Here is a 55,298-nt window from a genome sequence, read left to right as displayed (position 1 = left end):
TGACCCACGAGGCCCATATGAAGGGAAATCCGGCGGCAAATATGACTCACTTTCCGACGTGTCCAAAGCCTACGTCGAAAAAAAGGGTGTCCCGTATGGCTCCTGGTGATATTTCGATACTCGCACTATGAGTACCTGGTTCAAGCCAGCAGATTCAGCAGCGAATGGACAACAGACGGTCGGAACTCGTGGAAGGTGCCCATCATTCCGTTTCGCTGCTTCGGGATCAGCCGATTCTCGTCGACTACGTCTACAGGATCCGGCAGGGTCGCAAGAGCGCTTTCCTGTACGAAAACCTGGATACCTCGCGGGGCAGCAACGTGCACTGGAGGTGCATTGCCCTCAAAAAGGCGTGGACGTGCTGCTGGTGATCGGAGAATTCAGCCCCTTCCTTCGGCCTCAAACCGGAGAGATGGTCGCCAGCACACCGATCAGAATGGTCAGCGTCAGAAACCCACCCAGGAAAATCGCCATCTTCGCCATGTTGCTCTCCTCAATGCCAGGTCTGCGGTGCACCGGGCGCTTCGGGATGAAGGCCGCCGCGGATGACCGAACTGCCGGGCTATTTTGAGCGTGTGTCTGTTTGGGTTACAGAGGCAGATTGCGCAAGAAAAAGCGGATCAGATGGACATCTGATCCGCTTGCGCGATGCCCCTACATTCAGCGCAGCACACAAAGGTGCCCATTCCCGCTTGTTGATCTAGAGTCATCGGCGCCTTTCGAAGAACAACAACAGACAGGAGTGAACGATGGCCGACCTCAACCTGCACCCCAACGCCGCCCGATCCCTGGACCGCTGGCACGCGATGATCCGTACCGGCGACCTCTCCGCGCTGCCCGAGCTGCTCGACCCCAAGGCGGTGTTCCGCTCGCCGATGGCCCACACGCCCTATCCGGGCGGCCCCGTGGTCGCCATGATCCTCAACACCGTGAGCACGGTGTTCGAGGACTTCGCCTACCACCGGGAACTGGCGACGGCCGACGGGCTGAACGTGGTGCTGGAGTTCAGCGCCAAAGTGGGGAACAAGGAGCTCAAGGGCATCGACATGATCCGTTTCGATGAGCAGGGGAAAATCGTCGAGTTCGAAGTGATGGTGCGGCCGATGAGCGCGCTGCAGGCGCTGGGAGAGGAAATGGGGCGGCGGCTTGGGGCTTACCTGGCGGCGGCCAGAGCCTGATCCATCGCCTCGCCCCAGGCAAGGCACCGGGCGCAAAAAAGCCCACTGACCGTCACCGGTTCAGTGGGCTTTCCCAATCTGGCGACTGGTTACAGCGCCATGTCACGCGAAGCGTTTTCCTTCGGCGCCTTGGCCTTGTCGGCCGCAGCGTCCGCCGCCGGGGCGGCCTGGCCGATGACCGGTGGGGTCGGCAGTTCCAGGACTTTGGCGGTGTAGGCCCACTCTTCGGCCACTTTGGCCGGATCGCTGTTCAGCTGGGTGCCGTAGCTTGGAACGATCTGGTGCAGCTTGGCTTGCCACTCAGGGGTGGCGACCTTGTCCTTGAAGACCTTCTGCAGCACGCTCAGCATGATCGGTGCAGCGGTCGAGGCGCCTGGCGATGCGCCCAGCAGGCCGGCGATGGTGCCGTCCTGCGAAGCGACGATCTCGGTGCCCAGCTTCAGCACGCCACCGGCCTGCTCGTCACGCTTGATGATCTGCACGCGCTGGCCGGCCTGCCACAGGCGCCAGTCTTCGGCCTTGGCGTTCGGGAAGTATTCCTTCAGCGCGTTCAGGCGGTCTTCATCCGACAGCATCAGTTGGCCGGCGAGGTACTCGACCAGCGGGTATTCCTTGATGCCGACCTTGGTCATAGGCCAGATGTTGTGGGTGGTGGTGCTGGTCAGCAGGTCCAGGTACGAACCTTCCTTCAGGAACTTGGTGCTGAAGGTCGCGAACGGCCCGAACAGGATGACGCGCTTGCCGTCCAGGACACGGGTGTCCAGGTGCGGAACGGACATCGGCGGCGCGCCGACGGACGCCTTGCCGTAGGCCTTGGCCAGGTGCTGCTCGGCGATGGCCGGGTTCTCGGTCACCAGGAACGAACCGCCCACCGGGAAGCCGGCGTATTCCTTGGCCTCTTCGATGCCGGACTTCTGCAGCAGGTGCAAGGCACCGCCGCCGGCGCCGATGAACACGAACTTGGCGTCGGTCTCGGTCTTGGTGCCGTCCTTCAGGTTCTTGTAGCTGACGCGCCAGCTGCCGTCGGCGTTCTTGGTGATGTCCTGCACTTCGCTCGACAGCTTCAGGTCGAAGTTCGGCTTGGTCTGCAGGTAGCCGGCGAACTGGCGGGTGATCTCGCCGAAGTTCATGTCGGTGCCCAGCGGGCTCCAGGTGGCCGCGATCTTCTGGTTCGGGTCACGCCCTTCCATCATCAGCGGAACCCACTTCTTGATCACTTCAGGATCTTCGGAGTACTGCATGCCGGCGAACAGCGGGCTCGCCTGCAGGGCTTCGTAGCGTTTCTTCAGGAACTTGATGTTGTCGTCACCCCACACGAAGCTCATGTGCGGCGTGGTGTTGATGAACGAGCGAGGGTTCTTCAGGACGCCCTGGCGAACCTGCCAGGCCCAGAACTGACGGGACACCTGGAACGCTTCGTTGATCTCGACGGCTTTCGGGATCGACACCTTGCCGTTCTCGTCTTCCGGGGTGTAGTTCAGCTCGGCCAGCGCAGAGTGACCGGTACCGGCGTTGTTCCAGCCGTTGGAGCTTTCCAGGGCGACGCCGTCGAGGCGCTCGACCATCTCCATCGACCAGCCCGGCTCCAGCTCGTTGAGCCACACACCCAGGGTGGTGCTCATGATGCCGCCGCCGATCAGCAGCACGTCCACTTTCTTCGCTTCTTCCGCGTAGGCGGACGACAGCCCCATCGACAAAGCCAGCCCCAGCAAGGCCGTGTTCACTTTCTTAAACATCTGTTGCACCTATGATAAAACGCCTTCCGCCCGCCGCTGTTGTGCGTGTGGGGCCCCTTGTTCGCGACGCTCAGGCCAGCGGCGCGGGTTCCGGCACACTTCAAAATTGACGGGTGGGCACACAAGGCCGACATGCGACATCGGCCTCAGTTATATGTCCCTTCTGAACTGACTTCTTATCATTATTGGCTTCAGCTACTTGAGCGACAGTGATTCCGCCGGCCCGCGAATGGCGGGCCGAACCGAATGAGGTCAAACCAAGTTGGCGCGAAGAATATCACGTCAGGGCCAACCCGCGCGTCTGTTCCCGACTTGGCGGTCTCTTTGCGCCTGGCCCGTTATCGGCCGCGCGGGGCGGAACATGACGGTGGGCCGGGCTCCGACTGAAGCCTTTCAGCCATTTGCGGGGTGGTTTGGAGCGGGCTGATCGCCATCAGGCCCGCTCCCAGAGGGTTTGGGGGTGATCGGCCAATATGTAACACGGCGTTAACCGGCTCTGCGCCATCACAGCCGGAACCGGTCCACCGACTGCGCCAAACGCCCCGCCAGGCTCGACAGTTCATCGGTGGTGCCCGCCGTCTCGCCGATCACCTTGCTGTTGCCCTCGGACATTCCGGCGATCATTTCCACCTGATGGGCGATTTCGTTGCTGGCCTGGCTCTGCTCGCCGATGGTGCGGGTGATGTCGTTGACCAGTTGCGTGGTGTTGAGGGTGGCCTCGAGGATCTCGCGGATGGCGCGCTCGACATCGGCCGTGACCGCCATGCCCTTGTCGACCTGGGCCACGCCGGCCTCCATGCTGCTGACCGCCTCCCGGGTGCTGCTCTGGATACGCTCGACCATGGCGGCGATTTCCTGGGTCGAGGCGCTGGTACGGGCGGCGAGGCTGCGCACCTCGTCGGCGACCACCGCGAAACCGCGGCCCTGCTCGCCCGCCCGAGCGGCTTCGATGGCGGCGTTGAGCGCCAGCAGGTTGGTCTGGTCGGCAATGCTCTTGATCACCTGGATGATGTTGAAGATCCCTTCCGACTCCTGGTCCAGCGTCCGGATGACCTGGGCCGAGCGCTTGGCCGAACGGGCGATGTCGTCCATGTCGCTGACCACTTGGTGGATCACCTGCCCGCCGTTCTTGGCCAAGGTCTCGGCCTGGCTCGCCATGTTCAGGGCCCGCTCGGCGTGGCGGGTGATCTCTTCGATGCTGGCGGTCATCTGGCCTGCGGCGGCGGCCATGGTGCCGGCGGCGGCGCTCTGCTGCTGGCTGCTGTCGGCGACCTGGTGGCAGCCGTGGCTCAACTGCTCGCTCATGCCGCTGACGCCGTGGGCATTGCGCCGCACCACGTCGATCATGTCGCGCAGGTCGCGCTGCATGGTGCCCAGGGTGCGGATCAGGCCGCTGGCTTCGTCCCGGCCGGCGGGCTCGGCGATCGGTTCGCTGAGGTTGCCGTGGGCGATGCTCTCGGCGATGCGGCTGGCGGCCCTCAGGGGCCCGGTGATGCCCAGGTACACCCAGCGGCCCTCGGCCAACAGCAGCAACAGGCTGGCCAGCAGCACGGCGCCGAGGGCGACGTTGGCGCTGCGGATCGCTGCGGCGGTGCCTTCGCCGGTCTGACGGGTGTTGCTCTCGATCAGTTCGCTGAGGGCGGCCATGCGCTCTTCCAGCTGGCTGAACGCCGTGTTGAACGTGCCCAGTTCCTGCTGCGCCGCCTCGGGGTTGTCCAGCGCCAGGCCGACGATCCGTTCGCCCGCGCCGATGTAGGTGTCCAGGCTCGGTTTGATCTGTTCGAGCGCAGCGCGGATCGTCGGGTTGACCGGCAGCTTGAGGTTCTCGCCCAGCACCTCGCGAAAATGCGCCGCGTGCTCGTTGACCGACTGGCGCACCTCCTCCGCGGTGCTGGTGCTTTTGCCAAGGCCCGTGAGCATCGCCGAGAACACGTCGGCGCGCAGGGCGTCGTGCATCATGTCGGCTTCCAAGTGGTTGCGCAGCGCGGACATGCTCACCGCGCTGTCGTCGAACGCGGCGGACATCCGCCCGTTCCCCACATAGCTCACCAGACTGACGATCAGCGCCGTCACCAGGCTGGTCGCTATCAGCAGCATCAAGCGCAGTTTGATCGACACCGTGGTTTCCTCCCTGGTCACGCCGCCAATTGAGTCGTCAACGTTTGAGTTAAGCCTATTTCCGCCGGCCTGCCGCACCGGAACGTCTCGGCGTGTGTCTACGCCCCGCCGTCCGCCCTCCGGCACGGAACTCCCGCACCGCCGCGCACCTCTCACATTATGTGGTAAGTCCATTTAGCCGCTTGCTGTTGGAGGTACACCGCCATGCGCCACTTAGTGCTCGTTTCGTCCCTCATCCTCTGCCTGCCCTTCGGCTCGGCCCTGGCCCGCGTGGACGCGGGCGACGTCGCCACTTCGGCGGGGATCTCCGCATCGCTCTACTCGACCTTCAAGGACCACAAGCTGGTGATTCCGGCCCGTGACGACCTGTCCGCCTTCGTCGCCAGCGGCGGCGCCATCCGGGGCGTGTACCTGGAATCGGTGCTGCAGCAGGTGCGCCAGGACAACCCAGGCCTTACGGCCAGCGACGAAGAACTGGCCAACGCCATCCTGGCCCATTACGAAGGCCTGTCGCAGTAGGCCCTCGCCCCCGACAGCGGTGGCCGACCGGATTCGCCACCCTTTCGCCCTGCCGATGGACGGCAGGCGGGCGAGCATGGGCAAAACCGTCGGACGGCCTCTATGATGGAGGCCATGACGATTTGCGCACCGATCCGTTCCCCCTGCCCTCCCGGCGCCTGCAATTGCGGGCGCGATCCGCTGCTGGAGAATCCCGGCGCGGATGTGCGCATCCTGATGCTCACCCGTCAGGAGGAAAAGCGTCTGCTCGAACGCCTGGAAAACCTGCAGAGCCTGGCCGACCTCGAACGCCTGCAAGGCCGGATGTTCGAGCAGTTGGGCATCCGCGTGAGCATCTCGCCGGGGTTCAACGAAGTGCGTACGATGCGCGGCATCGCCATCGACATCGATGAATTGCCCGGCCTGTGCCGCAAGACCCGTCAGTCGATCCCGGCTGCCATCCGCCGGGGGCTGGAGCGCCACCCGGAAATCGCCTTCGCCCTGCTCAACGCCCACGACCTGCTGCGCGACGCTTGACGGCCGCCCCGGTCAGGCGCCGCTCTTGGCCTGCTGCTCCAGGTGCACCTGCAGATCGGGGTCGATCCCCAGCGCCGCCGCCAGCTCGTCCAGGTAATTGCGTTCGGCCTCCTGCTGGTCGTCCACCAGCATCACGCTGGCCAGGTACATCTCGGCGGCCATCGCCGGATCGCCCTGGGCCGACTGCGCCACCTCCGCAGGATCCAGTGGCTTGGCCACTTCGGCGTCGAGCCATGCCTGCAGTTGCGGATCATCGGTGTGGCGGCCGATTTCGCTGCTGATCAGGTGCTTTTCCGATTCGTCGATGCGCCCGTCGGCCTTGGCCGCGGCGATCAGCGCACGCAGCACCGCGTGGCTGTGTTCCTCGACCTGCGGGCCGGAGAGCATGTCCGCGGTCTGCGGCGCCTGTTGCGGAGCGGCGCTGGCCTGGCTGCGTTGCCAGGCCTGGTACGCCTGGAACGCCATCATCCCGAGCGAAGCCAGCGCCGCGTAGTTGGTGCCGCCGGAACGGCCCTGAGCGCCACCGCCCAGCGCTCCGCCGCCCAGCAGGCCGCCCAGCAGCCCGCCCAGTCCGCCCAACCCGCCGGCGGGCGCTCCGCCTGCGCTGTTGCCGCCTCCCAGCAACCCGCCGAGCAGGCCGCCGAGGCCGCCCAGCCCGTCGCTGGCCGAAGCACCGCTTTGTTGTCCCGCAGAGGCCTGGCCCCGCAGCAGTTGTTCAAGCAAATCGCTGGTGTTCATGACGGTGTCCTCCGGACGGCGTGAATGCGTCTGGCAACGATAGCCCTGCGCTGCCGCAGCGCCAGCACCGTTTGGCTGAAGCGCGGGGCCGGACGGCGATTTCTCCGGCATCCTTTTTCCGCGGCCAGCTAAGATTCATTGAGGGTGAACCTTATCCCGGCGCCACCGGTCGATACCTGCAACCCTGACCCGGCCCGCCTCACTTTCTGGAGAACGCCCCGTGATATCGACCGTCCACATCGCCAGGCTCAAGGCCTGGGGCGCCCATGGATTCACCGCGACCGGCGTGGTCACCGCTTTCCTGGCCACCCTCGCGCTGTTGGAGAACCAGCCGACCCATTGCCTGATGTGGCTGGGCGTGGCGCTGATCGTCGACGGGCTGGACGGGGCGCTCGCGCGCAAGGTCAACGTGCAGTCGGTGCTGCCGAGCTTCGACGGCTCGATCCTCGACCTGGTGATCGATTACCTGACGTACGTGTTCATCCCCGCGCTGTTCATCTACCGCTACATTCCCCTGCCCGACTACACCCTGCTGCTGACGGTGTCGCTGATCCTGGTGTCGTCGCTGTTCTGCTTCTGCAACGTCAACATGAAGAGCAAGGACAACTACTTCGTCGGCTTCCCCGCCGCCTGGAACGTGGTCGCCCTGTGCCTGTACATCATCGCGCCGGGGCCGTGGCTCACCCTGCTGACGGTGATCGGCCTGGCGCTGCTGACCGTCACCCGGATGAAGTTCCTGCACCCGTTCCGCGTGCGCCGGTTCATGCCGATCAACATCGCGGTGACGGCCATCTGGTTGCTGTGCAGCCTGTCGCTGGTGCTCAACCATCCGGTGATCAATCCGTTCGTGATGGGGCTGTGGCTGCTGATGTCGGCGTACTTCCTCGGCATCTGCGTCTGGCGCACGGCGCTGGAGTGGTTCGACGGCGCTCACCTGAAATAGAGGTTTCCCATGCCGATCCGTATCGTGCGCCTGGGCTCACCCCGCGCACCCGAAGAAGGCCTGCGCCTGGGCACCGTGCGCCGCCCGCCGCGCGGGGTGCCCAAGGCCGAGTTCGCCCGCCGTGATTTCTATGATGTATGGCAACCGCTGCTCTCGCCCAGCGCCGACCTGGTGGCCGAAGCGCTGCACGCCGAGGACGCCAAGGCCTGGGCCGCGTTCGTGCGCAAGTTCAAGGCCGAGATGAAACAGCCGGCGGCGAGCCAGATGCTGGATCTGCTGGCGGCGCTGTCGCACCAGACGTCGTTCGCCCTTGGCTGCTATTGCGAGGAAGAAGCGCACTGCCACCGTTCGGTGTTGCGCGAACTGCTGGTGGCGCGGGGGGCGCAGGTCAGCTGAGCGTTCGCGAGCCCTTCGTTGCCTGTCCCGCCGCCATCGCTGGCAAGCCAGCTCCCACAGTATCCGGGGTGTTCGCCTCAACGGCGGGCAACCGCAGTCCTTGTGGGAGCTGGCTTGCCAGCGAAAGCAATGGCCGCTTCGATGCAGGCATCGGCTCTACCACAGTATCCCGGGTGTTCGCATCAACGGCGGACAACCGCAGGCCCTGTGGGAGCTGGCTTGCCAGCGATAGCAATGGCCGCCTCGATGCAGGCATCGGCTCTACCGGCACCCGTCGCAGCGCCGCACTTGCAGGAGCAGGCCTCAGCGTTTGGCGATGACCACCTCCAGATACTCGCTCGGCACCACCAGCGATTTGTCCCCGCCCCGGTTCAGGCTGTTGAGCAGTTGGGCCAGATCGTTTTCCAGCGCCAGGCCGCTTTCCGGCGGCAGCGCGGCGAAGGCTTTGTGCACCGGTCCGTACCAGTGGCGGAAAATGTCGATGAAGTGCGCCGCCGAGCGGTAGCGGAAGTTGAAGTGGCGCCGCGTCACCTGAACCGCAAAATGGCGATCGTCGAACCGGGCGTGCAGCCAGGCTTCCGTCCCCCAGTTCGAAGGCGGCTGGGCGCCGGTCGGCGGCGGCAGGTGCCGGCCCAGGGTCTTGAACATCTGGCCGACGAACCCTTCCGGGGTCCAGTTGGCCAGACCGATCCGCCCGCCCCGTCGGCAGACCCGCGCCAGTTCGCTGGCCGCCTTGTCCTGATCCGGCGCGAACATCACGCCGAAGGTCGACAGCACCGCGTCGAAACTGCTGTCGGCGAACGGCAGCGCTTCGGCGTCCGCCACCTGAAAGGTCACGTCCAAATGCTCGGCGCGAGCCCGGTCCTGGCCGCGTTCGAGCAGCGCCGCGACGTAGTCGGTGGACGTCACCAACGCGCCGCGCCGTGCCGCCGCCAGGGTCGCGTTGCCGTTGCCGGCGGCGACGTCCAGCACTTCTTCGTCGCAGCGCAGGTCGCAGGCCTCGGCGAGGTTTTCGCCGACGATCTGCAAGGTGGTGCCGATCACGGCGTAGTCGCCGCTGGCCCAGGCGACTTTCTGGCGTTCCTTCAGGGCAGAGAGATCAATGGGGGTACTCATGATGCGCAGCTCCGCTGACGGTGGCCCGGCTCATTCGGCCGTGGTCGGGTCGATGATGCTCGTCACCTGCGACACGCTGTTGGCGGGGAATCCGCCCAGCCTGGCGTGCTCGCGAACCAGCTCTTCGTTGGGGGCGATGTACACGCAGTAGATCTTGTCGCCGGTGACGTAGCTGTGCAGCCACTGCACCTGCGGTCCCAACTCACGCAACACCTGGCAGGACGTCTGCGAAACGGATTTGAGTTCTTGCGGCGAGAGCTTTCCGGCCCCTGGAATCTCGCGTTCAATCACAAACTTCGGCATGGCAACCTCGCTTGCTTCTCATCGGTGCTTGCGCCGGCAGTGGCGCAACCCGACCACTATCGCGCCGGGGGCGGCCGGCGTCCTTGCCAATCGTCCGGAGAGCCCGCAAAACCGGGGCTTTGCCGATGAGCGGCGGGATTTTGTAAAGGCGTCGAAACACAACCGCGACCACGGAAAACGGCCCGGGGCTTTCGCCGCCGGGCCGTCGGTCTGCGCGGCTCATGCGGCCGGCGCTTTCGCCTCTTCCAGCAACTGCCGGATCATCTGTTCCTGGGCCTCGTAGCGGCCTTCGCCGAAGTGGGTGTAGCGCACCTGCCCCTTGGCGTCGATCAGGTAATGCGCCGGCCAGTACTGGTTGTCGAAATGCCGCCAGATCGCGTAGTCGTTGTCGATGGCCACCGGGTAGGTGATGCCGAGCTTCTTCACTTGATCCTTGACGTTGTCGATGATCCGCTCGTAGCCGTATTCCGGCGTGTGCACGCCGATCACCACCAGACCGTCCTTGCCGTACTTCGCTTCCCACGCCTTGACGTACGGCAGGGTGTGCTGGCAGTTGATGCAGTCGTAGGTCCAGAAGTCCACCAGCACCACTTTGCCGCGCAGGGATTCGGCCGTCAGCGGCGGCGAGTTCAGCCACTGCACGGCGCCGGACAGGGACGGCATCGTACCCTTGCCTGCCTCCTCAATCAGCGAGTCCGCCCGCACTTTGCTGATGAAATAGTCGACCACCTTCGGCACGTTCTCCAGCACGCCCTTCTCGACCGACGCCACACCTTCGGACGACGTGCTGGCCAGCAGGGGCTTGTCGGCGCCGGTGGCGATCACGGCGGCGGTGGCCAGCACCGCCACGCCGGCACCGCGGCGCAACCAGCCGGTGAACGGGATCGACGGCTTGAGCCGGTTGACCAGCCCGCGTCCGGCGAAGATCAAGGTACCCAGCGACAGCGCACTGCCCGCGCCGTAGGCCAGCAGCAACAGGCTGGTCTGGGCGTTGGCGCCTTGCAGCATGGCACCGGTGAGGATCACGCCCAGGATCGGCCCGGCGCAGGGCGCCCACAGCAGACCGGTGGCGACGCCGAGCATGATCGATCCCATGGGCCCGGCCTTCTTCCGGGCGTCCGGATCGAGGCGGTTGCCGAGCAGGACGAAGGGACGCGACAGCCAGTCGCCGACCCGGGCCGAGATCAGCGACAGAGCGAACAGCACCATCACGAACAGCGCGATGTGGCGGCCGGTGTTGCTGGCCTGGATCACCCACTCACTGCTGACCACCGCCAGGCTGGAGACCAGCGCGAAGGTCAGGGCCATGCCGCCGAGGGTCAGCAGGATCGAGGAGCGGCTGCGGTGGGCACCGGCGAACAGGAACGGCACCACCGGCAGGATGCAGGGGCTGAGGACGGTCAGCAGGCCGCCCAGAAAAGCGATGAGAAGCATGGGAGTCACCTTGATGTCGGAAGTGTTCCAGGTTCTGTGGCGGTCAGGCGTTCTGGCTGTCCAGCCATTGGCTCTGGGGTGTGCGGCTGGCGCCGTTCTCGGCCACCAGTTGACCCTGCGGCGTGCGGCTGGAGCCGTCGGCGGCCACCAGTTGACCCTGCGGCGTGCGGCTGGAGCCGTCGGCAGCCACCAGTTGGCCCTGCGGCGTGCGGCTGGAACCGTCGGCAGCCACCAGTTGCCCCTGCGGCGTGCGACTGGAACCGTCGGCGGCCACCAGTTGGCCCAGCGGCGTATGGCTGGAGCCGTCGGAAGCGAGGCCTTGCTTGGCCAGCGGCGTCAGTTGGAAGCAGGTGCCGTTGCCGCAGCTGTGCTGCTCCACGGCAGCGCTGGCGTGGGCGGCGACACCGGCGAAGGCAAAGGCGAAAGCGGTCAGAAAGCGCGATACGTTGTTCATGGCGTTGATCCTTTTATGAAAGTGGGCAATCAGTTTTCGTTGTGGCAGCCGTCGCCGAACTTGCTGTAATCGAGCACACGGGTCTGGCCGGCCGAGTCGAGGTAGGTCATGCGGGCGTCGACGATGCCGCAGCTCCCTGGGTTGCTTTCCTTGAGGGAAATCACTTTCTGGATGTCCAGATGCGTGCCGTAGGTGTAGGTTTGCGCAGCGACATCGGCCTCGGCGCGGGCCGACAGGGTGCAGATATTCAGGGCGGCGAACAGGCAAGCGGCAGCGATGGTCTTGGTCTTGGCGTTCATGGCGTTTTCCTCGGGCGTCAATGGATGATTCGTTGTCCGGGCCCGGCGTCTGTGCCGTGCCTCGATGGAGCTCATTGAACGTTGGCGAGGTATCGCGCTTGTGTCGGCAAACGGCGCGTATCCATGGCTGTGTATCTGTGCAAGCCGGGGATACACAGCGATACAAAACCCTGAAAAAATCCGCTTTTTGCGTCAGCCTGTATCCGCCTGCGCGGCAGATACACTGCAATACAAACCCAGGCAGGCGGGCCCCTCGGGGCTCGATAGACTGCGCGTCATCCCCTTTGATTGAGGTTTGGCCCCATGGATCATGTCGATCACATCCTGATCGTCGACGACGACCGCGAGATCCGCGAGCTGGTCGGCAATTACCTGAAGAAGAACGGCCTGCGCACCACCGTGGTCGCGGACGGCCGGCAGATGCGCAGCTTCCTGGAAGCCAACACCGTGGATCTGATCGTGCTCGACATCATGATGCCCGGCGACGATGGCCTGCTGCTGTGCCGCGAGCTGCGCGCCGGCAAGCACAAGGCCACGCCGATCCTGATGCTCACTGCGCGCAACGACGAGACCGACCGCATCCTGGGCCTGGAGATGGGCGCCGACGATTACTTGACCAAGCCCTTCGCCGCCCGCGAACTGCTGGCGCGGATCAACGCCGTGCTGCGCCGCACGCGCATGCTGCCGCCCAACCTGGTGGTCACCGAAACCGGCCGCCTGCTGGCGTTCGGCCGTTGGCAGCTGGACACCTCGGCCCGCCACCTGCTGGACAAGGACGGCACCCTGGTCGCCCTGAGCGGCGCCGAATACCGCCTGCTGCGGGTGTTCCTCGACCATCCGCAGCGGGTGCTCAGCCGCGACCAGTTGCTCAACCTGACCCAGGGCCGCGAGGCCGACCTGTTCGACCGGTCCATCGACCTGCTGGTCAGCCGCCTGCGCCAGCGCCTGCTGGACGACGCCCGCGAACCGGCCTACATCAAGACCGTGCGCAGCGAAGGCTATGTGTTCTCCTTGCCGGTCGAAGTCCTCGGAGCCCCTGCATGAACCTTGCCCTGCGCTGGCCGCGCACCCTCGCCTCCCGGTTGTCGCTGATTTTCCTGATCGGGCTGATCCTCGCCCAGGCGCTGTCGTTCGGCGCGCAGTACTACGAGCGCTACGAAAGCGCCAAGCACACCATGCTCGGCAACCTGGAGACTGACGTCTCGACCTCCATCGCGATCCTCGACCGCCTGCCGGCCGAGGAACGCCCGGCCTGGCTCAAGCGCCTGGCCCGGCCCAACTACGGTTACCTGCTCAGCGAGGGCGAACCCGGCACCCCGATCGGCGCAGGCGATGTGCCGGTGGCGGTCACGTCCATCACCGACGCCATCGGCGAGGCCTACCCGCTGACGTTCACCGACATCCCGGGCCCCAGGAAACACTTCCAGGGCCACCTGCGCCTGGGCGACGGCAGCCCGGTGACCATCGACGTGTGGCCGTCGATGGCGCCGCTCTCACCCTGGCTGCCGGTGGTGCTGATCGGCCAACTGGCCCTGATGCTGGTCTGCACCTGGCTGGCGGTGCGCATCGCGATCCGCCCCCTCACCCGCCTGGCCAATGCGGTGGAGACCCTCGACCCCAACGCCCACCCGATCAACCTGGACGAAAAGGGCCCCAACGAAGTGGCCTACGCGGCCCGTGCGTTCAATGCGATGCAGGCGCGCATCGCCGCCTACCTGAAGGAGCGCATGCAACTGCTCGCGGCGATTTCCCACGACCTGCAGACCCCGATCACGCGGATGAAACTGCGGGCCGAGTTCATGGACGACTCCGCCGAGAAAGACAAACTGTGGAACGACCTCGGCGAGATGGAGCACCTGGTGCGCGAGGGCGTGGCCTACGCCCGCAGCATCCACGGTTCCACCGAAGAGAGCCGGCGCACCCACCTGGACTCGTTCCTCGACAGCCTGGTGTTCGACTACCAGGACATGGGCAAGGACGTACAACTGGGCGGCAAGAGCGACGCGGTGATCGACACCCGCCCCCACGCCTTGCGCCGGGTGCTGGTCAACCTCACCGACAACGCCTTGAAGTTCGCCGGCGCCGCCGAACTGTGGGTCGAGCGGCAGGACGGCAAACTTTCGGTGAAAGTCATGGACCGCGGCCCCGGCATCGCCGAAGAGGAACTGGCCCAGGTGATGGAGCCGTTCTACCGCGTGGAGAACTCGCGCAACCGCAGCACCGGCGGCACCGGCCTGGGCCTGGCCATCGCCCAGCAATTGGCGATGGCTTTGGGCGGTTCGCTGAACCTGAGCAACCGAGAAGGCGGCGGACTGTGCGCCGAGCTGCGATTGCCCCTGCAAGGTTGATTCCTGTTTAAGAACCGCCGGCAAGCCGACGTCACGGCCTACATTGCGCGATGCCGGCGGCTACAACGCCGGTAGAATCGGCCGATTGTTGCCCCTGGGCGACCCCTCTATCGTTGCGTGTATCGCCACATGCTCGCTGAACAGCCGAGCGATGAAGCAGACGTCCTCCGGCGACCGTCGGTCGTGACTGTCAGGTCTGACAGTCGCCGGACGCCGACATTTACTGTGTGGTGGCATCACATGCGCTCCGACCGAGACCGACCGCCATGACACTGCTGGAAAACGTAGAACAGACCTGCAAACGCCTGGCGCCCGGCGGGTGGCAGTCATTGATGCGGGCACACGGGCTGGACCTGTCGGCGGTGCCGCTTGACGTCGAGCTGCTCAAACCGCTGACCATCGATAGGACCCTGCCGGGCTTCGAGGATTTTTCAATGGCAGGCTTCCGGGCCATCGAGCCAGGAGAACCCTCGCGCAGCCTGCTCTTCCATGCCTTGGCCTCAGCGCGGGTCACGCTCGATGCAACCGGCCAGCCGTTGCAACTGTTTCCCTCCCCGGCCGAGATCGAAACGCTGCTCGACCTGGTCTTCGGCATCCGCCCTCCCACACTCGACGAGCTCCGGCAAAGGGCCCGGGGAGCGCCTCTCGCCGTAGCCGTGTTTGCCGGCGAATACCGTTGCGCCGTCGATACGGTGCACGGCGTACACGCCGACCTGTGCTTTTCCCGCACCGGCATCGCCCGTGTCGGCACCGCCGCCGCCCGCTACGACCCCCGCCTGCGGAGCCATCTGCCTTGGGTGGACGATGATGCCTACGGCATCCGGGTCATGCCCGTGCGCTACAGCGCCTATGTCGCCGTGCAGCTCAAAGGCGACGCCGAACGGTTCGGCCCGTTGGACTTTCAGGAGGACATCGACGACGGCCTGGATTTCTGGGTGCCGCTGCACAAACTGTTCGAGGGCCCCGAATGCATCGCCGGCATGGAGCTGACGCTGCGGCTGGACAACCACCAGATCAACGAAAAGCTGCGGCACATACACCTGCGTCATGCCGGCACCGGTTGGCAGGAGCCGGAAATCAGCCAACCGCCGTTCGTCATCAGCGAGGGCCTGGCGTATTGGGCAGACCCGGCGGATCGGGGGCCAGGGCTCTTGCTGCCGCAGGTCAGGCCACGCCTGGTCGAGCCGGCCTGCCTCGACGGCCAGCCCCTTGCCTTTCAGATGCCGGCCGGAACCGCCGGCATGGTGCATGGCCGCCACAAGCTCAATGAGGACGGCAGCATCGAGGATCTGAACGACCGGGAAGGCGTGGGCGAGCTGGTCGACCGCGGCGGTTACCGGACCCTGCACTATCACGACGGTACGGCTGACGGTTGGGTGCGTGCGCATTGCTTGCCGTTGAACACCCAGATGCCGTCGGTGGCGGCTTACTCCGTGATCGGCCCGCCGGATTTCTTTCCCTTGTGCACCCAGCGACGGTTGCTGACGTGGGTGAACCACGAACCTGTAATACCCGACCCCGACATCTGGCACGCCCGGTTGCAAGCCCTGTCGAATGTCCGCTACTGCGCCAACCTTGCGCTCAAGGATCAACCGTTTTCGCCAGACGACCGCAGCGTGACGGCAATCGTGGCACAACTGCGCCACACCAGCGTTCCCCCCTCCGGCGACCTGCAACCGGCCATCGCCCGACCGACCTCATTGCCCGACGGCGCAGCCGGTGTGTTCGGCCCGGGTTGGGAGACCGGCTGGATCCGTCAGCGGATGCCAGACGACAGCTGGATCAATGTGCTGGCCGGTTACCAGATGGCCAGCCCGTTCACGGAAGACATACGCATCTGCGCGGCGCTGGGCTCGTTCTGGCCAGGCACCGCACCGGATTCGGCACAGACCTTTGAACCCCGCAGAACCTTGCACAGCATCATTCCGCTGACCGACGGGGAAACCGGTCAGGGGGCCGTCGCCTGGGATCACCAGCAACGGCCGCAACTGATACAGGATCAGGGGCGGACATTGGCCCGCTACCGCGCCTACGAATACAGCGACTACACGCAGGTCGCCCTCGACAACCGGTTTTCCCTGCAGCAGACCGGCGCCGTGGATCAGCAGGCCTACCAGAACCGGGTGCTGTCGATGTACCGCGTCTACAACGCACTCGGTGCAGGCCAGAACGACGCCGAGCGCAACCGTTGGCCGGTGCTTTCGTTCCAGAGCGTGCTGCGGCCCGATCCGGAGCTGGACCTGGCGGAGCGACAGGCCGGCACCGCACTGGACGGCTGGGTGCATCGCTACCGGATGTACCGACGCGGCGACGTCTCCACCCCGGCGGGCGACTTCAAGCGGCGGGACGTCGAGGTGCAGGAACAGGTGAGCCTCTTCGTCAGCGTCGCAGCGATGCTGCTGAAGACCGACGGCGCCCCCTGGCGACTTGTGCTTGAACCGCTTTGATGTGGTGGTGGTCGGCGGTGGCCCCGCAGGATCCGCGGCGGCCATCGGCTGTGCGCAGCGCGGATGGCAGGTCGCCCTGATCGAGCGACACGCCTTTCCCCGCTTCCGCCCCGGCGAAAGTCTGCATCCGGGCATCGAGCCGTTGCTGCAACAACTGGGTGTGGCTGAACGGTTGTGCGGCATGGATGCCATGCGCTTCCACGGGCATTGGGTGCAGTGGAACGCACCGCCGCGATACATCGGCTTCGGCGGCGACGACGACGGCCCTTGGCGCGGCTTCCAGATCGCCCGAGCCCGGCTGGACATGGCGCTGCTGCAAAGGGCTGCGGCGCTGGGAGTGACGGTTCGTCAGCCTTGTCGGGCGCGACGGGTGCTCATCCACCAACACCGAGTGATCGGCGTGGAAACCGACACCGGCCCCCTGTTTGCCTCGTACGTGCTCGACGCCAGCGGAGCGTCGGGCTGGCTCGGCCGTCGACTGCAGCTACCGCTGCGCCGTTGCTCACCACCGTTGCAGGTCCGCTTCGGCTACCTCGACGGGCACATTGCACCCTATTCGCAGACACCGCACCTGCTGGCCGACACCGACGGCTGGACATGGCTGGCGCAGGTGGAGGAACAAACGCTGCACTGGGCACGGCAGACATTCGAAGCGCAACGCCTGACGAGGGGGGATCACCCGCCTTGCGCATTGCCCGAACCGCTGCGGAACCTGCCGCCCCGGGGGCGCCCCCGCAGCGCCGACGTGACGTGGCGCATCAGCGCCGCCCCCGCCGGCAGCGGCTACTTCATTGCCGGCGACGCGGCCAGCCAGCTCGACCCGGCCTCCTCCCACGGCGTGCTCAAGGCCCTGATGACAGGCATGCAGGCTGCGCAAGCAATATCCGACTGTCTCCGGCATCCGGCTTTGCAGACGGCGGCGCAGTCGCAATACAGCCAATGGTTGAGCGACTGGTTCGAACGGGACAAGGCCCAGTTGCAGCGTTTCTATCGCCTGCACCCATGTCCGCCCCGGTGGCTGCCGACCGATGAATGAATCAGTTCCCCACCACACCGTCGTCATGCAACTGGCGCAGCAGCGCCTGTCCGCTGTCCAGAAACGCCGTAGTCACAGGCAACCCGGCTTCGGCCGCCAGCGCCCCGAGGTGTTCGGCCCCGATCATCTGCGGCCATTCGCCGATCCGTTGCAGCAGACGCCAGGCCAACGGGCTCAGCTCGGAAAACCTCACGCTGAAGTCTGCCGTGCGCCTGACCAGCAACAGGGTCGGCTCGGCGGGCGGCGTGGCCGGTCGATGATCCGGCCCCAGCTTCTGCACCGGCCAAGCGTAGGCCAGCGGCCAGGCAAGTGGCGACACCTGCAACGGCCGGGTCAGCAACGAGGCGCCGTCGCTCGGCGGCAAGGGCTGCGCATCGGACTGCTGCAACACCATCTCCACCCATTCGTAATGGGCCAGTTCCACCAGGAACCCCGGCCACTGGCCTTCGCCCGGCTCGTCCGCGCGATCGGCGAGATAGCCGACGAACGCTTCGGCGATTTCACCGAACTTCGGCGTCTGCGCGCGGTGATCCCGCAGAAAGCCGCGGACCAATGTGCGCCAGGCGTCCTGGCCGATGATCCGGATCAGCACCGGAAAGGTGCCGCCCAGCAACTGCGAAACATTGTTGAACACCAGGTCGCGGTACACCTCGACCCGCGCCGCCTTCATGCCGGGCGGAGGCGACTGGTTGTCCGGATCCCGCAGGTAGCGGGTCAAGGCCAGTTGTTGCCGCTCAAGGCTGTCCATGCTGACCTCCTTCGGCTTGCAGGCGGCGGATGGTCCGCAACTCAGCCACCAGGTCGGAGAACGCCGGGAAGTTGAAGTCCCGTTCAAGCAAGGTCGGCCGCGCACCGAAACGGGCATAGGCTTTGGCCAGCAGCGCCCACACCACCGGTTTCACCGGGGCGCCGTGGGTGTCGATCTTCAGCGTGTCGGACTCATCGAAATGCCCGGCCACGTGCATGCCGACCACCCTGCCCGGCTCGATGGCATTCAGCAGGGTCAGTGGGTCGAACCCGTGGTTGACCGAGTTCACGTAAACGTTGTTGACGTCCAGCAGCAGGTCGCAGTCGGCCTCGCGCAGCACGGCGTTGGTGAAGGTCGCTTCGTCCATGTCCTGCCGGGGGGCGGCGTAATAGGAAACGTTTTCCACCGCCAGCCGCCGGCCGAGGATGTCCTGGGCCTGGCGGATCCGTGCGGCGACGTGGTGCACCGCCTCTTCGGTGAACGGCAGCGGCAGCAGGTCGTAGAGGTGGCCGTCGTCGCTGCAGTAGCTCAGGTGTTCGCTGTACAGCGGCACGTCGTAGCGGTCGAGGAACGCGCGCACCTCGTGCAGGAAACCGGTGTCCAGCGGCGCCGGGCCGCCCAGGGACAGCGACAGGCCGTGACACGACAGCGGATAGCGCTCAGCCAGTTCGCGCAACGCCGCGCCATGGGCGCCGCCGACGCCGATCCAGTTTTCCGGCGCGACCTCAAGGAAGTCGAAATCGCCGGTGCGGGCGGATCGCAGGTCTTTGATCAGGCCACGGCGCAGGCCGAGCCCGACACGGGGCGGTACGGTGGGATGTTGAGTCTGCATGGGCAAGGTCTCGGTTGAGGCGCCGCCGGAGATGGCGGCTGACCTGTCCAGTAGGCGCCCTGGCTGTATCGCGGCTGTGTGGCCGGCCGGGTGAAGGTCGACGGTTTTGTATCGCGAACGGGGCCATACACACTGGGATACACGCCGGCGGTGGGTCCCGGGGCAGAAATCCGATGTCCGCCATCGGTTCGGGGTGAGTGTTTTGCCATCACGGGACTAGACTCAAACATTACCCAGTCGAGGGGGCCGCAGGGCGCCGCTTGCGCCCGATTCCATGACCACCGCCCGGTGGCGATCGCCTCGACGCCCGCACAGCCGCCGGAGCGTGATCCTGCAACAGGAGCACCTGTGATGGACGAGGCCAGACTCAACGAGTTCATGGGCAAACTGGTCAACGACATGGGCGGCGCGGCGATGCTGGCCAATGTCATCGTCGGCGAAGAGCTCGGCCTGTACCGGGCGATGGCCGACAGCCAGCCGATCAGCCCGGAAACCCTCGCCGAAAAGACCGCCTGCAACACCCGCCTGGTGCGCGAATGGCTCAGCGCCCACGCCGCCTCCGGCTACATGGAACACCTGGACGGAAAATTCCGACTTCCCGAAGAACAGGCCCTGGCCTTGGCCATCGAAGATTCGCCGGTGTATGTCGCCGGCGGCCTCGGGGTGGTCGCGTCGTTTTTCCACGACAAGGACAAACTGGTCAAAGCCATGCGCGGCAACGGCGCCCTGCCCTGGGGCGACCACCACCCGTGCATGTTCACCGGCACCGAGCGGTTCTTCCGCCCAGGCTACAAGGGGCACCTGATCGCCGAGTGGCTGCCGGCGCTGGACGGCGTGGTGACCAAGCTTGAGGAAGGCGCCAAAGTCGCCGACGTCGGCTGCGGCCATGGCGCCTCCACGGTGATCATGGCCCAGGCCTACCCCAATTCGCGCTTCGTCGGTTTCGACTACCACGCGCCCTCGGTGACCGTCGCCACCCAACGCGCCGAAGAAGGCGGGGTCAGCAGCCGGGCACGGTTCTTCCAGGGCACGGCGAAAAGTTTTCCCGGCGACGACTACGACCTGATCTGCTACTTCGACTGCCTGCATGACATGGGCGACCCGGTCGGCGCGGCGCGTCACGCGTATGACTCGTTGAAGGACGACGGCACGGTCCTGCTGGTCGAGCCGTTCGCCAACGATACGCTGGACGACAACATCAACCCGGTCGGCCGGTTGTTCTACGCCGCCTCGACGTTCATCTGCACCCCGAACTCGTTGTCCCAGGAAGTCGGCCTCGGGCTCGGCGCGCAGGCCGGCGAGCTGCGTTTGCGCAAGGTGTTCAGCGAGGCGGGCTTCAAGCAGTTCCGGCGGGCCACGCAGACGCCGTTCAACCTGATCCTGGAGGCGCGCAAGTAACGCGAAGGGGGTGAGGGAGCGTGCTCCCGACGGTGCGCGCGCAGGCCCCGAAACACAGAGGCCCACTGCGCAATCCGGCGGGAGCAAGCCCCCTGGCCACGGCAGGTGCTAATCTGCATGCACCTTCTGCCTGCGGAGCTTCGGTCATGACCGACCGTTCCTGTCCCGACCGTTCCAACCCCGACGCCTTCACCCATTTGCTGGAAGCCATGGCCGGCGGCGACTTCGTGGTGCTCACCGGCGCCGGCATCAGCACCCCGTCCGGCATCCCCGACTACCGCGACAGCGACGGCGTACGCCGTGGCCGCCAGCCGATGATGTATCAGGAGTTTCTCGCCGCCCCCGAATCCCGCCGCCGCTACTGGGCCCGGGCCATGCTCGGCTGGCCCCGGGTGCGCCAGGCCCGGCCGAACGTGGCCCACGAGGCGTTGGCCGACCTGCAGGAGCGCGGCCTCATCAACGGGGTCATCACCCAGAACGTCGACACCCTGCACGACCGCGCCGGCAGCCGCGACGTGATCGAACTGCACGGCAGCCTGCACCGGGTGCTCTGTCTGGACTGCGGCCGGCGCAGCGAACGGGACTCGGTCCAGCAGTGGATGGAAACGCAGAACCCTTACCTTGCCGGCGTCGATGCGGTGCAGGCGCCGGATGGCGACACCCTGCTCGACCCGGCCTTCGAGGCACGGTTCCAGATGCCCCGCTGCCCCCATTGCGACGGCGAACGGATGAAGCCGGACGTGGTGTTCTTCGGCGAGAACGTCGCCCAGCCCACGGCGGCGCAAGCCATGGCGGCGGTGGAACGGGCGGCCGGGATGCTGGTGATCGGATCGTCCCTGATGGCGTTTTCGGCCTTTCGCCTGTGCCGGGCGATCGCCGACCGGGGCAAGCCGCTGATCGCGATCAACCTGGGCAAGACCCGGGCGGATGAATGGCTGGACCTGAAGATCGAAGGTTCGTGCGAAGTGTTGTTGCCCCGCTTGGCGAAATGCCTGGCCCCATGACGGCTTTTGTGGGAGCCAGCCTGCTGGCGATGGCGGTGGATCAGGCACCGGAGATGCCAGCTGTGCCGGCCTCATCGCTGGCAAGTCGAATCGTCGCACCGCAGCTCCCACAGGTTTCGGTGGAGGGCTCAGACCCTGTCATCACCCCGGATCCCTGTGGGAGCCAACCTGCTGGCGATGGCGTCCTTCAAGGCTCCGCAGGGCCCAGGCGCTGGCCGAGGTTTTCCTGGCGCAGGATGTCGAACAGCGCCTGCGCCGCCGCCGACAGTTCGTTGCCCGGCTCGGTCAGCACGCCGATGGCCCGCTCCACCACCGGTTCGCGCAAGGTCAGGCAGCACGCGCCCAGTTCCTGCATCTGCTCCGCGCACAGGGCCGGCACGGCGCTGACGCCCAGGCCGCTGGCGACCATCCTTCCGACCGTCGCCAGTTGATGGCTTTCGAACTCCACCGGGAGTTTCATGCCCCGGGCCTGCAAGTGCTCCTCAAGCATCACCCGCACCGTGGACGGTCGCTGCAACGTGATGAACGGTTGCTCAAGCAAGGTCAGCCAGTCGATTTCCTGGCGCCCGGCCCACGGCGAATCCTGGGGCACCACCGCCACGAAGCGGTCGGTGTACAGCGGCGTGAAGCTCAACGACGTGCTCTGCATCGGCTCGAACGCCACCCCGAGTTCCACCTGACGGTCGCGCACCATCTCCAGCACCTGTTCGTTGACCACGTCGTTGACCGTGACATTGACGTTCGGGTAACGCGCGCGAAAATTCTTCAGGATCGGCGGCAGCAGGTTGCCGGCGAACGACGGCATCGCCGCCAGCGTCACCCGCCCCCGTTGCAGGCTGAAGCGTTGGCGCATTTCGTCTTCGGCGTTGTCCCAGTCGGCGATCAGGCGCCGGGCCAGCGGCAGCAGGGATTCGCCCTCCGGGGTCAACGCCACGTTGCGGGTGTTGCGGCTGAACAGGCGTCCGCCCAGCCCCTCTTCCAGCGCCTTGATGGTCAGGCTCAGCGCCGACTGCGACAGGTGCAGGCGCTCGCAGGCCACGGCGAAACTCAGGCTCTGGGCCACGGCGAGGAAGGCGCGGATCTGTTTGATGGTCATGGTCGCGTTGCTCCAGTTGTAAGCCGCAAGCGTTAAGCTGCAAGACGGGGACGGTGATTAATTGAGTTTTATCAATCAATCCACCCTAAAAATCAACTTAACAAATATATCGTCCGGCGAGACACTCCAACCATTCGGCTAGCCAGCCGCCTACCAACAATAAAAGAGGTGCCTATGGCAGGTTTCGACAAGCGCGTGTACTCCTACGAGGAGGCTCTGGCCGGCCTCAAGGACGGCATGACCGTGATTTCCGGCGGCTTCGGCCTGTGCGGCATCCCCGAAAACCTGATCGCCGAGATCAAGCGCAAGGGCACCCGCGACCTCACCGTCGTCTCCAACAACTGCGGCGTCGACGGCTTCGGCCTCGGTGTGCTGCTGGTGGACCGGCAGATCCGCAAGGTGGTGGCCTCCTACGTCGGCGAGAACAAACTGTTCGAGGAACAGCTGCTCAAAGGCGACATCGAAGTCGTCCTCACCCCGCAAGGCACCCTGGCCGAGAAAATGCGCGCCGGCGGCGCGGGCATCCCGGCCTTCTTCACCGCCACCGGCGTCGGCACCCCGGTGGCCGAAGGCAAGGAAGTGCGTGAGTTCCACGGCCGCAAATACCTGATGGAAGAGTCCATCACCGGCGACTTCGCCATCGTCAAAGGCTGGAAGGCCGACCACTTCGGCAACGTCATCTACCGCCACACCGCCCAGAACTTCAACCCGCTGGCCGCCACCGCCGGCAAGATCACCGTGGTCGAGGTCGAAGAGATCGTCGAACCCGGCGAGCTGGATCCGTCGCAGATCCACACCCCCGGCATCTACGTCGACCGGGTCATTTGCGGCACGTTCGAAAAACGCATCGAACAGCGCACCATCCGCAAATAACTCAGGCTGACGGAGAACAAGAACATGGCACTTACCCGCGAACAAATGGCTCAACGCGTCGCCCGCGAAATGCAGGACGGCTTCTACGTGAACCTCGGCATCGGCATCCCGACCCTGGTCGCCAACTACATCCCCGAAGGCATGGAAGTCATGCTGCAATCGGAAAACGGCCTGCTCGGGATGGGCCCTTTCCCGACTGAAGACACCATCGATGCCGACATGATCAACGCTGGCAAACAGACCGTGACCGCGCGGATCGGCGCGTCGATCTTTTCCTCGGCCGAGTCCTTCGCGATGATTCGCGGCGGTCACGTCGACCTGACCGTGCTCGGCGCGTTCGAAGTGGACGTGCAAGGCAACATCGCCTCGTGGATGATCCCCGGCAAACTGGTCAAGGGCATGGGCGGCGCGATGGACCTGGTGGCCGGCGCCGACAACATCATCGTCATCATGACCCACGCCTCCAAGGACGGTGAGTCCAAGTTGCTGAGCCAGTGCAGCCTGCCGCTGACCGGCGCCGGGTGCATCAAGCGCGTCCTGACCGACCTCGCCTACCTTGAAATCGAAAATGGCGCTTTTGTCCTCAAGGAACGCGCACCTGGCGTCAGCGTCGAGGAAATCGTCGCCAAAACCGCTGGTAAACTGATCGTCCCGGATCACGTACCGGAAATGCAGTTCGCTGCCGAGTGAGGAATTCGAAAATGCAAGACGTCGTCATTGTTGCCGCCACGCGCACCGCGATCGGCAGTTTCCAGGGGTCGCTGGCCACCGTCTCCGCCGTGGATCTGGGCGCGGCGGTCATCCGCCAGCTGCTTGAGCAGACCGGTCTGGACGGTGCCCAGGTCGATGAAGTGATCATGGGCCAGGTGCTGACCGCCGGCGCCGGCCAGAACCCGGCGCGCCAGGCCGCGATCAAGGCCGGCCTGCCCCACGCCGTGCCGGCCATGACCCTGAACAAGGTCTGCGGCTCGGGCCTCAAGGCCCTGCACCTGGGCGCCCAGGCGATCCGCTGCGGCGACGCCGACGTGATCATCGCCGGCGGCCAGGAGAACATGAGCCTGGCCAACTACGTAATGCCCGGCGCCCGCACCGGCCTGCGCATGGGCCATGCCCAGATCGTCGACACCATGATCAGCGATGGCCTGTGGGACGCCTTCAACGACTACCATATGGGCATCACCGCCGAAAACCTGGTGGACAAGTACGGCATCAGCCGCGAGCAGCAGGACGCCTTCGCCGCCGCTTCGCAGCAGAAAGCCGCTGCAGCCATCGAGGCCGGCCGCTTCGTCGATGAGATCACCCCGATCCTGATCCCCCAGCGCAAAGGCGACCCGGTGGCGTTCAAGACCGATGAGCAACCGCGCGGCGACACCACCGCCGAATCCCTGGCCAAACTGCGCCCGGCCTTCAAGAAGGACGGCAGCGTCACCGCCGGCAACGCATCGTCGCTCAACGACGGCGCCGCCGCCGTGATCCTGATGAGCGCCGAAAAGGCCAAGGCCCTGGGCCTGCCGGTGCTGGCGAAAATCGCGGCCTACGCCAACGCGGGCGTCGACCCGGCGATCATGGGCATCGGCCCGGTCTCGGCCACCCGCCGCTGCCTCGACAAGGCCGGCTGGTCGCTGGATCAGCTGGATCTGATCGAAGCCAACGAAGCGTTCGCGGCCCAATCGCTGGCGGTGGCCAAGGACCTGCAATGGGATCTGGCCAAGGTCAACGTCAACGGCGGCGCCATCGCCCTCGGCCACCCGATCGGCGCATCGGGCTGCCGCGTGCTGGTGACCCTGCTGCACGAAATGCTCAAGCGCGATGCGAAGAAAGGTCTGGCGACCCTGTGCATCGGCGGCGGCCAAGGTGTGGCGCTGGCGCTGGAACGGGCGTAAGCCAAAAGCGTTCATCAGCGGTCGGCGGATCCACGACATCCGTCGCCCTCTGGCAACAAACCCGGCACGGCTTGCGTCGTGCCGGGTTCTTTTTTGCCTGGGCTCAGGGGAAACCGTTCAACATCGTCGGTGACTGACCCACCGCCATCGCCAGCAGGCTGGCTCCCACAGAATCTTGCGGTGGCCTGCCAATGCCGCGAACACCGCCGGCCCCTGTAGGAGCTTGCCTGCAAGCGATGGCGGCGTGTCAGGCAATGAAGATGTCGGATGTACCGACCTCATCACCAGCAGGCTGGCTCCCACAGGATTCTGCGTTGGGCTGCCATTTCTGCGAACGCCGCCGACCTTTGTGGGAGCTGGCTTGCCAGCGATGGCGGCATGTCAGGCAACGAGGATGTCGGCTGTGCTGGCCTCATCGCTAGCAAGCTACCTCCCACAGGATTCTGCGTTGGGCTGCCATTTCTGTGAACGCCGCTGACCTTTGTGGGAGCTGGCTTGCCAGCGATGGCGGCATGTCAGGCAATGAAGATGTCAGCTGGATCGACCTCAACGCCAGCAGGCTGGCTCCCACAGAATCTTGCGGTGGCCCGCCAATGCCGCGAACGCCGCCGGCCCCTGTGGAGGCTGGCTTGCCCGCGATGGGGATGGTGCAGCCCCCGCAACTGTGAAGGTCAAGCAACCAGCTGCAGGATCAGCCAACTGTTGGCCCCGCTGATCACCGCAAACAACCCCCACGCCAACACCCGGGTCGGCAACCGGTTCACGAACGGCCCCATCAGCTGTCGGTCGTTGGTCATGCGGATCAGCGGGTACAAGGCGAACGGCAGTTGCAGGCTCAGCACCACCTGGCTCAGCACCAAGAGCTTGCCCACCGCGCCGTCGCCCATCAGCCACACGCCGATGAACGCCGGGATCAGCGCCAGGCCCCGGGTGATCAGGCGCCGCTGCCAGCAGGGGATCCGCAGGTTCAGGAACCCTTCCATGATCACCTGGCCGGCGATGGTGCCGGTGAACGTCGAACTCTGCCCGGACGCCAGCAGCGCCACACCGAACAGCACGCTGGCCAGCGCCCCGCCCACCAGCGGATCCAGCAGGTGATAGGCGTCCTGGATGTCCGTGACGTCGGTGTGCCCGGACTGGTGAAACGCCGCCGCCGCGAGAATCAGGATCGCTGCGTTGACCAGCAGCGCCAGCGCCAACGAGCCGATGGTGTCGATGCGCGCCAGTTTCACCGCGTCCTGCTGGCTGGCCAGGTCCTTGCCGATCAGCCGCGTCTGCACGATGGACGTGTGCAGGTACAGGTTGTGCGGCATCACCGTGGCGCCGAGGATGCCGATCGCCAGATACAGCGGCGCCGCTTCGCCGATGGCCGACAGCGACGGCTTGAAGCCTTGGGCGACGTCCGGCCAATACGGCTTGATCAGCAGCAACTCCACGAAAAAGCACACGCCGATGGTGCCCACCAGCACCAGCATGATCGCCTCCAGCCGCCGGAAGCCCCGGTTCTGCAAGGCCAGCACCAGCAGCGTGTCGAACGCCGTGAGGGCGATGCCGACGCTCAGCGAGCACCCCAGCAGCAAATGAAACGCCAGCGCACAGCCCAACACTTCGGCCAGGTCGGTGGCGATGATCGAAATCTCCGCCAGCCCCCATTGCAGCCGTGCCGTGCCGGCGCTGTAGCGCTCACGGGACAATTGCGCCAGATCCCGCCCGGTGGCGATGCCCAGGCGCGAACACAGGCACTGGACGACCATTCCCGCCAGGCTCGTCAGCAGCACCACGAACAGCAGGCTGTAGCCGAACCGCGACCCCGCCTCGATGGCCGTCGCCCAGTTGCCCGGATCCATGTAGCCGATGGACACCAGCAGTCCGGGGCCGGCGAAGCGCAGCACACGCTTGAAGAATGAAGCACTCGGATCGACCGCGACGCTGCCGGCCACTTCCGGCGGGCAGAACGGCGCGGTGCCGACCTTGGGCAGACTGAATTTCACGCACACATCCAGAAACAAGTGGGAAAGGCTCGCAGCTTAGACGTTTCGCCCGCCGTGCCCAAGGGACGATGTGCCGAGTTTTCGGGGGGGCGTATTTTTGTATACAAAAATTGTATTTTCCTGAAGCAATCCCCTCGCCGCGATGCTACCGTGGCCCCTCTCACCCGACGGAGCCCTTCGCGTGCTGATCCTCAAACTGTTGCTGATCCCCGGTTTCCTGCTGCTGATTTCCCTGGCCGGCAAGCGCTGGGGGCCAAGTGTGGCCGGTTGGCTGTCGGGGTTGCCGGTGGTGGTCGGGCCGATCCTGCTGTTCCTCGCCCTTGAGCAGGGCCTGGCGTTCGCCGCGCAATCGGCGGTGGCGGCGCTGTCGGCCATGCTTGCGATGATTGCGTTCTGCGTCACCTACGCTCAGGTCGCGCAACGGGCGAACTGGCCATGGGCGCTGGCGGTTTCCCTCAGCGTCTGGGCGCTGCTGGCGGTGGCGCTGTCGCTGATCCCGCCGTCGCTGCCGTTCTCGGTGGCGGCCGCTGCGACGGCGTTGCTGGCGGCGCCACGCCTGTTCCCCGACGTGCACCCGGTGGTGGGCGGCCCGGCGCCGAAATCGGATCGGTTGATCTGGCGGATGGTCGCCGGCGCGGCGCTGACGCTGGTGGTGACCCTGCTGGCCAGCACCGTGGGCGAACGCTGGAGCGGCCTGCTGGCGGTGTTTCCGGTGCTGGGCAGCGTGATGGCGGTGTTTTCCCAGCAGACCCGCGGCCCGGCGTTCACCGCCGCACTGCTGCGGGCGACGGCGACGGGGATGTATTCGTTTTCGGCGTTTTGCCTGGTGCTGGCATTGACGCTGCCGAGGTTGGGCTGGTGGGGGTTTGCGATGGGAGTCGCCGTCTCTCTGGCCATGCTGCTGGTGACTCGACAACTTGTGACAAGCGCGAACCATAAGCACGCCGGATTGGCCGACCGGCCTTGACTCAAGCCCAGGCGCCCATCGCTGGAATGGGAGCCTGAAACACATCCCTATCAGGACTCGGCTTGACCCTCACCAGTTGCCGAAGTCGACAAAATCATAAGGGTACGGATCTGAACACTCCGGGCTTGAAGGAGCATCCTTGGGGCAAACCTTCACATCGAACTTCCCCTTGGCCGGAGGATTGGTCAGATTGATCTGAAAATCCCGGGTGTCGTACTTCTGTGCACTCCCCATCGGGATCCATTGGCCCGAAGCGTTTTTGTAGGAGGCCTGCAGATCCTGTGCGGCCGTCTTGGGCGTAGTGCCGTAGACAGTCTGGAAAAACCCTTCCTGCTTGATGGTGCTGATGATGATTTTTTCGTTGGCCATGTCCGTGACTCCAATGCCGATCGCCGTTCGATCAGCTACGCGCCATTCTTCAGGCCCAACAGACTTCCGTGCACCTGACAGAAATTACAGTTCCGATGGACGGGCACTCGCCCGCCCCGCACTGGAGTATCAAGCGCCAGCCATGGGATGATCCGCGCCACACGTGACCATCCTTGGAGATCAGAATGTCGTTGCCTCTTAAGAAAGCCGCCGTTTTACTGCTGGCGGCCGTCACAGCCTTTGGAGCGTTCAACGCTCAGGCTGCCGCCAAACCCAAGGACAAGCCCGCCGGCGAAAAGGTCTCGATGCTCGACGGCAAGCTCACCTTCACGCTGCCCAAGGGGTTCGTCGCCGACCCGCTGCCGCCGGGCCCGACCGGCGCCAAGGGCACGATGTACACCAACCAGGCTACCCGCACGGTGGTCATCGCCGCAGAGAACCAGATTCCCGAAGGCAACAACGTCAAGGACAACGACAGCGCGTTCCTCGACGCCACCGTGACGGACTTCATCGAAGGCCAGCGCAAGGCGTTGCCGGACTTCAACAAGCTCAGTGAGAAAAGCATCACCCGCAAGGGCAACGGCCTGGGCCTGCGCCAGGTGGACAGCACCGCCACCCAGGGCGGCGGCCAGACCCTCAACACCACGCTGATGGCCGGCTCCGGCACCCGGATGGCGCTGGTTCAGGTGATTTCCCGGGCCAGCGACAAGAGCGGCCACGAAACGCTGGTCAACGCGATCCTCAAGGAGAAGTGACCGTCAGGGATTGAGCCCCTGCAGCCAGGCGCTCAAATCCCGCAGTTCCGCCGCGCCGATGCTGTGGCCCACGCCGGGGTAGGCGTGGAACTGCGGCGCGTAGCCCAAGCGCTTCAGCAATGCATCGGCCTGGGTGCCGTCGCGATAGGGCACACGGTCGTCGGCGGTGCCGTGGCCGATGAAGACCTGCACCGGAGCCGGTGGCCCGGCGGCTTCGAGTTCGGCCTTGAGCACCGGCAACAAGCGCCCGCTCAATGCGGCGAATCCGCCCACCACTGCGGGCTGGCGCAGGCCCACTTCGTAACTCATCATCGCGCCCTGGCTGAAGCCGACCAGGTACACTTTGTTCGGCTCGGCGTGGTATTTCTGCGCCGCAGCCGTCACGAAGGCCCGCAGTTTCTGCCCGCTGGCCTTCAGGTCATCGGGCTCGCCGTTGTAGGCCCCTTCGCCCTTCTTGCGAAACCACTGGAAACGCCCTTCCCCCAGCGCCATCGGCGCCTGCACCGACAGGTAGTTGTACTGCGCCGGCAGCTGAAACTTCATGCCGATCAGATCCGCCTCGTTGCTGCCGTAGCCGTGCAGGAAAACCACCAGCGGACGCGGTTCGGCATCCGGGTGGACCTGGGCCAGGTAATTGAGCGGCAGATCGGTCTGCAGCGTGGTCTGGGCCTGGGCGGTGCCGCAGGCCAGGAGGGCAAACAGGGCTAGCGTCTTGAGCATGGGGCGTCCTTGGCGGTGGGCCGTATCAGGGGCAGAGCCTGGCATGATCCGCATTCTGTGTCGCAACCAAAACCGCTATCGCGAGCAGGCTCGCTCCCACAGGGGAACGCGGTCGACTGTGGGAGCGAGCCTGCTCGCGATGAGGCCCTTGAGTCAAACACACACTCAGTCGTTGATCAGCTTCCCGGCCCGGATCGGCTCGCGCCCGGCCACTTTCGCCTGCCAGATCCCCGGCTGGGTGTAGCGCCCGCGGTCGAGGGCGAACAGCACGCCGCTGGTGCCGGCGCGCACGGTGGTGACCCGGTCGTTCAGCGGGTCGACCACTTCGAACAGGGCGTCTCCCTGCTCGACCCACTCCCCCGCGTCCCGCAGGAAGCTCACCACGCCATGGTGCGGCGCGAACAGGTATTGGGTGCCTTCGAACGGCATGCCTTCACAGCATTCCTGCGGCGCCGGTGGCCATTCGCCGCCGATGAAGCCTTGCTCTGCCAGGAAGCCCAGGATCGCCTCGCAGTTGGCCTGGGCCTGTTCGACCCGGGTGTCGCCCATGCTGCCCAGCTCCAGGGTGGTCGCCAGGTTGGCCGGCGGAATCGCCGCCTCGGGGAACGCCCGCGCCAGGCGCAGCCACGGCGACGAGCAGGATTCATCGAACGAGCTGCCGCCGGAGTCCTCGCACAGCAGCGCCACGCCGGCCTTCAGGCGGGCGGCCAGGGACTGCCACTGCGGCCAGTGCTGCGGCAACGCATACAGGTGAATGGCCGCTTCGAAGTCGCAATGCAGATCCAGGGTGATGTCGGCGTCACAGGCGTGGCGCAGCAGCAGACGGTGCAAGGCTTCCAGCTGCGAGGCCGGGGCCGGCAGGTCGTCGAGCACCTGGCCCATGGTCTGGCGGATCAGCGCGATGTTGGCGGCGGCGTCATCGCCCAGACGCTCGCCGACCAGGGCCGCCACCGGCGCGCTCAGTTCGACGAACGCACGGTTGAAGTTCTTGCCGCTGCCCAGTTCGAAGCGGCCCATGTGGGCGCTTTGCAGGTGCTGGTCCAGGCCGATGGGGTTGGCCACCGGCACCAGCTCGATCACGCCTTGCAGGCGCCCTTCGCGCTCCAGCGCGCCCAGGCGCTGCTTGAGCTCCCAGGCCGTGCGCATGCCCGGCAGCTCATCGGCGTGCAGGCTGGCCTGGATGTACACCTTGCGCGGGCCTGCGCCGAAGCGGAACACGCTGAGGGAACGTTCACTGCCCAGATGGCTCCAGGGCAACTGGTGATCGATGCGTTGCATGGGGAACTCCTGAATCTCGAAGCGGCGGTAAACGCCTGTGGGAGCGAGCCTGCCAGCGATGGCGGCCGGTCATGTCCGTGGGCAATCGCGGGCAGGCTCGCTCCCGCAAGGGTTTCTTGCAATCGCGAAAACGAAAAAAGTGGCCCCGCCGAGGCGCAGGCCACTCTTCTACAGCGTATTAATGGCCGTACACGTCAAAGTCGAAGTACTTGTCCTGCACTTGCTTGTACTTGCCGTTGGCGCGGATCTCGTTGATGGCGGTGTTGAATTTTTCCGCCAGCTCCGTGTCGCCCTTACGCACTGCGATGCCGGCGCCGCCGCCGAAGTACTTGGCGTCTTCATACGTCGGGCCGACGAACTCGAAGCCTTTGCCGGCGTCGGTCTTCAGGAAACCGTCGCTGAGGTTGACCGAGTCGGCCAGCATGGCGTCGATGCGGCCGGACACCATGTCCAGGTTGGCCTCTTGCTGCGAGCCGTAGCGCACCAGCTCGATGCCGGCCGGCACCAGCACTTCGGTGGCGTAGCGGTCGTGGGTGCTGGCGCGCAACACGCCGACTTTCTTGCCCTTGAGCTCGGTCAGCGGATCCTTGACGCCGGAGCCCGACTTCATCACGAAGCGCGCCGGGGTGTGGTAGTACTTGATGGTGAAATCGACGTTTTTCTTGCGGTCGTCGGTGATGGTCATGGACGACAGGATCGCGTCGATCTTCTTCACTTTCAGCGCCGGGATCAGGCCGTCGAACTCCTGCTCGACCCAGGTGCATTTGACTTTCATCTGTTCGCACAGCGCGTCGCCGATGTCCACGTCGAAACCGGCCAGCTTGCCGTCGGGGGTTTTCATCGAGAACGGAGGGTAACCGGCTTCAATGCCGATGCGGATCGGCTTGGCCTCGTCGGCCACGGCGGTCAGGGACAGCATCGACAGTGCCAGGGCACCGAACATAACCAGCTTTTTCATTTATTTCTCCCGTGTGCGGAGGCTTTTATTGGCAGCTTTCGATTGTCAGGGTTCGGCCTTGCCGGTGATGGCAAAGAATCCGAAGTGGCCGGCAGTCTATGGCGGCTCGCACGGGGCAAATTGTGTTTAAGCGACAAATACTTACAGAAAATCGGCGAGTGCCTGGCAGGTGGGAAAGGTGTGCGCCATCACAGTGCAAGGACTGTAGGACAAACCCTCAATCTCACCAGGATCGAGGGCTATTGTGGTGAGGGAACCGGTTCCCTCACCACAACGGACGTTCGTCCTTCAGGCCGGGATCAGCATTCGCACCCGATCGCGGCGCTCGCCGGACGCTGCATCGCCACGCTCAATTGGAACCCCTCGTCCAGCCAACCGGTGACGCCGCCGATCATCTCCTTGACCGGATACCCCAGCGCCGCCAGCTTCACCGCCGCCTTGTTGGCGCCGTTGCAGTGCGGGCCGGCGCAGTAGACGACGAACAAGGTGTCCTTCGGGTAGCCGGCCAGGCTCTCGGCGGTCAGCAGACGTCCAGGGAGGTTGACCGCTCCGGGCACATGCCCGCGCTCAAAGGCCAGCGGCCCGCGCACATCCACCAGCACGAAGTCCGTTTCGCCGGCCTCCTGGCTGCTGAAGACGTCGGAGCAATCGGTTTCGAACGTCAGACGGTTGCTGAAATGCATCAAGGCGATGGCCGAGGAAGCGGCCGGGATTTGGCGAACCAGGCTGGTCATGGGGAAAGCTCCTGCGTCTGTGGGTGTGAACAGACTTTATCGGGGCGTCGCTTGCCGCTACAGTGGCGCACAAGACACTCATCGGGAATTTTCCGCCAAATGACTGATTCGCCCGGCCGGGTCGCCATCCTCGCCTACGATGGCCTCTGCACTTTCGAATTCGGCATCGCCGTCGAGATCTTCGGCCTGGCCCGGCCGGAGTTCGATTTCCCGTGGTACGAGCACTGCATCGCTGCCGTCGACCCGGGCCCGATGCGGGCCATGGGCGGCATCCGGGTGCTGGCCGACGGCGGCCTGGAACTGCTGGAGCAGGCGCGCACGGTGATCATCCCCGGCTGGCGCGACCGCAGCGCCCCGGTACCCGAAGCCTTACTGACTGCGCTGCGCCAGGCCCACGCCCGCGGCGCGCGGCTGCTGTCGATCTGCTCCGGGGTGTTTGTGCTGGCGGCCAGCGGCCTGCTCGACGGGCATGGCGCCACCACCCACTGGCGCTACACGGCGGAACTGGCCGAGCGCTTTCCGGCCATCGAGGTCGACCCGGACGTGCTGTACGTCGACGCCGGACAGTTGATCACCTCGGCCGGCAGTGCGGCGGGCATCGACGCCTGCCTGCATCTGGTGGCCCGCGACTTCGGCACCCAGGTCGCCAACTCGGTGGCGCGGCGCCTGGTGATGTCGCCGCAGCGCACCGGCGGCCAGGCCCAGTTCATTCCCGCCCCGGTCAGCCCGACACCGCGCAGCGACCTGTCGCGGGTGATGCAATGGGCCCGCGAGCGGTTGCATGAACCTTTGGAAGTGCGCGACCTGGCCAGCGAGGCGGCGATGAGCGAGCGCACCTTCCTGCGGCGCTTTACCGAGGCCAGCGGCCAGTCGCCCAAGGCCTGGCTGCAGCACGAGCGGCTGGCCCGGGCGCGGGAACTGCTGGAGAGCAGCGGGCAGAACACCGAGCAGATCGCCCTGCGCTGCGGCTACCGCTCGGTGGAAAGCTTTCGCGTGGCGTTCCGCAGCGTGGTGGGTGTGCCGCCGTCGGTGTACCGCGAGCGGTTCGGGCGCGAGGTGCGGACACTGTCCTGAGGCCTTGATGCCGGCTGGGCCGGCCTCAAGGCTTGCGCAGCAGGTAGGTGTCCATGATCCACCCGTGCTCCGCCCGCGCCGCCTGGCGCACCCGCCCGATCTCATCGGCGACGTCCTGGAGCCGGCCGCTGATGAGGATCTCGTCCGGCGTCCCCAGATAGGCCCCCCAGAAAATCTCCGTCTGCGGATCCGCCACCTGACGGTACGCGTCCTGCGCATCCAGCATCACCACCACAGTGTCCGCATTGCTCACCTGCCCCGCCGCCAGGCGCCGTCCCGTGGTGATTTCGACCGAGCGGCCGATGCCGTTCAACGGCACCCTGTGCTGCGCCGCCAGCGCCTGGACACTGGTAATGCCGGGGATCACCTCGAACTCGAACACACATCGGCCCGACAGCACAATTGCCTGCAGGATGCGGATCGTGCTGTCGTACAGCGCCGGATCGCCCCACACCAGAAAACCGCCGCACTGGCCGTCAGCCAATTCTTCGTTGATCAGTCGTTCGAAAGACGCCTGCTTGGCACGGTTCAGATCCTCGACGCTGGCGGTGTAGTCCACATCCCCGCGTTCACGCTCAGGGCTGTGGGCTTCGACGAAACGGTACGCAGGATCGGTGATGTAGCGCTCACAGATTTCGCGGCGCAGGTCGATCAGCGAACCCTTGGCCTGGCCCTTGTCCATGAGAAAGAACACATCCACCCGGTTGAGCGCCTTCACGGCCTGCATCGTGATGTAGTCCGGATGGCCGGCGCCGATGCCGATGACCAGCAAACGTTTCATCAAAGGGCTCCTCCCAGGTCGATGCCGGGCAAGCGTAGCCGCCAGCGGCCGGCGAAACGCAGATCGACCAGGGCCAGCGGCTCGACATCGATGCACTGGGAGGCCTGGACCTGAACCACGTGGGCCAGCGCCGCACGGATCACAAACGGATGGGTGATCGCCACGGTGTGGCCGGGGCGGGATTGCAGGACGGCCAGCCAGGCCGCCACCCGCTCGCCCAACTGCGTCACCGATTCCCCGCCATGGGGCGCGGCCCCCGGATCCTCCAGCCAGGCGTGCAGCGCCTCGGGTTCGTTCTGCTGCAGCGCCTTGATCGATTGCCCCTGCCAGCGCCCCCAGTCGCAATCGCGCAACGCCTCATCGACTTGCGCTTCACGGCCAAACGCTTCGGCGGTCTGACGGGTGCGCAACTCGGGGCCGCAGACCAACCGGTACGGGGCGTCGAGCCGGGCGGCCAGCGCGGCGTCGGCCAGCGTCCTTTGCTCGATCGGCTCATCCGTAGGAAAACGCGCCAGTTTTTGTGCGACGGTTCGCGCGTGGCAAACCAGGGTCAGGCGGATGGCCAGCACGGTAAATCACTCGGTGAGGAAGAGAATGCGAGAACAGTTGAACGCCACGATGACGGCCATTGTGCCGTAAACAAAAGGTTCGCGGGGTGCGGGATGAAGAAGTCTACCGCCACGAAGCGACAATGTCTGACACGAGAATGGGCAATGGCCTACAAGCGAGAAAGAAACTCGCCTAGCCCTTACGGCCCGGGCATCTTGCCCCGTTTGGGTGCTTGCAGACATACGCTGAAAATTCACTAGACATGTAACGTGAGTTACATAAATACTGTTTTAACGGATTGTGAAACAAATTCTACACCCCCATCCAGCAGGAGCCCGGATGCCCCCTCTCAGAGACCTGATCACCGATCCCGGCCTCGACCTGACGCCCTCGGAGCGCAAAGTCGTGCGTGCGCTGCTGGATCAGTACCCGCGCAATGGCCTGGGGCCGATGGCACGCCTGGCCGAACACGCCGGCGTCAGCGACCCGACCATCGTGCGGTTGGTGAAAAAGCTCGGTTTCGGCGGCTACGCCGACTTCCAGGACGCGCTCCTCAGCGACATGGATCATCGCCTGCGCTCGCCGCGCACCCTGCTGCAGCCGCGTTCGCAGCACAAGAGCGACGACCCCTGGAGCCACTACCTGACCCACAGCCACGGGCTGCTGGTCGAGACCCAGGCCCTGACCCAACCCGAAGACGTGCGGATCCTGGCGGACTGGCTGCTCGATACGCGCCATCAGGTGCACTGCTTCGGCGGACGCTTCAGCAGCCTGATGGCCAACTACCTGCTCAATCACCTGCGCCTGCTGCGCCCCGGCTGCTTCGCGCTGGAAGACAACGCCCAACTGCCGGACCGGCTGTTCGACCTGCAACGCCAGGACGTGGTGCTGGTGTTCGACTACCGCCGCTACCAGACCCAGGCCCTGCGCGTGGCCAGCGCGGCCAAGCACAACAACGCCCGGGTGGTGCTGTTCACCGACATCTACGCCTCGCCGCTGCGGGAACTGGCCGACATGATCATCAGCGCCCCGGTCGAGTCCGCCTCGCCGTTCGACACCATGGTGCCGGCGCTGGCGCAGGTCGAAGCGCTGATCGCCAGCCTGACCCCGCGCTGCCCGAACCTGGCCGAACGCCTGGAGGGCATCGACGCCATGCGCAACGACTTCGACACCCACCTGCTGGAGGATAAATAAGGATGTTCAGCCTTCCCCACCGCTCGCCACGGGCTCTGCCGTTCGTCACGGGCCACACCGCACTGCTGTTGGTGGACATGCAGCGGGCCTGGCTCGAACCGCAGTTCGACCCGCACCTCGAAGGCCCGGACGCCGCGTACTTCCTCAACCGTACCCGCGCGCAGGTGGTGCCCAACCAGCAGATGCTGCTCAACGCCTTTCGCCGGGCGCGGCAGAACGTGCTGCACACGATCATCGAAAGCCTGACCGCCGACGGCCGCGACCGATCGCTGGACCACAAACTGTCGGACATGCACCTGCCCAAGGGCAGCGCCCAGGCCCGGGTCATCGCTGAACTGACGCCTTCGGAAAACGAAATCGTGCTGCCCAAGACCTCGTCCGGGGTCTTCAACTCGACCAACATCGACTATGTGCTGCGCAACCTCGAGACCCGCCACCTGATCGTCGCCGGCATCGTCACCGACCAGTGCGTCGACATGGCCGTGCGCGACGCCGCCGACCGCGGCTACCTGGTGACCCTGGTGGAAGACGCCTGCGCCACCTACTCCGCCGAGCGGCACGAGGCCTGCCTGAACGCGATCAAGGGCTACTGCTGGATCACCGACACCCAGACCGTGCTGGGCCGCCTGCGGGAGATGCAGCCATGAGCGAACGCCTGTCGCCACTGCCGATGACCACCCTGGTCACCACCGACCTGACCGGCATCACCCGGGGACGCTCCTTCCCCACCGATGAGCTGGAACATTACCGCGCCGCCGGTTGCGGCTGGGTGCCGGCCAACAGCGCGCTGACCCCGCAGGACATCATCGCCAGCACCAACCCCTGGGGCGCCTACGGCGACCTGCGGCTGATTCCTGACCTGACCAGCCGCGTCACCGTCGGCAACGGCCCGGACGCGGCGGCCCCGGCGCTGGACTTCATCCACTGCGACATCCGCGAAACCGACGGCCAAGCATGGGGTGCTTGTCCGCGCACCCTGCTGCGCGATGAGGTCGAACGCTACCGCGACGGGCTCGGCCTGCAGATCAATGCCGCGTTCGAGCACGAATTCAACCTGCACGCAGGCTTTGCCGAACACCTGGCCTTCTCCCTCGAATCCCAGCGCCAGGGCGCCGAATTCGGCGGCTGGCTGCTCAGTGCGCTGCGCGCCGGGCAGGTCGAGCCGGAGATGTTCCTGCCCGAATACGGCAAGCACCAGTACGAGATCACCTGCCGCCCGGCCCTGGGCGTGGCGGCGGCGGACCGCGCAGTGAACGTGCGCGAGATCACCCGCGAGATCGCCCGGCAGATGGGGCTGGACGTCAGCTTCGCGCCCAAGACCGCCGCCGACGCCGTGTGCAACGGCGTGCACCTGCACCTCAGCCTGCTCGACCTCGAAGGCCGGCCGGTGCTCTACGACGCCGGCACCAGCAACGGCCTGTCGACCCTCGGCCAGCACTGGGCGGCAGGCGTGCTGCATTACCTGCCGGCGCTGTGCGCGTTGACCGCGCCGACGCCGGTCTCCTACGAGCGCCTGCAGCCGCACCACTGGAGCGCGTCCTACGCCTGCCTCGGCCAGCGCAACCGCGAAGCGGCGCTGCGGATCTGCCCGACGGTGACGCTGGGCGACAAGCCTGTGGCCAAGCAATTCAACCTGGAGTTCCGCGCCATGGACGCCACCGCCTCGCCGCATCTGGCGATGGCCGCCCTGCTGATCGCCGGGCGCTTGGGCATCGAGCGCAAGTTGGCGCTGAACGCGGTCACCGACGAAATTCCCGATTCACTCAACGACGAACAACGCAAGGAGCGGGGCATCGTCGCCCTGCCCGGCTCACTGGCCCAGGCACTGGATTGCCTGCGCAACAGTCAAGCGCTGGCGCTGGCCCTGCCGGCGCCGCTGCTCGATACGTATTTCGCCCTTAAGACCGAGGAACTGGCGCTGACGGAACAGCTCTCGCCCGCTGACCTGTGTGAGCACTATGCACGCCTGTACTGAACCTGCCGAGCTTGGGTTGTATACCCGACCGGTCTACAACCTGAGCCGCGAAGACTCGAGGCACCCGCTGATCCTGGTGTGCGAGCACGCCAGCCGCTACATCCCCGAGGCCCTGAACGACCTGGGCCTGGATGAGGCCGCCGCCTGCGAGCACATCGCCTGGGACATCGGCGCGCTGGCGCTGGCCGAGCGGCTGTCGGAGCAATTGGGCGCGACGCTGCTGAGCGCCAACTATTCGCGGCTCTTGATCGACCTCAACCGGCCCCGGCACGCGCCGGACAGCATTCCGGCGCAGAGCGAGATCTATCAGGTACCGGGCAACCGCGACCTGGATGAAACCACCCGCGAATACCGCCGTCAGACGTTGTTCAAGCCCTTTCATTCGCGGTTGCAGCAATTGATCGACACCCGCCTGGCCGCCGGCCGTCCGGTGCGGGTGGTGGGAATCCACAGTTTCACCCCGGTGTACTACGGCCAGCCCCGCGAGCTGGAGGCGGGCGTGCTGTTCGGCCAGGCCAAGGCCTACGCCCACCGTCTGCTCGATGGCCTGGGCCAGCACCCGCTGAAGGTGGCGGGCAACCAGCCCTACCGGGTCGACCCGCTGGGCGACATGACCGTGCCGGTGCACGGCGACGCCCGGGGCCTGGAGTCAGTGCTGATCGAGGTGCGCAACGACCTGCTGCGCAGCCCCGACGCGGTGGCGCGCTGGGCCGGTTATCTGGCCCCTCTGCTGTAGTCTTTTTGCTGTTGCCGTAAACGATGGACCGACATAACAACTAAAAATCGAACGATTGGCTGACAAGGAGTTGAGCTTCATGGAAATAGAACAGTTCGGCTACAAGCAGGAGTTGAAACGTAGCCTGACGCTGACCGACCTGGTGGTGTACGGGATGATCTTCATGATCCCCATCGCCCCGTTCGGCGTGTACGGCTACGTCAACGCCGAAGCGCCGGGGATGGTGCCGCTGGCCTACATCATCGGCATGGTGGCGATGGTGTTCACCGCGCTGAGCTACGGCAGCATGGCCCGGGCCTTTCCGGTTGCAGGTTCGGTGTATTCCTACGCGCAGCGGGGCCTTAACCCGCACGTGGGGTTCCTCGCCGGCTGGCTGATGCTGCTCGACTACCTGCTGATCCCGCCGCTGCTGTACGTCTACGCGGCCATGGCCCTGAACCATCTCTACCCTGAGGTTCCCAAGGTCGGATTCATCCTGGCGTTCCTGGTCAGCGCGACCTTCGTCAACCTGCGCGGCATCACCTTCACCGCACGCATGAACATCCTGTTCCTGCTGGCGCAGCTGGCGGTGCTGGGCATCTTCCTGTTCTATGCCTGGAACGCCCTGCACAACGGCGCCGGCAACGGCCAACTGACCCTGGCGCCGCTGTACCACCCGCAGACGTTCAACTTCGCCCTGCTGATGCAGGCGGTGTCGATCGCGGTGCTGTCGTTCCTGGGCTTCGATGCGATCTCCACCCTGGCCGAAGAGATCAAGGGCGACCCGGGCCGCAGCGTCGGCAAGGCCGCGCTGATCACCCTGGTGGTGATGGGCGCGATCTTCGTCGTGCAGACCTGGATCGCCACCGACCTGGCCGCCGGCATGGGCTTCAAGTCCGCCGACACCGCGTTCTACGAGATCGCCGAAATCGCCGCCGACAGCTGGCTGGCGACCCTGACCGGCGTCGCCACCGCACTGGCCTGGGGCGTGGCGGTCGCCATCACCTCGCAGGCAGCGGTGTCGCGCCTGCTGTTCGGCATGGCCCGCGACGGCAAGCTGCCGAAGGTGCTGGCCAAGGTCCATCCGACCCACAACACGCCCTACCTGAGCATTTACCTGGTGGCCGTGCTGTCGCTGGTGATCTGCTACCTGTTCATCGATTCGGTGGACACGCTGACGTCGCTGGTCAACTTCGGCGCCTTGAGCGGCTTCATGCTGCTGCACCTGACCGTCATCAACCACTACTGGCGCCGGCAGAAGTCCGGGCAGGTGGTGCGTCACCTGATCTGCCCGGTGATCGGCTTCGGGATCGTCGCGGCCATCATGTACAACATGGGCGTCGATGCGCAGAAACTCGGCCTGATCTGGATCGCGCTGGGCCTGGTGTACCTGTTTTTCCTGAACCGCCTCGGCGCCGGCACCGCCCTGCCTGACCCGAGCAATGGCTGACAAGAAAAAGAGCGGCGTCTGACAAAGAATCAGGCGACCGCCGATTTAACGCGTGGAAACCGACAGTGATAGTCAGGTTCGGCGATGACGCCGAACCGTTCGATACAGGAGTGCATCCATGCTGGTCTTACGCCCAGTCGAGCCAACCGACCTGCCCCACCTGCAACAGCTGGCCCGCGACAGCCTCGTGGGCGTCACCTCCTTGCCGGACGACAGCGACCGCCTGCGCGAAAGGATCGCCAGCTCCTGCGCCTCGTTCGACAGCGAGACGCAGGCCCAAGGCTCGGAGAACTATTTCTTCGTGCTGGAAGACCAGGAACAGGGCCGGCTGGTCGGCTGCTCGGAAATCGTCGCCACCGCCGGCTGCGACGGCCCGTTCTACAGCCTGCGCAACCGCCACTTCACCAGCGCCTCGCGGGAACTGAACATCGAGCACGGCGTGCCGGCGCTGTCGTTGTGCCAGGACCTGAACAGCCACACCCTGCTGCGCGGCTTTCACATCGACGCCGCGCTGGTGCGCTCGCCCCACTCCGAACTGCTGTCGCGGGCACGGCTGCTGTTCATCGCCATCCACGGCCGGCGCTTCGCCGACGCGGTGATCACCGAAATCGTCGGCTACAGCGACGACCAGCAGCGTTCGCCCTTCTGGGACGCCCTGGGCAAGCACTTCTTCGACCTGCCCTACGCCGAGGCCGAACGCCTGTGCGGCCTGCAGAACCGCACGTTCCTGGCCGAACTGATGCCGCAGTACCCGATCTACGTGCCGATGCTGCCCCAGGCCGCGCAAGACTGCATCGGCCGGGTGCACCCCGACGGCCAGGAAGCGTTCGACATCCTTGAGCGCGAAGGCTTCGAGACCAACAGCTACATCGACCTGTTCGACGCCGGCCCCACCCTGTACGCCCGCACCGCGAACATTCGCTCGATCGGCCAGAGCCGGGCCGTCACGGTGCGGCGTCAGGCGCAGATCGACGCCCGGGGCCATTGCCTGGTCTGCAACGACGCCCTGAAGGGATTCCGCGCGGTGGTGGCCGAACTGGACGACCGACCGGGACAGCCGCTGGCCCTCACCCCGCAGTTGTGTGCGGCACTGGGCGTCACCGATGGCGACAGCGTGCGGGTGACCGCACTGTGAACCTTGCCCCGAACCAGCGTCCCAGCAGGCGCGCAGAAGGAGTTGCAGCATGATTGTCCGCCCGGTTCACGTCAGCGACCTGCCGGCCTTGATGGCGCTGGTGCGCCAGGCCGGTCCGGGGTTCACCACCCTGCCGGCCAATGAAGACCGTCTGGCCCACCGGGTGCGCTGGGCCCGGCGCGCCTTCTGCGGGCAGGTCGAGCGGGCCGACGCGGATTACCTGTTCGTGCTCGAGGACGACGAACAGCGCGTGGTCGGCGTCAGCGCCCTGACGGGCGCCATCGGCCTGCGCGAGCCTTGGTACAACTACAGGGTGGGGCTGACCGTCAGTTCGGCACCGGACCTGGGCATCCAGCGTCAGATCCCGACGCTGTTCCTCAATAATGAACTGACCGGCCAATCGGAACTGTGCTCGCTGTTCTTGGGCCATGACCAGCGCCACGGCAGCAACGGCCGCCTGCTGTCGCTGGGGCGGTTGCTGTTCGTCGCCGAGTTTCCGCACCTGTTCGGCGAAAAGATGATCGCCGAACTGCGCGGCAGCGCCGACGAGATGGGTTGCTCACCATTCTGGGACAGCCTGGGACGGCACTTTTTCCAGATGGACTTCAGCCACGCCGATCACCTGTCGGGGCTGGGCAACAAGTCCTTCATCGCCGAACTGATGCCGCGCCAGCCGCTGTACACCTGCATGCTCACCGAGCAGGCCCAGGCGGTCATCGGCCAGCCGCACCCCACCACGGAGCCGGCGCTGAAGATCCTTCAGGCCGAGGGCTTCATCCACAAAGGCTACATCGACATCTTCGACGGCGGTCCGGTGATCGAAGCCCCCGTCCACAGCATCCGCACGGTGCGCGAAAGCCTGGAGCTGACCCTGGCCCTCGGCACGCCGGACGACCAGGCGCCCCAGTGGCTGATCCACAACCGCCGTCTGGAGAACTGCCGCATCACCGCCGCCCAGGCCCGCCGGGTCGGCGGCAGCCTGGTGGTCGACCGCCTCACTGCCAAGCGCCTGCAATTGCAGCCGGGCGACTCGGTGCGGGCGGTGCTGCTGCCCAACCAACAACAGCAGGCCGCCGCAGCCTGACCCTTAGCGGCGAGGGCGCTTGCTCCCGCTGCGGTGCGCTTTCTCCCGCCTTGCAAATTCGTCATGATCCTTGACCCATTCGCGTGATAGCCTCTTGATTCTTCGGCGTTGACACCTTTGCTCAAGCCTTTCCATTCCCTTGTATTGGTGGAATCAGTATGTCCAGGCTTTCCCATCAAGATTTGCGCCGTAACTTCCGTCAGCTGCTGGCCTCAGGCGCCTGCTACCACACCGCTTCCGTGTTCGACCCGATGTCCGCCCGCATCGCGGCCGACCTGGGCTTCGAAGTGGGGATCCTCGGCGGCTCGGTGGCGTCCCTGCAGGTGCTGGGCGCGCCGGACTTCGCCCTGATCACCCTGAGCGAATTCACCGAACAGGCCACCCGCATCGGCCGCGTCGCCCAGTTGCCGGTGATCGCCGACGCCGACCACGGCTACGGCAATGCCCTCAACGTGATGCGCACCATCGTCGAGCTGGAGCGCGCCGGCGTCGCCGCCCTGACCATCGAAGACACCCTGCTGCCGGCCCAGTTCGGCCGCAAGTCCACCGACCTGATCTCGGTCGCCGAAGGCGTCGGCAAGATCCGCGCGGCCCTGGAGGCCCGGGTCGACTCGGAAATGGCCATCATCGCCCGCACCAACGCCGGCATCCTGCCCAACCAGGAAATCATCAGCCGCACCAAGCAATACCAGGCCGCCGGTGCCGACGGCATCTGCATGGTCGGCGTGCAGGACTTCGACCAACTGGAACAGATCGCCGAGCACCTGAGCGTGCCGCTGATGCTGGTCACCTACGGCAACCCGGCGCTGCGCGACGACAAACGCCTGGCCGAACTGGGCGTGCGCGTAGCCATCGACGGCCACGGCGCCTACTTCGCGGCCATCAAGGCGACCTACGACAGCCTGCGCGAACAGCGGCAGATCTTCACCCAGGCCTCGGACCTGAGCGCCACCGAACTGACGCACACCTATACGCAGCCTGAGGACTACATCCTCTGGGCGAAGGAATACATGAGCGTCAAGGAGTAACTTCTTCAAGATTTGAAACGCACTGTTTGATCCGACCGGTCGACGCAATGTCGCCGGGCAGGGTCAATGCAGCCTTGGGCTTACATAAAAGACAACAACTCCAAACATCCGATAACAACCCAAACATTGCACAAACAACACCTCAACAAGAGAATGACGACATATAAACAAACCTAAAAACGCCACCATGATCAACCTGCTCAAACACTACAATTCGGCCCCTGCAGAATTAGCCGAAGCAATAAAGAACCTAAACCTGACAATAGAAATCCAAGAACTTTCCAACCATCTCTACAGCAACATCAAGACCTCTGCCAAACAACAGCAGCGGGCAACCATTCTCGACAACGTCAATCCGTACACCCAAACGCTGACATTGCACTGCACCGATGACGCGAACATCAGCGTCAGAACCCTGAGCAGCACCAGTTCGACCGTTCTTTATTCAGTGCCGGGACACAGCATCCTCTTTCCCGTCCACTCTGAGCCTTTCTCTGTCCAGCTGTACGGCATCGAAGGCGACCGGCTGAGTCTCGCCAGGCGCGTGACCGTCACGGATCGCGATCCATTGCTCATCGACGGCCGACATACCCTGTATGAGTGCGTCCCGTCCGAGGGCCCTACGCCCGTGCTGGTCGGCAGCATCAACCTGCCCGTTCGCAGCGCCGACATCAGCGTGTTTGACCGGTCCTCGCTACGCAAGGTCGCCTGGTTCCCCCACGACGACAGCGCCGCGCGCTACCTGGTCAGCCTCGAACTGCTTGAGGCGGCACAGGATCCGGAGGCCGTCAGGGTGGCCGAAGAGCTGATCCACCACTACCACCCGGCCGTTGCGTGGAAAGCGTTTCAGATCATCGATCAGCACGCTCAAGACACAGCCCGGCGATATGTGCCGCTATTGAGGAAACTGAACAACCCACGTCTCGACCAATTGCTCGAACGACGGAGCGAAGCCGCATGAAACTGCAGACGTTCATCGAGCGTATGGCGAATTACGACCCCAGTGTCGACAAGTCGAGCATCATCGAAGACCTCAAACAACTTGCGACAAACCGGACACTCTTGAGCGAGCATCTCTACAACACCATTCAGCAAAACGGTTTCAGCACGCGCAACACCCTTTACAGCCCTTATGCGTTTGTATTGCACTACAACGACTTATATACGCTGCGCCTCGGATTCTGGTCACCGGTCATATCAACGGATGAAAAACAGACATTCATTTATGACCTTTACCATTCGCATGACTTTGAAATGTATGCGATCGGCTACAGCGGTGACGGCTATACAACGACATTGCGCGCAATCCTTGACCGCACGCCATTGAAAGCCGGCGTAAAACCCTCATTGGGGGACGAGCGCAGCGTGAAACTTGCACCCGGCCATGTTCTGCACATGTCGCCGCTGTATGACATTCACCGCCAGCTTCCACCCGAAACGATGTCCGCCTCGCTGAGCCTGATCATTCATCCTCGGCAGACGACAAAAACCGAAGAAGCCTGGTGCTTCGACGAGAACCTGGTGCCGACCTACCCCGGCATCGCCACGCAGGAAACAGCGGTCTTTGAGAACCTGCTGTCCTTGCTCCAACGCGGACTGCACTCTGCGTCCGCTCAACAAGAAAGGAAATCTGTATGAACACGCCACTCGAAAACTGGACCCAAACACCACTGCTGCGCGCCGGCACCGAGCTGATCAACACGCCGGTCAAGACCGCAGCCCAATCCCCGTGCGCCAGCTTCATGCCGCGCTACAACGTGGGCAACATCCACGAAATCAAGCAGTTCTGGAACTTGCCTCAACAAAAGTAAGGCCAGCGCAAGCCGCCCTTCGCCCGACGGCAGTCCGCAAGGACTGCCGTCTCGCTGTTCTTCAACACTCCCCAAGGCGGCGGCAGCCGCTTGCCCGCCCCTTCAGACCGAACCGAGCACTTCGCGCCGGTGCTTGCCGTCGCTGTAGCACATCACCCGGTTGCGCCCGCCGCTCTTGGCCTCGTAGAGCGCCCGGTCGGCGTCGTCGAGCCATTGGGTGGCCTCGGCGTGGGACGGGTCGAACGCCGCCAGCCCGATGCTCAGGCTGACTTTCAACGCCGGGTTCTGCTCATACGCCAGAAAGGAAAAGCGCTCGCGCAAGGTCTCCATGGCCTGGGCGGCGTTGAACAGCGGCATGTCCGGCAGAATCACGCAGAATTCGTCGCCGCCGTAGCGCCCGCCCACATCGGCGTTGCGCAGGTTCTGCCTGAGGGTCTTGCTCAGTTGGCGCAGCACGATGTCGCCGGCCCCGTGGCCGTAGGTGTCGTTGATGGCCTTGAAGTGATCGATGTCGATCAGGGCGATCGCCGCCCCCTTCTGCAGGCTCTTGCAGCGTTGGAACTCGATCTGCAACCGGTCTTTCCAGGCGCCGTGGTTGAGCAGCCCGGTCAGGCTGTCGGTACGGCTCAGGGCCAGCAGCTCGCGCTTGTGCAGGCCCAGGGTGTAGGCCTGGCGAAAGCAGATCCAGCCCAAAGCCAGCGGATACAGCATCAGCAGCGGCAGGCACGCATACAGTTGCAGCGGCGTGGTCGGCGGCACGAACGCCGGCGCGAACACCACCAGCCCGACGCCGATCCCCAACAGTTGCGCCGCCAGTCCCGCCAGCAGAAAGCGCAGCCCGCCGATGGCGACGTTGTTCATCGCCATCATCGAGACGGTGGTGGCGCTGGGCAAAGGGTTGAACTGCATGGCGGCGACCCAGAAGCCGCCGAGAAACGCGTCGATCAGCAGGTTGCGGTGTTCGGCATGGTAAGGCACGCGGGCCCGGCGGGCCCATTGAAAGGCCAGGTGCGGCCACAACAACCCGTTGAACAGCATCAGCGCCCAGACCCAGGGCGGCGGACCGAGCGGATGCATCGCCGCCCCCACACACAGGAGCCCCAGCGCCAGCCCGAGGGTTCGCGACGTATGCAGCCTCCTGGCCAACGACAGTCCTTTTCTTCCCTGACCTCCCGCTTTTTCCATAGGGGCCTCTACTGCGCGCATCGGAAGACGGATGTGCTGAGAGTCTAACAGGGCACCCTCAATTAGCCATCACCGGCCAGCGGGCCACCTATCGCACTGCCCGGGCCCGACACCGGGCAAATGATTGGCTATACATGAAAGGAGGAAAACGGAAAAACGACTATAAGAAGGAGGCGCATGCAGACCTATCAAGTGTTGATCATCGGCAGCGGTTTTGGCGGCCAGTGCGCCGCGGTGAATCTGCTCAAGGCCGGCATCGACGATTTTCGCTTGCTGGAACGGCGGGACTTCTTCGGCGGCACCTGGTGCCAGAACACCTACCCCGGCGCGGCGGTGGACGTGCCGTCGCCGCTGTATTCGCTGTCGTTCGCGCCCTACCCCTGGACGCAGATGTTCGCGGGGCAAGCCGAACTGCACCGCTACACCGAACACGTGGCGCAGCGGTTCGGCCTGCGCGAGCGGGTGGAGCTGGGCGCGAACGTCGAGCGCATCGAATGGGACGACGCGCAAAAGCGCTGGGCCGTGCACACCGTCGCCAAAGGAACGTTCCACGCACAGTTCCTGATCAATGCCACCGGGCCGCTGAGCCAGCCGGTCATCCCGCACTTTCCGGGCGCGGAACGCTTCCGGGGCAAGAGCTTTCACACGAACAACTGGGATCACGCCTACGACTACCGGGGCAAACGGGTAGCGATCGTCGGCAGCGGCGCCAGCGCGGCGCAGGTGATTCCGGCGATTGCCCCGGAGGTGGCGCAACTGCATGTGTTCCAGCGCACGCCGCACTGGGTGCTGCCGCGGGCCGACCGCACCTTCGGCCGCTTCCAGCGTTGGCTGCTGGGCCTCAAACCGGCCTACAAGCTACTGCGCTGGTTGATCTACTGGCAGTTCGAAACCCGGGTGATCGCCTTCAAGTACTCCAAGCCGGCGATCCACCTGGTGCAGCGCCAGGCCCTGAATTTCCTCAAGCGCCAGGTGGCCGATCCGGACCTGCGCCAGCGCCTCACCCCGGACTTCACCATCGGCTGCAAACGGGTGCTGCTCTCCAGCACCTACTACCCCGCGCTGACCCGCGCGAACGTGACCCTGCACAGCCGCGAACAGGGCATCGCCGCCCTCGACGAAACCGGCATCGTCACCACCGACGGCCAGCACATCGACGTGGACCTGATCGTCTGGTCCACCGGCTACGACGCCACCGACGGGGTGATTTCCTACCCGGTCAGCGGCAAGAACGGCGTCCGGCTGCGCGACGTCTGGGCGCAGTACCCGCGCGCCTACCTGGGCACCAGCCTGCCGGACTTCCCCAACCTGTTCATCGTCACCGGCCCCAACACCGGGATCGGCCACACCTCGGCGCTGTTCATCATCGAATCGCAGATGAACTACATCCTCGACTGCATCCGCACCCTCAAGGCCCGGGGCCTGCGCAGCATCGAAGTCCGCCCCGAGGCAGAACGTACCTACACTCAGATGATCCACCGGGAAATGGAGCGCACGGTCTGGAAAACCGGCGGCTGCCACAGCTGGTACCAAAGCAGGAGCGGTCATGTGATCGCGATGTTTCCGGGGTTCAGCTTCAGCTACCACCGCCTGACGCGGTCGCTGAAGCCGGCCGACCACATTCTGTCCTGAACACGTATAAGGAAGACGTCCGATGCTTGTGCTCTTTGTCGCTCTCGCGGTTTTCGTGGCCTGGAGCTGGTTGAGCTACCCGGCGGTCGGCCATTGGCTCTACGACCTGAGCACGGCCGCCGAGGCCAAGCTGTACCGCTTGCACAAGATTGAGGTGCCCATCGCCGAAATGAGCGTATCGACCTGGCAAGGCGGGCCCTACGAGGCGTCCAGCGCGATCCTGATGCTGCACGGCTTCAGCGCCGACAAGAACCTGTGGCTGCGCTTCGCCCGGCATTTCGTCAGCCAGTACCGGGTGATCGTCCCGGACATTGCGGGCCACGGCGAAACCGGCTTCAAGGCCGGCGGCGGCTACGACATCCCGGTGCAGGCCAAGCGGATGATCCAGCTGCTGGACGCCTGCGGCGTGGAGAAAGTGCACGTGATCGGCAACTCGATGGGCGGCTACATCGCCGCGTGGCTGGCGGCGACCTACCCCGAGCGCATCGCCTCGGTGGCGCTGGTCGACCCCGCCGGCGTCACCGCGCCGGAGGCCAGCGACATGGAGCGGCACCTGGCCCGGGGCCACAACCCGTTCCTGATCAACTCCCGCGAGGAGTTCCGACGCTTCTACGCCATGACCATGGCGTCGCCGCCCTGGGTGCCGGGGCTGGTGCTGGACGCCATCGCCCAGCGCTACGAGAACCAGCGCGACGAACTGGAAGAGATCTTCCGCGACTTCCGCGCCAGCCCGCCCATGGAGCCGAAACTGCCCGACATCAAATGCCCGGCGCTGCTGCTCTGGGGCCGCAAGGACCGGCTGATCGACGTCAGCAGCGTGCCGGTGTGGAGCAAGGGCATCGCCAACCTGCGGGTCGACGTGTGGGACGGCGTCGGGCACATGCCGATGGTCGAACAGCCGGCGAACACGGCGCGGCTGTACCGGGAGTTCCTGGGCACCCTGCGATGAACATCCTCTACGACGAGCGTCTCGACGGCCCCCTGCCCGATGTCGACAAGGGCGAACTGCTCAAGGCCTTGCGGCAGGCCCTGCCGGACCTGGATCTGCTGTGGCGCGAAGAAGAGCTCAAGCCCTACGAGTGCGACGGCCTCTCCGCCTACCGCACCACGCCGATGCTGGTCGCCCTGCCCCGTCGGCTGGAGCAGGTGCAGGCGTTGCTCAAACTGTGCCACCAGCGGCGGGTGCCGGTGGTGGCGCGCGGGGCCGGCACCGGACTGTCCGGCGGCGCGCTGCCGCTCGACCGGGGCGTGCTGCTGGTGATGGCGCGCTTCGACCGGATCCTGCACCTCGACCCGGACGCACGCACCGCGCGGGTTCAGCCCGGCGTGCGCAACCTGGCGATCTCCCAGGCCGCCGCGCCGTACGGCCTGTACTACGCGCCGGATCCGTCCTCGCAGATCGCCTGTTCCATCGGCGGCAACGTCGCGGAAAACGCCGGCGGCGTGCACTGCCTCAAGTACGGCCTGACCGTGCACAACCTGCTCAAGCTGGAAGTGCTCACGGTCGAGGGCGAACGCCTGACCCTGGGCAGCGACGCGCTCGATTCCGCCGGCCTGGATCTTTTGGCGCTGTTCACCGGCTCCGAAGGCCTGCTGGGGATCATCACCGAAGTCACCGTCAAGCTGCTGCCCAAACCGCCGGTGGCCAAGGTGCTGCTGGCCAGCTTCGACTCGGTGGAAAAGGCCGGCCGTGCGGTCGCCGACATCATCGCCGCCGGGATCATCCCCGGCGGGCTGGAAATGATGGACAACCTCGCCCTGCGCGCCGCCGAAGACTTCATCCACGCCGGCTACCCGGTGGAGGCCGAGGCGATCCTGCTGTGCGAACTGGACGGCGTCGAAGCCGATGTGCACGACGACTGCCAACGGGTGCGCGAGGTAATGCAACGGGCCGGCGCCACCGAGGTGCGCCAGGCGCGGGACGAAGCCGAACGGGTGAAGTTCTGGGCCGGACGCAAGAACGCCTTCCCGGCCGTCGGGCGCCTGTCGCCGGACTACTACTGCATGGACGGCACCATCCCCCGCCGCGAACTGCCCGGCGTGCTGCACGGCATCGCCCGGCTCGGCGCGGAGTACGGCCTGCGGGTGGCCAACGTGTTCCACGCCGGCGACGGCAACATGCACCCGCTGATCCTGTTCGACGCCAACCGGCCCGGTGAGCTTGAGCGCGCCGAAGCCCTCGGCGCAAAGATCCTGGAACTGTGCGTGCAGGTCGGCGGCAGCATCACCGGCGAGCACGGGGTCGGCCGCGAGAAAATCAACCAGATGTGCGCGCAGTTCAACAGCGACGAACTGAGCGCGTTCCATGCCGTCAAAGTGGCGTTCGACCCCCGCGGCCTGCTCAACCCCGGCAAGAACATCCCCACCCTGCACCGCTGCGCGGAATTCGGCGCGATGCACATCCATGCCGGGCAACTGCCGTTTCCCGACCTGGAGCGTTTCTGATGACTGATCGGGATGCGGCCGACGCGCTGCTGGATCAAGTCAACCGGGCCAGGGCCGACGCCACGCCGCTGAAGATCCAGGGCGGCAACAGCAAGGCGTTTCTCGGACGCGAAGTGGCCGGCGAGGTGCTCGACACCCGCGCCCACCGGGGCATCGTGCGCTACGAACAGTCGGAACTGGTGGTCAGCGTGCGGGCCGGAACGCCGCTGAATGAGCTGCTGGCGACACTCGACGCCGCCGGGCAGATGCTGCCCTGCGAGCCGCCGTCCTTCAGCGATTGCGCCACGGTCGGCGGCATGATCGCCACGGGGCTGTCGGGGCCGCGGCGCCCTTGGGCCGGCTCGGTGCGCGACTTCGTCCTCGGCACCCGGATCATCACCGGCCTCGGTCAGCACCTGCGCTTCGGCGGCGAAGTGATGAAGAACGTCGCCGGTTACGACCTTTCCCGTTTGCTGGCGGGCAGCCACGGCTGCCTCGGCGTGCTGACCGAAGTCTCGCTGAAGGTGCTGCCCACACCCCGGCAGTGCCTGAGCCTGCGTCTGGAGATCGATTGCACGCGGGCCTTGGCCAACCTCGTCGACTGGGGCCGGCAAGCGCTGCCGATCAGCGGCGCCTGCCATGACGGAGTGGCGCTGTACCTGCGCCTTGAAGGCGGTGAAGGTTCGGTGTCCGCCGCCCATCAACGGCTGGGCGGCGATCCGCTGGATTCGGCCTTCTGGTCGGACCTGAACGAACAGCGCCTCAGCTTTTTCGACGAAGGCCCGCCGCTGTGGCGCCTTTCGCTGCCCCCTACCACCGGAGCGCTGGCGCTGCCTGGTGCGCAACTGGTCGACTGGGCCGGCGCTCAGCGCTGGCTGAAGTCCGATGCGACCGACGTTCAGCGCATCGCCCATGAGCTCGGCGGCCACGCCACCTGCTTCAGCCATGGCGCCAGCGACACGCCGTTTCAGCCGCTGGCCCCGGCGCTGATGCGCTACCACCGCCAGCTCAAGGCGCAACTCGACCCGCAAGGGCTGTTCAACCCCGGCCGGATGTACGCGGAGCTCTAACCATGCAGACCATCCTCAGCGAACAGGCCCGGCAACTGCCCCGGGCAGCCGAAGCGGAAAAGATCCTGCGCACCTGCGTGCACTGCGGCTTCTGCAACGCCACCTGCCCGACCTATCAATTGCTCGGCGACGAACTGGACGGCCCGCGCGGGCGCATCTACCTGATCAAGCAAGTGCTCGAAGGCGCACCGCCGACCGCGCAGACCCAACTGCACCTGGACCGCTGCCTGTCGTGCCGCAACTGCGAGACCACCTGCCCATCCGGGGTCGACTACCACAACCTGCTGGACATCGGCCGGGCCATGGTCGACCGCGCCGTGCCGCGCCCGCCGGGCCAGCGCCTGCTGCGCGAAAGCCTGCGGGCCCTGGCGCCCAATCCGGGCGTGTTCAAGGGTTTGCTGAGGATCGGCGCCACGTTTCGTCCGCTGCTGCCGCGTCCTCTGGAGGACAAGCTGCCGGCGCCTTCCTCGGCGAACGGCACGCGCCCGATCCCGCGCCACCCGCGTCGGGTGCTGCTGTTGGAAGGTTGCGTGCAGCCCGGGTTGTCGCCCAACACCAACGACGCGACGGCCCGGGTGCTCGACCGGCTCGGCATCAGCGTCACCCCGGTCAGCGAAGCCGGCTGCTGCGGCGCCCTCGACTACCACCTCGATGCCCAGGCCAAGGGGCTGGAGCGTGCCCGCCGCAACATCGACGCCTGGTGGCCGCACCTGGAGAGCGGCGCCGAGGCCATCGTCCAGACTGCCAGCGGCTGCGGCGCGTTCATCAAGGATTACGGGCATCTGCTGGCGCACGACCCGGCCTACGCGGACAAGGCCCGGCAGGTCAGCGAACGGTCGCTGGATCTGGTGCAGGTCCTGGCGCAAGAGCCCCTAGAACAGATGTGCAGCGCCGGCCAACGCCGCATCGCCGTGCATTGCCCCTGCACCCTGCAACATGCGCTGAAACTGGGCGGCGCCGTGGAAGCCTTGCTGACCCGTCTGGGCTTCAACCTCACGGCGGTACCGGACGGCCACCTGTGCTGCGGCTCGGCCGGCACCTATTCGCTGACCCAACCGACGCTCGCCCGGCAACTGCGCGACAACCGCCTCAACGCCCTGGAAAGCGGCCGCCCGGATCTGATCGTCACCGCCAATGTCGGCTGCCAGAGCCATCTGTCCGGCGCCGGACGCACGCCGGTGAAGCACTGGATCGAACTGGTGGATCAGTCGTTGGCAGAATGAAGTCCGTAGGATTCTTCGTTTGCCCGCGCAGGAGAAGGCTGCGATCTTTTCCTCCATCCTTTACGTGACCGTGCCAGGAATTTTTTTCATGACCGTGCAGCCTTTCGTCAGCCCCGACCTGATCCGTCAACGCTTCTCCAAGGCGATGTCCGACATGTACCGCGAAGAAGTGCCGCTGTACGGCGCGTTGATGGAACTGGTGGAACAGACCAACCGCGACGTGCTCGCCCGGGATCCGCACATTGCCCGGCAACTGGCCGACACCGGCGAAATCCAGCGGCTGGACATGGAGCGCCACGGCGCGATCCGCGTCGGCACCGCCACGGAACTGGCCACCCTCGCCCGCCTGTTCCAGGTGATGGGCATGCAGCCGGTGGGCTACTACGACCTGACGCCGGCGGGGGTGCCGGTTCATTCCACGGCGTTTCGCGCGGTGCACGAGGCGGCGTTGCAGGTCAGTCCGTTCCGGGTATTCACCTCGCTGCTGCGCCTGGAACTGATCGAGGATCCTGAACTGCGGGCGTTCGCCCAGTCCGTGCTGGATCGGCGCTCGATCTTCACCCCGGCCGCCCTGCGCCTGATCGAACAGGCGGAAACCGCCGGCGGCCTCACCGAAGCCGAGGCCGAGGCATTTGTCCTGCAAGCGCTGGAGACCTTTCGCTGGCACCACAGCGCCACCGTCACCGCCGCGCAGTACCAGACCCTCAGTGCCCAGCACCGCCTGATCGCCGACGTCGTCGCCTTCAAAGGCCCGCACATCAACCACCTGACCCCGCGCACCCTGGACATCGACATCGTGCAGGCGCAGATGCCGTTGCACGGCATCACCCCCAAAGCCGTGGTCGAAGGCCCGCCGCGCCGGCAGTGCCCGATCCTGCTGCGCCAGACCAGCTTCAAGGCCCTCGACGAACCGGTCGCCTTCACCGACCAAGCGCAAACCCATGGCAGCCACAGCGCCCGCTTCGGCGAGATCGAGCAACGCGGCGCCGCACTGACGCCCAAGGGCCGCGCCCTGTACGATCGCTTGCTGAACGCCGCCCGGGACGAGCTCGGCGACTTCCCCAACGAGGGCAATGCCGCACGCTACAACGCGCTGATGACCCAGCATTTCAGCGAATTTCCTGACAGCCTCGACGGCATGCGGGAACAGGAACTGGCCTACTTCCGCTATTTCGCCACCGAACAGGGCTTGGCGGAGCGTCCCGGCGAGGCTTCGCTGGCCCAACTGCTGCGCGACGGCCATGTGAAAGCGGAGCCGCTGGTGTACGAAGATTTCCTGCCGGTGAGCGCGGCGGGGATCTTTCAGTCGAACCTGGGGGATGCGGCGCAGGCGCATTACGGCGAACACTCGAACCGTCAGGCCTTCGAGCAGGCGCTGGGCCGCACGACCATCGATGAACTGGCGCTGTATGCCGACACCCAGCGGCGTTCACTGGAGGCGTGCGCTGAGGCACTGGGTCTGAAACGTCTCTGAGGTCAGGTGGCCATGCTGCGCAAGAAGTTGCGCAATCATTCCGCAAAACGTCTGACACGGCACGCTGGAAGCCTTAAGCGACGCGGCCTCCAGCCGAGTGCGCAAGAAGTTGCGCAGCACTGCGCAACTTCTTGCGCACTTTCCCAAGGATTTCGCCGGCCTGATCGGACACCATCTAGAGAAACCCATATAAAACACTGATTTATATGGGTTTTTCATTTCTGGCACGCTCCTTGATAACAGTCAGGCACCCACCGGGCGATTCCGCCTCCCGGGCACCCTAACTCAATCCGCAAGGAGCACCTCC

General features: G+C 65.5%; 55 protein-coding genes and 1 pseudogene (1 of these 56 running past the window's edge). 35 read left to right on the top strand and 21 right to left on the bottom strand.

All coding sequences use genetic code 11. The features are described from left to right. Positions 1–109, top strand: partial view of a DUF2931 family protein gene (locus CAG31_RS26610; protein ID WP_085586724.1) — the 3' portion only. 542 nt of this gene lie to the left of the window's left edge; the window shows 109 of its 651 coding nt (coding positions 543–651); its start codon lies beyond the left edge, outside the window; it ends in the stop codon at positions 107–109. A gap of 640 nt (positions 110–749) precedes the next feature. Further along, the gene (locus CAG31_RS26595) at positions 750–1,178 is read left to right on the top strand and encodes a nuclear transport factor 2 family protein (RefSeq protein WP_085586722.1); all 429 of its coding nucleotides are present in this window, start codon (positions 750–752) and stop codon (positions 1,176–1,178) included. Between the two features lie 89 nt (positions 1,179–1,267). On the opposite strand, the gene mqo is transcribed toward CAG31_RS26595, so the two are convergent. From mqo to CAG31_RS29125, 3 genes and pseudogenes are all read right to left on the bottom strand, one after another. After that, entirely contained in the window at positions 1,268–2,914 is a 1,647-nt protein-coding gene (gene mqo, locus CAG31_RS26590; RefSeq protein ID WP_085586721.1) for a malate dehydrogenase (quinone), read from the bottom strand. 504 nt (positions 2,915–3,418) lie between these two features. Then, a complete protein-coding gene (locus CAG31_RS29130; protein WP_371856134.1) occupies positions 3,419–4,144 on the bottom strand; it encodes a methyl-accepting chemotaxis protein in 726 nt (241 codons plus the stop codon). Between the two features lie 129 nt (positions 4,145–4,273). Further along, positions 4,274–5,206, bottom strand: a pseudogene (locus CAG31_RS29125) (MCP four helix bundle domain-containing protein); the annotation flags it as partial. A gap of 30 nt (positions 5,207–5,236) precedes the next feature. Between CAG31_RS29125 and CAG31_RS26580 the strand changes: the two are divergent. Beyond that, positions 5,237–5,551 (top strand): DUF2388 domain-containing protein, encoded by a 315-nt coding sequence (locus CAG31_RS26580; protein ID WP_085586719.1) that lies wholly within the window; start codon positions 5,237–5,239, stop codon positions 5,549–5,551. Between the two features lie 114 nt (positions 5,552–5,665). Continuing rightward, positions 5,666–6,067 carry a hypothetical protein gene (locus tag CAG31_RS26575; RefSeq protein ID WP_085586725.1) on the top strand — a complete coding sequence of 134 codons (402 nt, stop codon included), beginning with the start codon at positions 5,666–5,668 and terminating at the stop codon, positions 6,065–6,067. 12 nt (positions 6,068–6,079) lie between these two features. Here the strand turns inward: CAG31_RS26575 and CAG31_RS26570 are convergent, their stop codons facing one another. Further along, the gene (locus tag CAG31_RS26570; RefSeq protein ID WP_085586718.1) at positions 6,080–6,805 is read right to left on the bottom strand and encodes a tellurite resistance TerB family protein; all 726 of its coding nucleotides are present in this window, start codon (positions 6,803–6,805) and stop codon (positions 6,080–6,082) included. Positions 6,806–7,025: 220 nt separating this feature from the next. Here CAG31_RS26570 and pcsA point away from each other — a divergent pair, with 220 nt between their 5' ends. Both pcsA and CAG31_RS26560 read left to right on the top strand, forming a co-directional pair. Continuing rightward, complete coding sequence (gene pcsA, locus CAG31_RS26565; protein ID WP_085586717.1) at positions 7,026–7,748, top strand: phosphatidylcholine synthase; 723 nt, start codon at positions 7,026–7,028, stop codon at positions 7,746–7,748. 9 nt (positions 7,749–7,757) lie between these two features. Beyond that, the gene (locus CAG31_RS26560) at positions 7,758–8,144 is read left to right on the top strand and encodes a DUF488 domain-containing protein (protein ID WP_085586716.1); all 387 of its coding nucleotides are present in this window, start codon (positions 7,758–7,760) and stop codon (positions 8,142–8,144) included. Positions 8,145–8,447: 303 nt separating this feature from the next. Here the strand turns inward: CAG31_RS26560 and CAG31_RS26555 are convergent, their stop codons facing one another. The 5 genes from CAG31_RS26555 to CAG31_RS26535 all read right to left on the bottom strand — a co-directional run bounded on the left by CAG31_RS26555 (position 8,448) and on the right by CAG31_RS26535 (position 11,750). After that, on the bottom strand, positions 8,448–9,260 hold the full coding sequence (locus CAG31_RS26555; RefSeq protein ID WP_085586715.1) for a class I SAM-dependent methyltransferase: 813 nt from the start codon (positions 9,258–9,260) through the stop codon (positions 8,448–8,450). Between the two features lie 30 nt (positions 9,261–9,290). After that, positions 9,291–9,563, bottom strand: coding sequence for a DUF4242 domain-containing protein (locus tag CAG31_RS26550; protein ID WP_085586714.1), 273 nt, complete (start codon positions 9,561–9,563; stop codon positions 9,291–9,293). A 219-nt stretch (positions 9,564–9,782) separates the two neighbouring features. Next, positions 9,783–10,997 (bottom strand): cytochrome c biogenesis protein DipZ, encoded by a 1,215-nt coding sequence (locus CAG31_RS26545; RefSeq protein WP_085586713.1) that lies wholly within the window; start codon positions 10,995–10,997, stop codon positions 9,783–9,785. A gap of 43 nt (positions 10,998–11,040) precedes the next feature. Beyond that, entirely contained in the window at positions 11,041–11,451 is a 411-nt protein-coding gene (locus CAG31_RS26540) for a hypothetical protein (protein WP_085586712.1), read from the bottom strand. Positions 11,452–11,480: 29 nt separating this feature from the next. Further along, positions 11,481–11,750: a DUF2790 domain-containing protein gene (locus CAG31_RS26535; protein ID WP_085586711.1), complete on the bottom strand. Its 270-nt coding sequence runs from the start codon at positions 11,748–11,750 to the stop codon at positions 11,481–11,483. 303 nt (positions 11,751–12,053) lie between these two features. On the opposite strand from CAG31_RS26535, the gene CAG31_RS26530 reads away from it, so the two are divergent. From CAG31_RS26530 to CAG31_RS26515, 4 genes are all read left to right on the top strand, one after another. After that, entirely contained in the window at positions 12,054–12,794 is a 741-nt protein-coding gene (locus CAG31_RS26530; protein ID WP_085586710.1) for a response regulator, read from the top strand. Further along, positions 12,791–14,098, top strand: coding sequence for a HAMP domain-containing sensor histidine kinase (locus tag CAG31_RS26525; protein WP_085586709.1), 1,308 nt, complete (start codon positions 12,791–12,793; stop codon positions 14,096–14,098). Before CAG31_RS26530 ends, CAG31_RS26525 begins: the two co-directional genes overlap by 4 nt. Positions 14,099–14,364: 266 nt before the next feature. Continuing rightward, positions 14,365–16,545, top strand: coding sequence for a hypothetical protein (locus CAG31_RS26520; RefSeq protein WP_085586708.1), 2,181 nt, complete (start codon positions 14,365–14,367; stop codon positions 16,543–16,545). Beyond that, the gene (locus CAG31_RS26515; protein WP_085586707.1) at positions 16,532–17,581 is read left to right on the top strand and encodes an NAD(P)/FAD-dependent oxidoreductase; all 1,050 of its coding nucleotides are present in this window, start codon (positions 16,532–16,534) and stop codon (positions 17,579–17,581) included. Before CAG31_RS26520 ends, CAG31_RS26515 begins: the two co-directional genes overlap by 14 nt. A gap of 1 nt (position 17,582) precedes the next feature. Here the strand turns inward: CAG31_RS26515 and CAG31_RS26510 are convergent, their stop codons facing one another. Both CAG31_RS26510 and CAG31_RS26505 read right to left on the bottom strand, forming a co-directional pair. Beyond that, entirely contained in the window at positions 17,583–18,329 is a 747-nt protein-coding gene (locus CAG31_RS26510; protein WP_085586706.1) for a DUF2063 domain-containing protein, read from the bottom strand. After that, the gene (locus CAG31_RS26505; protein ID WP_085586705.1) at positions 18,316–19,161 is read right to left on the bottom strand and encodes a DUF692 domain-containing protein; all 846 of its coding nucleotides are present in this window, start codon (positions 19,159–19,161) and stop codon (positions 18,316–18,318) included. The genes CAG31_RS26510 and CAG31_RS26505 overlap by 14 nt, the downstream gene beginning before the upstream one ends. Positions 19,162–19,512: 351 nt before the next feature. On the opposite strand from CAG31_RS26505, the gene CAG31_RS26500 reads away from it, so the two are divergent. Together CAG31_RS26500 and CAG31_RS26495 are read left to right on the top strand one after the other, a co-directional pair. Beyond that, positions 19,513–20,559 carry a class I SAM-dependent methyltransferase gene (locus tag CAG31_RS26500; protein WP_085586704.1) on the top strand — a complete coding sequence of 349 codons (1,047 nt, stop codon included), beginning with the start codon at positions 19,513–19,515 and terminating at the stop codon, positions 20,557–20,559. A gap of 209 nt (positions 20,560–20,768) precedes the next feature. Beyond that, the gene (locus CAG31_RS26495; RefSeq protein ID WP_139831409.1) at positions 20,769–21,563 is read left to right on the top strand and encodes an NAD-dependent protein deacetylase; all 795 of its coding nucleotides are present in this window, start codon (positions 20,769–20,771) and stop codon (positions 21,561–21,563) included. A 187-nt stretch (positions 21,564–21,750) separates the two neighbouring features. Here CAG31_RS26495 and CAG31_RS26490 read toward each other — a convergent pair whose 3' ends face one another. Then, positions 21,751–22,659 carry a LysR family transcriptional regulator gene (locus CAG31_RS26490; RefSeq protein ID WP_085586702.1) on the bottom strand — a complete coding sequence of 303 codons (909 nt, stop codon included), beginning with the start codon at positions 22,657–22,659 and terminating at the stop codon, positions 21,751–21,753. A gap of 174 nt (positions 22,660–22,833) precedes the next feature. Between CAG31_RS26490 and CAG31_RS26485 the strand changes: the two genes are divergently transcribed. Genes CAG31_RS26485 through CAG31_RS26475 form a run of 3 tightly spaced genes read left to right on the top strand, consistent with a single transcriptional unit; the run spans position 22,834 to position 25,415 of the window. Then, entirely contained in the window at positions 22,834–23,532 is a 699-nt protein-coding gene (locus tag CAG31_RS26485) for a CoA transferase subunit A (RefSeq protein WP_085586701.1), read from the top strand. A gap of 24 nt (positions 23,533–23,556) precedes the next feature. Then, positions 23,557–24,222, top strand: coding sequence for a CoA transferase subunit B (locus tag CAG31_RS26480; RefSeq protein WP_085586700.1), 666 nt, complete (start codon positions 23,557–23,559; stop codon positions 24,220–24,222). 11 nt (positions 24,223–24,233) lie between these two features. Continuing rightward, the gene (locus CAG31_RS26475; protein ID WP_085586699.1) at positions 24,234–25,415 is read left to right on the top strand and encodes an acetyl-CoA C-acetyltransferase; all 1,182 of its coding nucleotides are present in this window, start codon (positions 24,234–24,236) and stop codon (positions 25,413–25,415) included. 671 nt (positions 25,416–26,086) lie between these two features. On the opposite strand, the gene CAG31_RS26470 is transcribed toward CAG31_RS26475, so the two are convergent. Next, positions 26,087–27,406 (bottom strand): Nramp family divalent metal transporter, encoded by a 1,320-nt coding sequence (locus tag CAG31_RS26470; RefSeq protein ID WP_085586698.1) that lies wholly within the window; start codon positions 27,404–27,406, stop codon positions 26,087–26,089. Positions 27,407–27,587: 181 nt separating this feature from the next. Between CAG31_RS26470 and CAG31_RS26465 the strand changes: the two genes are divergently transcribed. Next, a complete protein-coding gene (locus CAG31_RS26465) occupies positions 27,588–28,373 on the top strand; it encodes a hypothetical protein (RefSeq protein WP_085586697.1) in 786 nt (261 codons plus the stop codon). 69 nt (positions 28,374–28,442) lie between these two features. Here CAG31_RS26465 and CAG31_RS26460 read toward each other — a convergent pair whose 3' ends face one another. Next, positions 28,443–28,742, bottom strand: a complete 300-nt coding sequence (locus CAG31_RS26460; RefSeq protein WP_085586696.1) for a hypothetical protein — start codon at positions 28,740–28,742, stop codon at positions 28,443–28,445. A 185-nt stretch (positions 28,743–28,927) separates the two neighbouring features. On the opposite strand from CAG31_RS26460, the gene CAG31_RS26455 reads away from it, so the two are divergent. Beyond that, a complete protein-coding gene (locus CAG31_RS26455; RefSeq protein WP_085586695.1) occupies positions 28,928–29,497 on the top strand; it encodes a hypothetical protein in 570 nt (189 codons plus the stop codon). A 3-nt stretch (positions 29,498–29,500) separates the two neighbouring features. On the opposite strand, the gene CAG31_RS26450 is transcribed toward CAG31_RS26455, so the two are convergent. The 4 genes from CAG31_RS26450 to CAG31_RS26435 all read right to left on the bottom strand — a co-directional run bounded on the left by CAG31_RS26450 (position 29,501) and on the right by CAG31_RS26435 (position 33,187). After that, the gene (locus tag CAG31_RS26450; protein WP_085586694.1) at positions 29,501–30,217 is read right to left on the bottom strand and encodes an alpha/beta hydrolase; all 717 of its coding nucleotides are present in this window, start codon (positions 30,215–30,217) and stop codon (positions 29,501–29,503) included. Between the two features lie 165 nt (positions 30,218–30,382). Next, complete coding sequence (locus CAG31_RS26445; RefSeq protein ID WP_085586693.1) at positions 30,383–31,495, bottom strand: succinylglutamate desuccinylase/aspartoacylase family protein; 1,113 nt, start codon at positions 31,493–31,495, stop codon at positions 30,383–30,385. Between the two features lie 178 nt (positions 31,496–31,673). Next, the gene (locus tag CAG31_RS26440; protein WP_085586692.1) at positions 31,674–32,453 is read right to left on the bottom strand and encodes an ABC transporter substrate-binding protein; all 780 of its coding nucleotides are present in this window, start codon (positions 32,451–32,453) and stop codon (positions 31,674–31,676) included. A gap of 299 nt (positions 32,454–32,752) precedes the next feature. Next, entirely contained in the window at positions 32,753–33,187 is a 435-nt protein-coding gene (locus tag CAG31_RS26435; RefSeq protein ID WP_085586691.1) for a rhodanese-like domain-containing protein, read from the bottom strand. Between the two features lie 99 nt (positions 33,188–33,286). On the opposite strand from CAG31_RS26435, the gene ftrA reads away from it, so the two are divergent. Beyond that, a complete protein-coding gene (gene ftrA, locus CAG31_RS26430) occupies positions 33,287–34,261 on the top strand; it encodes a transcriptional regulator FtrA (protein WP_085586690.1) in 975 nt (324 codons plus the stop codon). 25 nt (positions 34,262–34,286) lie between these two features. On the opposite strand, the gene cobF is transcribed toward ftrA, so the two are convergent. After that, positions 34,287–35,042, bottom strand: a complete 756-nt coding sequence (gene cobF / locus CAG31_RS26425) for a precorrin-6A synthase (deacetylating) (RefSeq protein ID WP_085586689.1) — start codon at positions 35,040–35,042, stop codon at positions 34,287–34,289. Continuing rightward, entirely contained in the window at positions 35,042–35,611 is a 570-nt protein-coding gene (locus CAG31_RS26420; protein WP_085586688.1) for a histidine phosphatase family protein, read from the bottom strand. Before CAG31_RS26420 ends, cobF begins: the two co-directional genes overlap by 1 nt. A 319-nt stretch (positions 35,612–35,930) precedes the next feature. Here CAG31_RS26420 and CAG31_RS26415 point away from each other — a divergent pair, with 319 nt between their 5' ends. The 11 genes from CAG31_RS26415 to CAG31_RS28535 all read left to right on the top strand — a co-directional run bounded on the left by CAG31_RS26415 (position 35,931) and on the right by CAG31_RS28535 (position 45,983). Beyond that, complete coding sequence (locus CAG31_RS26415) at positions 35,931–36,785, top strand: MurR/RpiR family transcriptional regulator (RefSeq protein WP_085586687.1); 855 nt, start codon at positions 35,931–35,933, stop codon at positions 36,783–36,785. 2 nt (positions 36,786–36,787) lie between these two features. Further along, positions 36,788–37,432: an isochorismatase family cysteine hydrolase gene (locus tag CAG31_RS26410; RefSeq protein WP_085586686.1), complete on the top strand. Its 645-nt coding sequence runs from the start codon at positions 36,788–36,790 to the stop codon at positions 37,430–37,432. Next, on the top strand, positions 37,429–38,760 hold the full coding sequence (locus CAG31_RS26405) for a glutamine synthetase family protein (RefSeq protein ID WP_085586685.1): 1,332 nt from the start codon (positions 37,429–37,431) through the stop codon (positions 38,758–38,760). The genes CAG31_RS26410 and CAG31_RS26405 overlap by 4 nt, the downstream gene beginning before the upstream one ends. Next, positions 38,744–39,496: an N-formylglutamate amidohydrolase gene (locus CAG31_RS26400; RefSeq protein ID WP_085586684.1), complete on the top strand. Its 753-nt coding sequence runs from the start codon at positions 38,744–38,746 to the stop codon at positions 39,494–39,496. The genes CAG31_RS26405 and CAG31_RS26400 overlap by 17 nt, the downstream gene beginning before the upstream one ends. 79 nt (positions 39,497–39,575) lie before the next feature. Next, positions 39,576–40,925, top strand: coding sequence for an APC family permease (locus tag CAG31_RS26395; protein WP_085586683.1), 1,350 nt, complete (start codon positions 39,576–39,578; stop codon positions 40,923–40,925). Positions 40,926–41,043: 118 nt separating this feature from the next. Then, positions 41,044–42,060, top strand: a complete 1,017-nt coding sequence (locus CAG31_RS26390) for an arginine N-succinyltransferase (protein ID WP_085586682.1) — start codon at positions 41,044–41,046, stop codon at positions 42,058–42,060. Positions 42,061–42,109: 49 nt separating this feature from the next. Beyond that, on the top strand, positions 42,110–43,144 hold the full coding sequence (gene astA, locus CAG31_RS26385; RefSeq protein WP_085586681.1) for an arginine N-succinyltransferase: 1,035 nt from the start codon (positions 42,110–42,112) through the stop codon (positions 43,142–43,144). Between the two features lie 158 nt (positions 43,145–43,302). Beyond that, entirely contained in the window at positions 43,303–44,172 is an 870-nt protein-coding gene (locus CAG31_RS26380; protein ID WP_085586680.1) for an oxaloacetate decarboxylase, read from the top strand. 187 nt (positions 44,173–44,359) lie between these two features. Then, positions 44,360–45,133, top strand: coding sequence for a hypothetical protein (locus CAG31_RS26375; RefSeq protein ID WP_085586679.1), 774 nt, complete (start codon positions 44,360–44,362; stop codon positions 45,131–45,133). Continuing rightward, the gene (locus tag CAG31_RS26370; protein WP_085586678.1) at positions 45,130–45,810 is read left to right on the top strand and encodes a transposase; all 681 of its coding nucleotides are present in this window, start codon (positions 45,130–45,132) and stop codon (positions 45,808–45,810) included. The genes CAG31_RS26375 and CAG31_RS26370 overlap by 4 nt, the downstream gene beginning before the upstream one ends. Beyond that, positions 45,807–45,983, top strand: a complete 177-nt coding sequence (locus tag CAG31_RS28535) for a hypothetical protein (protein WP_170930082.1) — start codon at positions 45,807–45,809, stop codon at positions 45,981–45,983. The genes CAG31_RS26370 and CAG31_RS28535 overlap by 4 nt, the downstream gene beginning before the upstream one ends. 102 nt (positions 45,984–46,085) lie before the next feature. Here CAG31_RS28535 and CAG31_RS26365 read toward each other — a convergent pair whose 3' ends face one another. Continuing rightward, positions 46,086–47,168: a diguanylate cyclase gene (locus tag CAG31_RS26365; protein WP_085586677.1), complete on the bottom strand. Its 1,083-nt coding sequence runs from the start codon at positions 47,166–47,168 to the stop codon at positions 46,086–46,088. Between the two features lie 177 nt (positions 47,169–47,345). On the opposite strand from CAG31_RS26365, the gene CAG31_RS26360 reads away from it, so the two are divergent. The 6 genes from CAG31_RS26360 to CAG31_RS26335 all read left to right on the top strand — a co-directional run bounded on the left by CAG31_RS26360 (position 47,346) and on the right by CAG31_RS26335 (position 54,991). Next, entirely contained in the window at positions 47,346–48,800 is a 1,455-nt protein-coding gene (locus tag CAG31_RS26360; protein ID WP_085586676.1) for an NAD(P)/FAD-dependent oxidoreductase, read from the top strand. A gap of 22 nt (positions 48,801–48,822) precedes the next feature. After that, complete coding sequence (locus CAG31_RS26355; protein WP_085586675.1) at positions 48,823–49,749, top strand: alpha/beta fold hydrolase; 927 nt, start codon at positions 48,823–48,825, stop codon at positions 49,747–49,749. Continuing rightward, positions 49,746–51,245 (top strand): glycolate oxidase subunit GlcD, encoded by a 1,500-nt coding sequence (gene glcD / locus CAG31_RS26350; RefSeq protein WP_085586674.1) that lies wholly within the window; start codon positions 49,746–49,748, stop codon positions 51,243–51,245. Before CAG31_RS26355 ends, glcD begins: the two co-directional genes overlap by 4 nt. After that, complete coding sequence (gene glcE, locus CAG31_RS26345) at positions 51,245–52,294, top strand: glycolate oxidase subunit GlcE (protein ID WP_085586673.1); 1,050 nt, start codon at positions 51,245–51,247, stop codon at positions 52,292–52,294. The genes glcD and glcE overlap by 1 nt, the downstream gene beginning before the upstream one ends. Before the next feature lie 2 nt (positions 52,295–52,296). Then, entirely contained in the window at positions 52,297–53,517 is a 1,221-nt protein-coding gene (gene glcF, locus CAG31_RS26340) for a glycolate oxidase subunit GlcF (protein ID WP_085586672.1), read from the top strand. An 88-nt stretch (positions 53,518–53,605) separates the two neighbouring features. Further along, positions 53,606–54,991: a VOC family protein gene (locus CAG31_RS26335; RefSeq protein WP_085586671.1), complete on the top strand. Its 1,386-nt coding sequence runs from the start codon at positions 53,606–53,608 to the stop codon at positions 54,989–54,991. Positions 54,992–55,298 lie beyond the last annotated feature (307 nt).

The organism is Pseudomonas sp. R25(2017) (assembly GCF_002112565.1).
GTDB lineage: Bacteria > Pseudomonadota > Gammaproteobacteria > Pseudomonadales > Pseudomonadaceae > Aquipseudomonas > Aquipseudomonas ekonensis.
The sequence above is the reverse complement of the archived record's forward strand: the minus strand, read 5'-3'. Positions and strand labels throughout refer to the sequence as shown.

What these genes read in the sequence shown, in the direction of transcription:
- CAG31_RS26480 (WP_085586700.1), top strand. Translation starts at nt 23,557, where the DNA reads ATGGCACTTACCCGCGAACAAATGGCTCAACGCGTCGCCCGCGAAATG.
- CAG31_RS26595 (WP_085586722.1), top strand. Translation starts at nt 750, where the DNA reads ATGGCCGACCTCAACCTGCACCCCAACGCCGCCCGATCCCTGGACCGC.
- CAG31_RS26370 (WP_085586678.1), top strand. Translation starts at nt 45,130, where the DNA reads ATGAAACTGCAGACGTTCATCGAGCGTATGGCGAATTACGACCCCAGT.
- CAG31_RS26485 (WP_085586701.1), top strand. Translation starts at nt 22,834, where the DNA reads ATGGCAGGTTTCGACAAGCGCGTGTACTCCTACGAGGAGGCTCTGGCC.
- CAG31_RS26380 (WP_085586680.1), top strand. Translation starts at nt 43,303, where the DNA reads ATGTCCAGGCTTTCCCATCAAGATTTGCGCCGTAACTTCCGTCAGCTG.
- CAG31_RS26335 (WP_085586671.1), top strand. Translation starts at nt 53,606, where the DNA reads ATGACCGTGCAGCCTTTCGTCAGCCCCGACCTGATCCGTCAACGCTTC.
- CAG31_RS26520 (WP_085586708.1), top strand. Translation starts at nt 14,365, where the DNA reads ATGACACTGCTGGAAAACGTAGAACAGACCTGCAAACGCCTGGCGCCC.
- ftrA (WP_085586690.1), top strand. Translation starts at nt 33,287, where the DNA reads ATGACTGATTCGCCCGGCCGGGTCGCCATCCTCGCCTACGATGGCCTC.
- CAG31_RS26495 (WP_139831409.1), top strand. Translation starts at nt 20,769, where the DNA reads ATGGCCGGCGGCGACTTCGTGGTGCTCACCGGCGCCGGCATCAGCACC.
- CAG31_RS26505 (WP_085586705.1), bottom strand. Translation starts at nt 19,161, where the DNA reads ATGCAGACTCAACATCCCACCGTACCGCCCCGTGTCGGGCTCGGCCTG.
- CAG31_RS26580 (WP_085586719.1), top strand. Translation starts at nt 5,237, where the DNA reads ATGCGCCACTTAGTGCTCGTTTCGTCCCTCATCCTCTGCCTGCCCTTC.
- CAG31_RS26500 (WP_085586704.1), top strand. Translation starts at nt 19,513, where the DNA reads ATGGACGAGGCCAGACTCAACGAGTTCATGGGCAAACTGGTCAACGAC.
- CAG31_RS26490 (WP_085586702.1), bottom strand. Translation starts at nt 22,659, where the DNA reads ATGACCATCAAACAGATCCGCGCCTTCCTCGCCGTGGCCCAGAGCCTG.
- CAG31_RS29130 (WP_371856134.1), bottom strand. Translation starts at nt 4,144, where the DNA reads ATGGCCGCCGCCGCAGGCCAGATGACCGCCAGCATCGAAGAGATCACC.
- CAG31_RS26445 (WP_085586693.1), bottom strand. Translation starts at nt 31,495, where the DNA reads ATGCAACGCATCGATCACCAGTTGCCCTGGAGCCATCTGGGCAGTGAA.
- CAG31_RS26540 (WP_085586712.1), bottom strand. Translation starts at nt 11,451, where the DNA reads ATGAACAACGTATCGCGCTTTCTGACCGCTTTCGCCTTTGCCTTCGCC.
- glcF (WP_085586672.1), top strand. Translation starts at nt 52,297, where the DNA reads ATGCAGACCATCCTCAGCGAACAGGCCCGGCAACTGCCCCGGGCAGCC.
- CAG31_RS26545 (WP_085586713.1), bottom strand. Translation starts at nt 10,997, where the DNA reads ATGCTTCTCATCGCTTTTCTGGGCGGCCTGCTGACCGTCCTCAGCCCC.
- CAG31_RS26575 (WP_085586725.1), top strand. Translation starts at nt 5,666, where the DNA reads ATGACGATTTGCGCACCGATCCGTTCCCCCTGCCCTCCCGGCGCCTGC.
- CAG31_RS26415 (WP_085586687.1), top strand. Translation starts at nt 35,931, where the DNA reads ATGCCCCCTCTCAGAGACCTGATCACCGATCCCGGCCTCGACCTGACG.
- CAG31_RS26400 (WP_085586684.1), top strand. Translation starts at nt 38,744, where the DNA reads ATGCACGCCTGTACTGAACCTGCCGAGCTTGGGTTGTATACCCGACCG.
- CAG31_RS26530 (WP_085586710.1), top strand. Translation starts at nt 12,054, where the DNA reads ATGGATCATGTCGATCACATCCTGATCGTCGACGACGACCGCGAGATC.
- CAG31_RS26535 (WP_085586711.1), bottom strand. Translation starts at nt 11,750, where the DNA reads ATGAACGCCAAGACCAAGACCATCGCTGCCGCTTGCCTGTTCGCCGCC.
- CAG31_RS26405 (WP_085586685.1), top strand. Translation starts at nt 37,429, where the DNA reads ATGAGCGAACGCCTGTCGCCACTGCCGATGACCACCCTGGTCACCACC.
- CAG31_RS26355 (WP_085586675.1), top strand. Translation starts at nt 48,823, where the DNA reads ATGCTTGTGCTCTTTGTCGCTCTCGCGGTTTTCGTGGCCTGGAGCTGG.
- CAG31_RS26570 (WP_085586718.1), bottom strand. Translation starts at nt 6,805, where the DNA reads ATGAACACCAGCGATTTGCTTGAACAACTGCTGCGGGGCCAGGCCTCT.
- CAG31_RS26475 (WP_085586699.1), top strand. Translation starts at nt 24,234, where the DNA reads ATGCAAGACGTCGTCATTGTTGCCGCCACGCGCACCGCGATCGGCAGT.
- mqo (WP_085586721.1), bottom strand. Translation starts at nt 2,914, where the DNA reads ATGTTTAAGAAAGTGAACACGGCCTTGCTGGGGCTGGCTTTGTCGATG.
- CAG31_RS26550 (WP_085586714.1), bottom strand. Translation starts at nt 9,563, where the DNA reads ATGCCGAAGTTTGTGATTGAACGCGAGATTCCAGGGGCCGGAAAGCTC.
- CAG31_RS26560 (WP_085586716.1), top strand. Translation starts at nt 7,758, where the DNA reads ATGCCGATCCGTATCGTGCGCCTGGGCTCACCCCGCGCACCCGAAGAA.
- CAG31_RS26455 (WP_085586695.1), top strand. Translation starts at nt 28,928, where the DNA reads ATGTCGTTGCCTCTTAAGAAAGCCGCCGTTTTACTGCTGGCGGCCGTC.
- CAG31_RS26440 (WP_085586692.1), bottom strand. Translation starts at nt 32,453, where the DNA reads ATGAAAAAGCTGGTTATGTTCGGTGCCCTGGCACTGTCGATGCTGTCC.
- astA (WP_085586681.1), top strand. Translation starts at nt 42,110, where the DNA reads ATGATTGTCCGCCCGGTTCACGTCAGCGACCTGCCGGCCTTGATGGCG.
- CAG31_RS26360 (WP_085586676.1), top strand. Translation starts at nt 47,346, where the DNA reads ATGCAGACCTATCAAGTGTTGATCATCGGCAGCGGTTTTGGCGGCCAG.
- cobF (WP_085586689.1), bottom strand. Translation starts at nt 35,042, where the DNA reads ATGAAACGTTTGCTGGTCATCGGCATCGGCGCCGGCCATCCGGACTAC.
- CAG31_RS26510 (WP_085586706.1), bottom strand. Translation starts at nt 18,329, where the DNA reads ATGGACAGCCTTGAGCGGCAACAACTGGCCTTGACCCGCTACCTGCGG.
- CAG31_RS26410 (WP_085586686.1), top strand. Translation starts at nt 36,788, where the DNA reads ATGTTCAGCCTTCCCCACCGCTCGCCACGGGCTCTGCCGTTCGTCACG.
- CAG31_RS26375 (WP_085586679.1), top strand. Translation starts at nt 44,360, where the DNA reads ATGATCAACCTGCTCAAACACTACAATTCGGCCCCTGCAGAATTAGCC.
- glcE (WP_085586673.1), top strand. Translation starts at nt 51,245, where the DNA reads ATGACTGATCGGGATGCGGCCGACGCGCTGCTGGATCAAGTCAACCGG.
- CAG31_RS26525 (WP_085586709.1), top strand. Translation starts at nt 12,791, where the DNA reads ATGAACCTTGCCCTGCGCTGGCCGCGCACCCTCGCCTCCCGGTTGTCG.
- CAG31_RS26395 (WP_085586683.1), top strand. Translation starts at nt 39,576, where the DNA reads ATGGAAATAGAACAGTTCGGCTACAAGCAGGAGTTGAAACGTAGCCTG.
- glcD (WP_085586674.1), top strand. Translation starts at nt 49,746, where the DNA reads ATGAACATCCTCTACGACGAGCGTCTCGACGGCCCCCTGCCCGATGTC.
- CAG31_RS26450 (WP_085586694.1), bottom strand. Translation starts at nt 30,217, where the DNA reads ATGCTCAAGACGCTAGCCCTGTTTGCCCTCCTGGCCTGCGGCACCGCC.
- CAG31_RS26390 (WP_085586682.1), top strand. Translation starts at nt 41,044, where the DNA reads ATGCTGGTCTTACGCCCAGTCGAGCCAACCGACCTGCCCCACCTGCAA.
- CAG31_RS26365 (WP_085586677.1), bottom strand. Translation starts at nt 47,168, where the DNA reads ATGGAAAAAGCGGGAGGTCAGGGAAGAAAAGGACTGTCGTTGGCCAGG.
- CAG31_RS26435 (WP_085586691.1), bottom strand. Translation starts at nt 33,187, where the DNA reads ATGACCAGCCTGGTTCGCCAAATCCCGGCCGCTTCCTCGGCCATCGCC.
- CAG31_RS28535 (WP_170930082.1), top strand. Translation starts at nt 45,807, where the DNA reads ATGAACACGCCACTCGAAAACTGGACCCAAACACCACTGCTGCGCGCC.
- CAG31_RS26460 (WP_085586696.1), bottom strand. Translation starts at nt 28,742, where the DNA reads ATGGCCAACGAAAAAATCATCATCAGCACCATCAAGCAGGAAGGGTTT.
- CAG31_RS26555 (WP_085586715.1), bottom strand. Translation starts at nt 9,260, where the DNA reads ATGAGTACCCCCATTGATCTCTCTGCCCTGAAGGAACGCCAGAAAGTC.